The organism is Mesorhizobium sp. ES1-4 (assembly GCF_020164745.1).
Taxonomy (GTDB): Bacteria; Pseudomonadota; Alphaproteobacteria; order Rhizobiales; family Rhizobiaceae; genus Mesorhizobium.
Genome location: NZ_JAIUGV010000008.1, coordinates 114,432 through 170,466, shown reverse-complemented (window position 1 = coordinate 170,466; position 56,035 = coordinate 114,432). Strand labels below are relative to the sequence as shown.

Annotated in this window: 53 protein-coding genes and 1 pseudogene (2 of these 54 only partly in view); 25 read left to right on the top strand and 29 right to left on the bottom strand. The window is 64.5% G+C overall.

Translation table 11 applies throughout. The annotated features are described in order from the left end of the window. Window positions 1–845, top strand: the 3' portion of a protein-coding gene (locus LB556_RS17155) for an MgtC/SapB family protein (protein ID WP_318011293.1). Its footprint begins 148 nt before the window's first position; 845 of the gene's 993 nt are visible here — the last part of the coding sequence; the start codon falls outside the window, past its left edge; the stop codon is at window positions 843–845. Between the two features lie 99 nt (window positions 846–944). Here the strand turns inward: LB556_RS17155 and ftsZ are convergent, their stop codons facing one another. Next, complete coding sequence (ftsZ, locus tag LB556_RS17150; RefSeq protein WP_224568914.1) at window positions 945–1,982, bottom strand: cell division protein FtsZ; 1,038 nt, start codon at window positions 1,980–1,982, stop codon at window positions 945–947. 483 nt (window positions 1,983–2,465) lie between these two features. On the opposite strand from ftsZ, the gene LB556_RS17145 reads away from it, so the two are divergent. The 3 genes from LB556_RS17145 to LB556_RS17135 all read left to right on the top strand — a co-directional run bounded on the left by LB556_RS17145 (window position 2,466) and on the right by LB556_RS17135 (window position 6,225). Next, complete coding sequence (locus tag LB556_RS17145) at window positions 2,466–3,164, top strand: GntR family transcriptional regulator (protein WP_224568913.1); 699 nt, start codon at window positions 2,466–2,468, stop codon at window positions 3,162–3,164. Between the two features lie 282 nt (window positions 3,165–3,446). Next, complete coding sequence (locus tag LB556_RS17140) at window positions 3,447–4,802, top strand: glutamine synthetase family protein (protein ID WP_224568912.1); 1,356 nt, start codon at window positions 3,447–3,449, stop codon at window positions 4,800–4,802. 307 nt (window positions 4,803–5,109) lie between these two features. Next, a complete protein-coding gene (locus LB556_RS17135; RefSeq protein ID WP_224568911.1) occupies window positions 5,110–6,225 on the top strand; it encodes an anhydro-N-acetylmuramic acid kinase in 1,116 nt (371 codons plus the stop codon). Here the strand turns inward: LB556_RS17135 and LB556_RS17130 are convergent, their stop codons facing one another. The 3 genes from LB556_RS17130 to LB556_RS17120 are packed head-to-tail and all read right to left on the bottom strand — an operon-like array spanning window position 6,226 to window position 9,837. Continuing rightward, window positions 6,226–6,654 (bottom strand): GNAT family N-acetyltransferase, encoded by a 429-nt coding sequence (locus LB556_RS17130; RefSeq protein ID WP_224568910.1) that lies wholly within the window; start codon window positions 6,652–6,654, stop codon window positions 6,226–6,228. A gap of 28 nt (window positions 6,655–6,682) precedes the next feature. After that, the gene (locus tag LB556_RS17125; RefSeq protein ID WP_224568909.1) at window positions 6,683–8,035 is read right to left on the bottom strand and encodes a sigma-54-dependent transcriptional regulator; all 1,353 of its coding nucleotides are present in this window, start codon (window positions 8,033–8,035) and stop codon (window positions 6,683–6,685) included. Then, window positions 8,032–9,837: an ATP-binding protein gene (locus tag LB556_RS17120; protein ID WP_224568908.1), complete on the bottom strand. Its 1,806-nt coding sequence runs from the start codon at window positions 9,835–9,837 to the stop codon at window positions 8,032–8,034. The genes LB556_RS17125 and LB556_RS17120 overlap by 4 nt, the downstream gene beginning before the upstream one ends. A 324-nt stretch (window positions 9,838–10,161) precedes the next feature. On the opposite strand from LB556_RS17120, the gene LB556_RS17115 reads away from it, so the two are divergent. Continuing rightward, window positions 10,162–11,487: a dicarboxylate/amino acid:cation symporter gene (locus LB556_RS17115; RefSeq protein ID WP_224568907.1), complete on the top strand. Its 1,326-nt coding sequence runs from the start codon at window positions 10,162–10,164 to the stop codon at window positions 11,485–11,487. 73 nt (window positions 11,488–11,560) lie between these two features. Here LB556_RS17115 and LB556_RS17110 read toward each other — a convergent pair whose 3' ends face one another. Genes LB556_RS17110 through LB556_RS17065 form a run of 10 tightly spaced genes read right to left on the bottom strand, consistent with a single transcriptional unit; the run spans window position 11,561 to window position 21,059 of the window. Continuing rightward, window positions 11,561–12,661, bottom strand: a complete 1,101-nt coding sequence (locus LB556_RS17110; RefSeq protein WP_224568906.1) for an ABC transporter ATP-binding protein — start codon at window positions 12,659–12,661, stop codon at window positions 11,561–11,563. Beyond that, window positions 12,654–13,676: an ROK family protein gene (locus LB556_RS17105; protein WP_224568905.1), complete on the bottom strand. Its 1,023-nt coding sequence runs from the start codon at window positions 13,674–13,676 to the stop codon at window positions 12,654–12,656. Before LB556_RS17105 ends, LB556_RS17110 begins: the two co-directional genes overlap by 8 nt. Then, window positions 13,673–14,395 carry a ribulose-phosphate 3-epimerase gene (locus LB556_RS17100; RefSeq protein WP_224568904.1) on the bottom strand — a complete coding sequence of 241 codons (723 nt, stop codon included), beginning with the start codon at window positions 14,393–14,395 and terminating at the stop codon, window positions 13,673–13,675. The genes LB556_RS17105 and LB556_RS17100 overlap by 4 nt, the downstream gene beginning before the upstream one ends. Continuing rightward, window positions 14,392–15,222, bottom strand: a complete 831-nt coding sequence (locus LB556_RS17095; protein WP_224568903.1) for an alpha/beta fold hydrolase — start codon at window positions 15,220–15,222, stop codon at window positions 14,392–14,394. The genes LB556_RS17100 and LB556_RS17095 overlap by 4 nt, the downstream gene beginning before the upstream one ends. After that, window positions 15,222–16,040, bottom strand: a complete 819-nt coding sequence (locus LB556_RS17090; protein WP_224568902.1) for a sugar phosphate isomerase/epimerase family protein — start codon at window positions 16,038–16,040, stop codon at window positions 15,222–15,224. Before LB556_RS17090 ends, LB556_RS17095 begins: the two co-directional genes overlap by 1 nt. Continuing rightward, entirely contained in the window at window positions 16,040–17,116 is a 1,077-nt protein-coding gene (locus LB556_RS17085) for a Gfo/Idh/MocA family protein (RefSeq protein WP_224568901.1), read from the bottom strand. The genes LB556_RS17090 and LB556_RS17085 overlap by 1 nt, the downstream gene beginning before the upstream one ends. A 1-nt stretch (window position 17,117) precedes the next feature. Next, window positions 17,118–17,939: a sugar phosphate isomerase/epimerase family protein gene (locus tag LB556_RS17080; protein ID WP_224568900.1), complete on the bottom strand. Its 822-nt coding sequence runs from the start codon at window positions 17,937–17,939 to the stop codon at window positions 17,118–17,120. Window positions 17,940–17,944: 5 nt separating this feature from the next. Beyond that, window positions 17,945–18,781: a carbohydrate ABC transporter permease gene (locus tag LB556_RS17075; protein ID WP_224568899.1), complete on the bottom strand. Its 837-nt coding sequence runs from the start codon at window positions 18,779–18,781 to the stop codon at window positions 17,945–17,947. After that, complete coding sequence (locus LB556_RS17070; protein ID WP_224568898.1) at window positions 18,778–19,710, bottom strand: carbohydrate ABC transporter permease; 933 nt, start codon at window positions 19,708–19,710, stop codon at window positions 18,778–18,780. Before LB556_RS17070 ends, LB556_RS17075 begins: the two co-directional genes overlap by 4 nt. Before the next feature lie 2 nt (window positions 19,711–19,712). Continuing rightward, window positions 19,713–21,059, bottom strand: a complete 1,347-nt coding sequence (locus tag LB556_RS17065; protein WP_224568897.1) for an ABC transporter substrate-binding protein — start codon at window positions 21,057–21,059, stop codon at window positions 19,713–19,715. A 171-nt stretch (window positions 21,060–21,230) separates the two neighbouring features. Between LB556_RS17065 and LB556_RS17060 the strand changes: the two genes are divergently transcribed. Further along, window positions 21,231–22,379, top strand: a complete 1,149-nt coding sequence (locus tag LB556_RS17060; RefSeq protein WP_224568896.1) for a Gfo/Idh/MocA family protein — start codon at window positions 21,231–21,233, stop codon at window positions 22,377–22,379. 18 nt (window positions 22,380–22,397) lie between these two features. After that, complete coding sequence (locus LB556_RS17055) at window positions 22,398–23,348, top strand: alpha/beta hydrolase (protein WP_224568895.1); 951 nt, start codon at window positions 22,398–22,400, stop codon at window positions 23,346–23,348. On the opposite strand, the gene LB556_RS17050 is transcribed toward LB556_RS17055, so the two are convergent. Next, a complete protein-coding gene (locus LB556_RS17050; protein WP_224568894.1) occupies window positions 23,336–24,370 on the bottom strand; it encodes a LacI family DNA-binding transcriptional regulator in 1,035 nt (344 codons plus the stop codon). The genes LB556_RS17055 and LB556_RS17050 overlap by 13 nt on opposite strands. 271 nt (window positions 24,371–24,641) lie before the next feature. Between LB556_RS17050 and LB556_RS17045 the strand changes: the two genes are divergently transcribed. Then, window positions 24,642–25,595: a sugar kinase gene (locus tag LB556_RS17045; RefSeq protein WP_224568893.1), complete on the top strand. Its 954-nt coding sequence runs from the start codon at window positions 24,642–24,644 to the stop codon at window positions 25,593–25,595. Continuing rightward, window positions 25,592–26,875 (top strand): D-tagatose-bisphosphate aldolase, class II, non-catalytic subunit, encoded by a 1,284-nt coding sequence (locus tag LB556_RS17040; protein WP_224568892.1) that lies wholly within the window; start codon window positions 25,592–25,594, stop codon window positions 26,873–26,875. The genes LB556_RS17045 and LB556_RS17040 overlap by 4 nt, the downstream gene beginning before the upstream one ends. 66 nt (window positions 26,876–26,941) lie before the next feature. Here the strand turns inward: LB556_RS17040 and pobA are convergent, their stop codons facing one another. From pobA to pcaD, 6 genes are read right to left on the bottom strand one after another with little or no spacing between them, the layout of a single operon-like run. Next, window positions 26,942–28,114 (bottom strand): 4-hydroxybenzoate 3-monooxygenase, encoded by a 1,173-nt coding sequence (gene pobA / locus LB556_RS17035; RefSeq protein ID WP_224568891.1) that lies wholly within the window; start codon window positions 28,112–28,114, stop codon window positions 26,942–26,944. Further along, window positions 28,114–29,166 (bottom strand): 3-carboxy-cis,cis-muconate cycloisomerase, encoded by a 1,053-nt coding sequence (locus LB556_RS17030; RefSeq protein ID WP_224568890.1) that lies wholly within the window; start codon window positions 29,164–29,166, stop codon window positions 28,114–28,116. The genes pobA and LB556_RS17030 overlap by 1 nt, the downstream gene beginning before the upstream one ends. Before the next feature lie 19 nt (window positions 29,167–29,185). After that, on the bottom strand, window positions 29,186–29,800 hold the full coding sequence (gene pcaG, locus LB556_RS17025; RefSeq protein WP_224568889.1) for a protocatechuate 3,4-dioxygenase subunit alpha: 615 nt from the start codon (window positions 29,798–29,800) through the stop codon (window positions 29,186–29,188). After that, the gene (gene pcaH, locus LB556_RS17020; protein ID WP_224568888.1) at window positions 29,800–30,555 is read right to left on the bottom strand and encodes a protocatechuate 3,4-dioxygenase subunit beta; all 756 of its coding nucleotides are present in this window, start codon (window positions 30,553–30,555) and stop codon (window positions 29,800–29,802) included. Before pcaH ends, pcaG begins: the two co-directional genes overlap by 1 nt. Then, window positions 30,545–30,952, bottom strand: coding sequence for a 4-carboxymuconolactone decarboxylase (gene pcaC, locus LB556_RS17015; protein WP_224568887.1), 408 nt, complete (start codon window positions 30,950–30,952; stop codon window positions 30,545–30,547). The genes pcaH and pcaC overlap by 11 nt, the downstream gene beginning before the upstream one ends. Then, on the bottom strand, window positions 30,945–31,754 hold the full coding sequence (gene pcaD / locus LB556_RS17010) for a 3-oxoadipate enol-lactonase (RefSeq protein WP_224568886.1): 810 nt from the start codon (window positions 31,752–31,754) through the stop codon (window positions 30,945–30,947). Before pcaD ends, pcaC begins: the two co-directional genes overlap by 8 nt. 92 nt (window positions 31,755–31,846) lie before the next feature. Between pcaD and pcaQ the strand changes: the two genes are divergently transcribed. Together pcaQ and LB556_RS17000 are read left to right on the top strand one after the other, a co-directional pair. Next, window positions 31,847–32,764 carry a pca operon transcription factor PcaQ gene (pcaQ, locus tag LB556_RS17005; protein WP_224569085.1) on the top strand — a complete coding sequence of 306 codons (918 nt, stop codon included), beginning with the start codon at window positions 31,847–31,849 and terminating at the stop codon, window positions 32,762–32,764. 30 nt (window positions 32,765–32,794) lie between these two features. Beyond that, window positions 32,795–33,083 (top strand): annotated as a pseudogene (locus tag LB556_RS17000) (aldehyde dehydrogenase family protein); the annotation flags it as partial. Window positions 33,084–33,109: 26 nt separating this feature from the next. Here the strand turns inward: LB556_RS17000 and LB556_RS16995 are convergent. After that, entirely contained in the window at window positions 33,110–34,039 is a 930-nt protein-coding gene (locus LB556_RS16995) for an aldose 1-epimerase (protein ID WP_224568885.1), read from the bottom strand. A 52-nt stretch (window positions 34,040–34,091) separates the two neighbouring features. Between LB556_RS16995 and LB556_RS16990 the strand changes: the two genes are divergently transcribed. The 8 genes from LB556_RS16990 (at window position 34,092) to LB556_RS16955 (ending at window position 42,357) form a co-directional block, all read left to right on the top strand. Next, the gene (locus LB556_RS16990; RefSeq protein ID WP_224568884.1) at window positions 34,092–34,892 is read left to right on the top strand and encodes a FadR/GntR family transcriptional regulator; all 801 of its coding nucleotides are present in this window, start codon (window positions 34,092–34,094) and stop codon (window positions 34,890–34,892) included. Then, entirely contained in the window at window positions 34,889–36,616 is a 1,728-nt protein-coding gene (locus LB556_RS16985) for an IlvD/Edd family dehydratase (protein ID WP_224568883.1), read from the top strand. The genes LB556_RS16990 and LB556_RS16985 overlap by 4 nt, the downstream gene beginning before the upstream one ends. Before the next feature lie 10 nt (window positions 36,617–36,626). After that, entirely contained in the window at window positions 36,627–37,406 is a 780-nt protein-coding gene (locus tag LB556_RS16980; protein WP_224568882.1) for an SDR family NAD(P)-dependent oxidoreductase, read from the top strand. 33 nt (window positions 37,407–37,439) lie between these two features. Further along, entirely contained in the window at window positions 37,440–38,438 is a 999-nt protein-coding gene (gene araD1, locus LB556_RS16975) for an AraD1 family protein (RefSeq protein ID WP_224568881.1), read from the top strand. Between the two features lie 51 nt (window positions 38,439–38,489). Next, the gene (locus LB556_RS16970) at window positions 38,490–39,512 is read left to right on the top strand and encodes an ABC transporter substrate-binding protein (protein ID WP_224568880.1); all 1,023 of its coding nucleotides are present in this window, start codon (window positions 38,490–38,492) and stop codon (window positions 39,510–39,512) included. 75 nt (window positions 39,513–39,587) lie between these two features. Beyond that, window positions 39,588–40,691, top strand: coding sequence for an ABC transporter ATP-binding protein (locus LB556_RS16965; protein ID WP_224568879.1), 1,104 nt, complete (start codon window positions 39,588–39,590; stop codon window positions 40,689–40,691). Then, window positions 40,688–41,560 (top strand): ABC transporter permease, encoded by an 873-nt coding sequence (locus LB556_RS16960; protein ID WP_224568878.1) that lies wholly within the window; start codon window positions 40,688–40,690, stop codon window positions 41,558–41,560. The genes LB556_RS16965 and LB556_RS16960 overlap by 4 nt, the downstream gene beginning before the upstream one ends. Next, window positions 41,557–42,357 carry an ABC transporter permease gene (locus LB556_RS16955; RefSeq protein ID WP_224568877.1) on the top strand — a complete coding sequence of 267 codons (801 nt, stop codon included), beginning with the start codon at window positions 41,557–41,559 and terminating at the stop codon, window positions 42,355–42,357. Before LB556_RS16960 ends, LB556_RS16955 begins: the two co-directional genes overlap by 4 nt. Before the next feature lie 3 nt (window positions 42,358–42,360). Here LB556_RS16955 and LB556_RS16950 read toward each other — a convergent pair whose 3' ends face one another. From LB556_RS16950 to LB556_RS16930, 5 genes are read right to left on the bottom strand one after another with little or no spacing between them, the layout of a single operon-like run. Next, complete coding sequence (locus LB556_RS16950; protein WP_224568876.1) at window positions 42,361–43,755, bottom strand: FAD-binding oxidoreductase; 1,395 nt, start codon at window positions 43,753–43,755, stop codon at window positions 42,361–42,363. Between the two features lie 8 nt (window positions 43,756–43,763). Beyond that, window positions 43,764–44,426 carry a GntR family transcriptional regulator gene (locus tag LB556_RS16945; RefSeq protein WP_224568875.1) on the bottom strand — a complete coding sequence of 221 codons (663 nt, stop codon included), beginning with the start codon at window positions 44,424–44,426 and terminating at the stop codon, window positions 43,764–43,766. Between the two features lie 15 nt (window positions 44,427–44,441). Then, window positions 44,442–45,743, bottom strand: a complete 1,302-nt coding sequence (locus LB556_RS16940; RefSeq protein ID WP_224568874.1) for an aspartate aminotransferase family protein — start codon at window positions 45,741–45,743, stop codon at window positions 44,442–44,444. Beyond that, window positions 45,744–46,802 carry a phosphotransferase gene (locus tag LB556_RS16935; protein ID WP_224568873.1) on the bottom strand — a complete coding sequence of 353 codons (1,059 nt, stop codon included), beginning with the start codon at window positions 46,800–46,802 and terminating at the stop codon, window positions 45,744–45,746. It abuts the gene before it with no gap. Then, window positions 46,799–48,100, bottom strand: a complete 1,302-nt coding sequence (locus LB556_RS16930) for an ArgE/DapE family deacylase (RefSeq protein WP_224568872.1) — start codon at window positions 48,098–48,100, stop codon at window positions 46,799–46,801. Before LB556_RS16930 ends, LB556_RS16935 begins: the two co-directional genes overlap by 4 nt. A 178-nt stretch (window positions 48,101–48,278) precedes the next feature. Between LB556_RS16930 and LB556_RS16925 the strand changes: the two genes are divergently transcribed. After that, window positions 48,279–48,926, top strand: a complete 648-nt coding sequence (locus LB556_RS16925) for a GNAT family N-acetyltransferase (RefSeq protein ID WP_224568871.1) — start codon at window positions 48,279–48,281, stop codon at window positions 48,924–48,926. A 154-nt stretch (window positions 48,927–49,080) separates the two neighbouring features. Here the strand turns inward: LB556_RS16925 and LB556_RS16920 are convergent, their stop codons facing one another. Continuing rightward, on the bottom strand, window positions 49,081–50,727 hold the full coding sequence (locus LB556_RS16920) for an acetolactate synthase large subunit (protein WP_224568870.1): 1,647 nt from the start codon (window positions 50,725–50,727) through the stop codon (window positions 49,081–49,083). Between the two features lie 333 nt (window positions 50,728–51,060). Here LB556_RS16920 and LB556_RS16915 point away from each other — a divergent pair, with 333 nt between their 5' ends. Next, complete coding sequence (locus tag LB556_RS16915) at window positions 51,061–51,360, top strand: zf-TFIIB domain-containing protein (protein ID WP_224568869.1); 300 nt, start codon at window positions 51,061–51,063, stop codon at window positions 51,358–51,360. A gap of 72 nt (window positions 51,361–51,432) precedes the next feature. Continuing rightward, window positions 51,433–52,410, top strand: coding sequence for a Tim44 domain-containing protein (locus LB556_RS16910; protein ID WP_224568868.1), 978 nt, complete (start codon window positions 51,433–51,435; stop codon window positions 52,408–52,410). A gap of 39 nt (window positions 52,411–52,449) precedes the next feature. Here the strand turns inward: LB556_RS16910 and LB556_RS16905 are convergent, their stop codons facing one another. Continuing rightward, window positions 52,450–53,547, bottom strand: coding sequence for a lactonase family protein (locus LB556_RS16905; protein WP_224568867.1), 1,098 nt, complete (start codon window positions 53,545–53,547; stop codon window positions 52,450–52,452). A gap of 197 nt (window positions 53,548–53,744) precedes the next feature. Here LB556_RS16905 and LB556_RS16900 point away from each other — a divergent pair, with 197 nt between their 5' ends. The 3 genes in view from LB556_RS16900 to LB556_RS16890 are tightly spaced (at most 14 nt apart) and all read left to right on the top strand, a layout consistent with a single transcriptional unit that may run on beyond the window. Continuing rightward, window positions 53,745–54,296 (top strand): MaoC family dehydratase, encoded by a 552-nt coding sequence (locus LB556_RS16900; RefSeq protein WP_224568866.1) that lies wholly within the window; start codon window positions 53,745–53,747, stop codon window positions 54,294–54,296. Window positions 54,297–54,298: 2 nt separating this feature from the next. Beyond that, on the top strand, window positions 54,299–55,459 hold the full coding sequence (locus LB556_RS16895) for a CaiB/BaiF CoA transferase family protein (protein ID WP_224568865.1): 1,161 nt from the start codon (window positions 54,299–54,301) through the stop codon (window positions 55,457–55,459). Between the two features lie 14 nt (window positions 55,460–55,473). After that, window positions 55,474–56,035, top strand: the 5' end (the start) of a protein-coding gene (locus LB556_RS16890) for an extracellular solute-binding protein (protein WP_224569084.1). It continues 584 nt past the right edge of the window; the window shows 562 of its 1,146 coding nt (coding positions 1–562); its start codon is at window positions 55,474–55,476; its stop codon lies beyond the right edge, outside the window.

Sequence of the window (56,035 nt, the reverse complement as noted above, 5' to 3'; positions counted from 1 at the left end):
GGCCGGAACCTCCCGAGGGCAACACGGTTATTACACGACAGCGCGGCGCGCCGCGCCAGCGGTGTCATCGACGACGCGCGGTGCTGGGAACGTTGGGAACGGGGCCGGAGCACAGAACAATGTTCGAACCGCTCTGCTGCGATATGCCACTTCATCCGACTTGGCCGGATCTTGTCGCCCGGCTGCTGCTTGCGCTGCTGGCTGGTTTCCTCATTGGCCTGAACAGGGAAGCGCGCGGCCACAACGCCGGGCTTCGGACGACCATCCTGGTCGGTCTTGCGGCAGCCGTCGCCATGATCCAAGCAAACATGCTGCTTGATACGATGGGCAAAGGGGCGGACTCCTTCGCAAGCATGGACGTCTTGCGTTTTCCGCTTGGTGTGCTGACCGGCGTGGGCTTCATCGGCGGTGGCGCCATCCTTCGGCGCGGCGACCTCGTGACGGGCGTCACCACCGCTGCCACCATGTGGGTCATGACGGTAATCGGACTTGCATTTGGCGGCGGCCAGTTCGGGCTTGCGGGTGTTGCAACACTGCTGACGCTGCTGACCCTTCAAGTGTTGAAATGGGTCGACCTCAAGATCCGGCGCGAGCACCATGCGATCCTGTCGGTCTCCTGGCCGAAAAGTTCGCCGCCCGACCTTCAGCAGATGGTGCGGCCACTTGGCTATGGCGCGCGCCTTTCCATGATGGAGCATGACTCCAGCCGCGACCGTTTCGTGTACTCGTTCAATCTCGAATGGAGACAGTCCGATGAGACCCAGCCGTCAGCGGACGTCCTGGCGCTGGTCCCCCGGGAATGCGAGATCGAGCGATTTAAGCTCATCGGCGAGAAAGCGTCCTGAGAGAACGTTCCCTGCCCGACGGGCGTCGGCCTACATCTGCGCACGCGATAGATAAACCGAAGGTCGCCTGCCAGAGACCGTCGATCGACGGAAAAAGTCCTACTGCAAGGTCCGTGCGGCGGAAGGCATGGAATGATCCCGGGCGATGCCGGCATCGGCATCCCCCTCGCCGACGGAACGATCGAGGCCAGTCGCCACCACCGAGACCCTGAAGCGGCCTTCCATGCTCTTATCGAAGATGGCGCCGACGATGATGTCGGCGTCCTCGTAGACTTCCTCGCGGATGCGCGTGGCCGCCTCGTCGACTTCGAACAAGGTCATGTCCCTGCCGCCCGATATCGATACCAGGACGCCCTTGGCGCCCTTCATGGACATTTCGTCGAGAAGCGGGTTGGCGATCGCGGCTTCCGCCGCCTTCATGGCCCGGCCCTCGCCGGACGCCTCGCCGGTACCCATCATGGCGCGGCCCATGCCGCGCATCACCGATTTGACGTCGGCGAAGTCGAGATTGATCAGGCCTTCCTTGACGATGAGGTCGGTGATGCAGCTGACGCCGGAATAAAGCACCCGGTCGGCGATCACGAAGGCGTCGGCGAAGGTGGTCTTGGCATCGGCGATCCGGAACAGGTTCTGGTTGGGGATCACGATGACCGTGTCGGCCGCCTCGCGCAGCCGCTCGATGCCCTCTTCGGCCATCTGCATGCGGCGCCTGCCCTCGAAGGTGAACGGCTTGGTGACGACACCCACGGTCAGGATGCCGGCCTTGCGCGCCGCCTGGGCGATGATCGGAGCCGCGCCCGTGCCGGTGCCGCCGCCCATGCCGGCTGTAACGAAACACATATGCGTGCCGGCCAGATGGTCCATTATCTCGTCGAGCGATTCCTCGGCAGCGGCACGGCCGATCTCGGGGAGCGAGCCGGCGCCGAGGCCTTCCGTGACGTGTGCGCCAAGCTGGATCAGCCGCGTCGCCTTCGACATGGTCAGCGCCTGGGCATCGGTGTTGGCTGCAATGAACTCGGTTCCCTGAAGCTGTTCCACGATCATGTTGTTGATCGCGTTGCCGCCGCCACCGCCGACGCCGATAACGGTGATCTTGGGTCTCATCTCGGAGATTTCCGGCTTCTTGAACTCGGCCATGCCTGCTTCTCCTTCGCCAACTGCCTGCGCTTCACGACCCACAAGCAGACTGCCTGTAGACATTGCAATCGAGCGGCATGATGCGAATCAGTCCGTTCGGATGAGTACCCCAAAAAGCCAGAGAGCGGCCGGACGTGCAAGTGCGCGAAAGGTCAAGATTTGTATGACGCCATTGCACGGTGCGGCGGAGGGTCCTGCCTGCCTGATCATAGGCCGGTCCAGGCCAGGCATTACGGCGAACGGTGTGGCGAGGCGAAAACCGACGCCTGGCGCCGATGCTGTCGAAGCTGGGCCGAGGCCATCTTGGGCTTGCCGCTCGCAATCGCCGTGAAGCCGGCGCGTTGGCTTGCCGCGCAACGACCGAAGCGTCTATCATGCCCGGCCAGTCGGCGACCTCGGCTTTCCGCCATGCCCGGCCCAAGGTATATCCGCGGCACGTGTCGTCGGGTCAATTTCAGAACGCATGAAGCAGCGCCTCCGCCAATGGCCGACAGAACACATTTCGGGTTGACCGCCGTCGACACCGCGCCCCTGCACGAAAAGGTCTATCTGGAGCTTGTGCGGGCTTTGATGTCAGGCCAATTCCTGCCCGGCCAGAAGCTGACCTCGCGCAAGCTCGCGAGGGAGCTCGGCACCAGCGACATGCCGGTGCGTAGCGCCTTCATGCGGCTGCAGGCATTGCGGGCGCTGAGCCCGATGCCCAATGGCAGCGTCGAGGTGCCGGTAATCTCGGCCGAGGGCTTTTCGCAGTTGACCGCCGTGCGCACGATCCTGGAAGGCCCAGCGACCGAACTTGCGACGAAACGGATCAACGGCAACCATCTTCGTGCGATCCGACGCCATTGCACCGAACTGACCCTGGTGGCCCGCAAGGGGGATATCGGCGACTATCTCAGAACGAACCACGATTTCAAATTCTCGATCTATCGCCATTGCGGCAACGAGCAGATGATCTTCCTGATCGAAACGGTTTGGATGCAGGTCGGTCCGTTTCTCAGAAACCTCGCCATGGGATTCGAGGACGACCTCTCCTCCATTCTGGACATCGACTATCACGAGGAAGTCGTCGCGGCGATCGAGGCTCGGGACGGCGCGCGGGCGCGCGCGGCCATCGTTCGCGACATCGACGAGGGCGCCGCGCACATCCTGCGGCAGGCCAGATTCCCGAAGCCAAGAGGCTAGAGTAGCCGACCAACGTCGGGTCAACCGGGACAGCACGCTGGCCTCGGTGGCGAATCCGTGATGCCGAATGCCCCTTGGCTTTCCCGTCTCTTGCCTCTATGTTGCGATCGCGGATCGCGCAATTGGTTTTGAAATGCCTCCCGACATCCCAGCTAGTGACTTGAAAGAATAAGGAAAAGTTTCGGCCATTGGCCGGAAAGGGTTCCTGAAAACTCACAAGCATTTTTACAAGGGATAGCGCAGCCGATACGGCTTGGCACCTTCGAAACCAGGGGTTTGAAATTGAGCGATGCAATTGCGGACGTTCTGAATTGGCTTGAAAGCCGAGGCGACATCCAGAGCCTGAGGGCCGCGGTGTGCGACCTCAACGGCATCATGCGAGGAAAGCGCATTCCGGTCGAGCAGGCGCGCAAGGCGCTGGAAGGCAAGTTGCGCATGCCCTATTCGCTGATCGGGCTCGACATCTGGGGCGAGGACATCGAAGGCAACAGCCTGGTCTTCTCGACCGGCGATGCCGATGGCCTTTGCCAATGGACGGGGCGCGGCATTCTGCCGGTGGAATGGACAGCGCATCCGACGGCGCTCGTCCCGCTCTGGCTCGCCGACGAAAGCGGTGCGCCCTATCTCGGCGACCCCCGGCGGGCACTGGCCCGTATCCTCGACCGCTACAAGGCGCTCGGTCTCACGCCGGTCGCTGCGACCGAACTTGAATTCTATCTGGTCGATCCGCAATCGCAACGTCCGGTCGGACCGGTCTCGCCGGTCACCGGGCGACGTCTGGATTCCGATGCGGCGCTGTCGATCGATGAGATCGACGATTTCGAAGCCTTCATCCACGACATCTACGAAGCCTGCCGGGCGCAGGGCATTCCTGTCGACACCGCCATCGCCGAGAACGGCGTCGGCCAGTTCGAGATCAACCTGAACCATGTCGCCGATGCCCTTCGGGCAGCCGACGATGCCGTCCTGTTCAAGCGCACGGTGAAGGGCATTGCCCGCAAGCACGGCTTTGCCGCCTGCTTCATGGCCAAGCCCTATGGCGACCGCGCCGGCAATGGCTTCCACGTCCATTTCAGCCTGATCGACGGCGAAGGACGCAACGTGTTCGACGACGGCACCGACCAGGGCTCCGACACGATGCGCCACGCGGTCGGCGGGCTGCTGGCGGCGATGGCCGAAAGCACGCTGGTGTTCGCGCCGCATTTCAATTCCTACCGCAGGCTGCGCCCGCGATCCTACGCGCCGACCGCGGTCGCCTGGGGTTACGAGAACCGCATGGTCGCGATCCGCATCCCCGGCGGCCCGACCGGCGCGCGCCGCATCGAGCATCGCGTCTCGGGAGCCGACGCCAATCCGTACCTGGTGCTTGCGGCGATCCTCGGCGCGGCCTTGATCGGCATCGAAAGACAGATGTCGCCCGGCGATCCTGCCGGCAGCGACGGACAAGGGCTGCCGCCGGCCAAGCTGCCGCCGGACTGGGCCTCGGCGATCGCGGCCTTTGAAGGCGGGACGCATGTGGCGGAGATCTTCCCCGCGATCCTGCGTGACTCCTTCGTCGCCTGCAAACGCCAGGAATTGAATACGTTTGCCCTCAACGTCAGCGATTTCGAGATCGAGACCTATCTCGAAAGCGTCTGAGGCGTTTATGAGGATCGCCCGGCCTTCGGCACCGTGACTGCCGCCTCGCTGTAGTCGTTGGCTCACCGGCATGATGAATGGAAAGCCGGTCAGCGTCGCGCGGTAATGGAGGAGGAACGCGCAGACTTCTCATCCGCGATGGTGTAGGGGCGGATGTCGCGGATCGCCATGCGTTGTACCTTCGAGCTCCGCATTGATCTTCTCCCGGGCGGACATGGACCCTCTCGGGCGCCTATGCGACATGTCAACTCGGCGGCAGAATCATTTCTGCTGCCACCGATCGGCATCTCGTCAGGGAGTTCGAACCATGGAACCAATCTGGGCCGTCGGCCTGATGACCGGCACCGTGCTTGACGGCAACATCGACGTGGCGCTGATCAAGACCGACGGCGAGCGCATCGACGATTTCGGCACCTACCGTCTGATGCCTTATCCCTCGTCGATCCGCTCCTTGCTGGAGGAGACGCTGAAGGCGGCACGGGCCTGGAATTTCACCGGGCCGGAGCCGGCGATCTTCCGCGAGGCCGAAGAGGCACTGACGCGGGCCCAGTCGGCGGCTGTGAAGGAATTGGTCGAGGGGCACGGCATGACGATGGCCGAGATCGGCGTCGTCGGCTTTCACGGCCAGACCGTGTTGCATCGCGCGCCCCAGGTCGGACGGCTCGGCCAGACACGGCAGCTCGGCGATGGCGAGTTGATGCATTCCATCCTGGCCACCAAGGTTGCCTATGATTTCCGCTCGGCCGACATGCGCGCCGGCGGGCAAGGCGCGCCTTTGGCCGCCGTCTATCACACCGCGCTGATGCGAAGCGCCGGCGCCAGCGGCGAAGTAGCTGTGCTCAATCTCGGCGGGGTCGCCAACATCACTTGGTGGGACGGCGCCGACAATGTCGTTGCCTTCGACACCGGCCCTGCCAATGCGCCACTCAATGATTTCATCAAGTCGAAAGGGCTTGGCGAAATGGACCGTGACGGCGCGCTTGGCGGCGCGGGCAAGGTGGACGAAGCTCGGCTCGCCAAGCTGTTGCAGCATCCCTATCTGACCAAGGCCTACCCGAAATCGCTCGACCGTTTCGATTTCGGCGCGGCTATGGCCGATGGTCTGAACGCGGTGGATGGCGCAGCCCTGCTCACCGCGTTTACCGCCGCCGCCGTCGGCAAGGCGCTCGACCTTCTGCCGAGCCGGCCAAAGACGCTGGTGGTCAGCGGCGGCGGCCGCCACAATCCGACGATGATGGCCATGCTGGCCAGCCGCGCCGGCGTCGAGGTGGTGCTGGCCGAAAGTCTCGGCTGGAGTGGCGATGCGGTGGAGGCCGAGTGTTTTGCCTTCCTGGCGGTTCGGGTGCTGCGCGGCCTGCCGATCAGCTTCCCGAGCACGACCGGCGCACCGCAGCCGATGCGCGGCGGAAAACTGGCGGGCTAATCAACCTGTCGACAGCTTCTTCCGCAGGAAGACGCGGCTGCGGCCGACCGGGAAATCGGCCAGCGAGCCGAAGGGCTGGTAGCCCTGTCGCTGATAGACCTTGGCGGCGCTTGGATTAAAGGTGTCGATCCAGGCGTTCCGGCAGCCGCGCGCAACGGCTTCCTGTTCGGCCGCGTCGAGCATACTGCCGGCCATATGCCGGCCGCGGAGCTTTTCGTCGACCCATAACCACTGCACGTAGAGCCAGCCCCAGGCGGTGTAGCCTGAGATGCCGGCGACCACCGCGCCGTCCTCGTCACGGACGAAGACCGCCAGTGCCTTCCGCTGGGAAGGCCCGACATCGCCGTCGTTGAACGCCGTCAGCTGTTCGCTGAGAAAGGCGAGTTCTTCCGGCGAAGGATTTGCCGTCGTTTCAAGTGTCGTGTTCATGGTTTTTCCGGATGCGCGGTTGGAAGCGTCAGGAGGGACGGAAGTCGGATGCGGCAATGCCGTAGCGCTTGAGCTTGTCGTAGAAAGTCTTGCGCGGCACACCGAGCGCATCGATGGCGCCGCGCACGTCGCCGCCATGATCGCGCAGCGCGTCGCGGATAAGTTGCGCCTCATATTGCCCGACCCGCTCGGGCAGTGCGGCGGCAGGCTCCGGCAGCCGCGCGACTGCCCCGGCTTCGTCATCGGGCCCAAGGCCGAGCGCAACGCGATCGGCGAAATGTGCGAGTTCGCGCACATTGCCCGGCCAATCATGCGACTGGAGATAATCGCTCACCATTGCGTTCACCTTGGCGACGGGCCGGCCAAACCGTTCCGCCGCCTTGCCGAGGAAATGGCCGAAAAGCATCGGGATATCGCCACGGCGTTCGCGCAGGGGCGGGATGCGCAGCGTCACCACGTTGAGACGGAAATAGAGATCCTCGCGGAAATCGCCGCGTTGATCGGGCCGGCCGAGATCGACCTTGGTCGCCGCGACGACCCTGAGATCGAGGCGCCGTGTCTCGTTCGAGCCTAGCGGGGTGAGGCTGCGCGTTTCCAGCACCCGCAGCAGCTTGACCTGCAGGGCCGGCGGCATGGATTCGATTTCGTCGAGGAACAGAGTACCGCCGCTGGAATGCTCGATGCTGCCAATCCTGCGCCGCTGCGCGCCGGTGAACGCGCCGGCCTCGTGGCCGAACAGCTCGCTTTCAATAACGGTCTCGGGCAGCGCACCACAATTCAGCGCCACGAACGGTTTTGCACGCCGCCGGCCCCACCGGTGCAGAAGGTCCGCCACCACTTCCTTCCCGGTACCGGTCTCCCCTTCCACCAGCACGTCGACATCCATGTCGGCGATCTGTCGCAAGGTCTCACGCAGCCGCCGGATCACGGGCGCCTCACCGATCAGCGGCAGGCCGTCGGCGGCAAGTGCCGCGGCTTCGCGCAGCCGCCGGTTCTCCATCACCAGCCGCCGCTTCTCACTCGCCCGTGTCAAGGCTTCGACAAGGCGGTCACCGGCATAGGGTTTCGGAATAAAATCATAGACGCCGTCCTTGAGGGCGGCCACCGCAAGATCGATGTCGCCATGCCCGGTGACCAGGATCACCGGTATGTCCTGGTCGATGGCCTTGATGCGGTCGAACAGTTGCAGTCCGTTCATGCCCGGCATGCGGATGTCGCTGACGACCACGCCCTCGAAGTCCCTCTCCACGACGGCAAGTGCCGCTTCGGCGGCATCGAGCGAGACCACCGTGAAGCCGGCAAGTTCCAGCAATTGCGTGGTGGCATGCAGCAGGTCGGCATCGTCATCGACAAGCGCCACAAGCCCTGAGCCCTCGGTCATTCGATTCGCCTCAATTCGATGGTGAAGGACGCACCCGTGGCGCTGCCGGGGTCGAGCCGCAGCGTGCCGCCCAGTTCCTGGGCGATCTCCTGCGAGATCACCAGCCCGAGGCCGAGCCCCTTCTCCTTGGTGGTCTGGAACGGCATGAACAGATTGGCGGCCGCTTCCGGTCCGAGGCCGGGACCATTGTCGCGCACCGAAATCAGCACCCTGTCGTCGTGCTCGGCAAGTTCGATCTCGATGCGGGGGTCGGAGTGGTCCTTCACGGCATCCAGCGCATTCTGCAACAAATTGACCAGGATCTGCTCCAGCCGGATGCGGCTCGCCATCACCATCGGCGACGCTTTGCCGCGCGGCTTGACGATGGTGACGCCGGAATCGCGGATGCGGCCGGACAGAAGCGACAGCGCACCCTCGATCGCCTCGCGCACCGGCAAGGGCGAGGCAGCAGTGCCGGGCCGGCGAGCAAAGGTGCGCAGCGTGCCGGTGATGGCGCCGATGCGTTCGGTCATCGACACGATCGCGGTCAGATTGCCGCTCACCGGTTCGATCCTGCCGCCGTCGAGAAAACGGCCGGCATTTTCGGCATAGGTGCGGATCGCGGCAACCGGCTGGTTGATCTCATGCGCCACACCGGCGGCGATCTGGCCAAGGATGGAGAGCCGGTTGGCCTGGGCGAGATCGTCGCGCAGCCGGCGGACCTTGGCCTCGGCGTTTTCGCGCTCGGCGATTTCGCCGGCAAGGGCCGCATTGGAGCGCGTCAACTCGGCCGTTCGCGTAGAGACCCGGCTTTCGAGCTCGGCGTTCATCCGCGCCAGCGCCTCCTGCCGCAGCCGGCGTGTGCGGCGGCGCCGGGTGAGCACGTAGGCAAGCAACCCCATCAGCAGCAGCCCGAGCAGTGTCGTCAGGCGCGCCGTGTTGGCGGCGGAGCTCAAGGCCGCATCGGCGGGCGTCAGCAGCCACAGGCGCCAGCCGGGAACGGCACCGGGCAAGTCCTGCACCACCTCCACGAACCGGCGCGATTTTCCGGCTCGGTCGATTGTCGCCAGGCCGTCACCGGCGCCACGCCGTATCGGCAGCGGCTCGAAGGCGGCCACATCGAGTTGAAGCTGGTCGTGCGCGGCGGCAGCGTCCGCGGCGGAGAGCGGCGCCAGCGCATGGAACCGCCAGTCGGGCTGGCTGGTGGCCAGAACGACACCGTGCTCGTCGGTGACGAAAACAAGAAAGCCGCTCGCGCGCCAATTGGCTTCGACACCGCCGAGTTCGACCTTCAGAACCGCGACGCCAAGCGGTTTGCCGCCGTCGTCGACACGGCCGGCAAGGTAGAGCCCCGGCTTGCCGCTGATCGTGCCGAGGCCATACTGGCTGGCCGCGCCCTTGGCCATCGCATCGGTGAAATAGTGGCGAAAATTGTAGTCGATGCCGACAAAGCTGTCCGGCTGGCCGGCGTTGCTGGCCGATATCGCGATGCCGGCCGTGTCGATGACATAGATCGCCGACGCCGACGCATCGCCGGCTATGGCCTTCAGCTTGGCGTCGAGGGCTGTTTCCTCGACTTTCCCGGCGCGGCGCAGCGCGGCGCGTACCGCATCGTCGCGCGCCAGCACCAGCGGCACGAGACGTTGCTTTTCGATCTCGCCGTTCAGGGTTCCCGCCGCCAGCGGCAAGGCGGCCAAGGCACCATCGCGCAGGCCGTCCGCCGCCTGCCCCGCGGCGATACGCCCGGCAATCGCAACCGTGCCGGCAAGCAGCGCGAGCGCGATTGCCGCAAGCAGCCAACGGCCACCGCGCAGGCGCACCACCGTTTCTCGAAGCAGGTCTCTGCCGGCAGACCCTGGAGTTTCGCTATCAGTGCGCTGTTGCGGCGTCGGCCCTCTCCCTTCCCTGCACGGCTTTGGCTCCAGTCTAATGCGAAATTCCGCCAAGGCAAACAATGCCTGTGCGGAAATCCGCACAGGCCACCCCCGAAAGCAGGGCAGACACTGTTGAAACGCGGGATTCCTGGCTTTCCGTCACCTGGCACAGCGCTTGCAGACACTCTTGCAGCGGCGGGCAACCGGAGCGCCGCGATGGGAGAAGTCACGCAGGGCGGCGCATGTCCGTCCCATCCGGCCAGGGAGAGTTCGATGCATATCGCAGACCAATCCGCCGCGCCCGCGCGGCGCAAGCCCCTCTATGCCCAGCTCTACGTGCAGGTGCTGGTGGCGATCACCGTCGGCATCCTGCTCGGCCATTACTATCCGTCGATCGGCGAGAGCATGAAGCCACTCGGCGACGCCTTCATCAAGCTGGTCAAGATGATCATAGCCCCGGTCATCTTCCTGACGGTCGCAACCGGCATCGCCGGCATGAGCGACCTGCAAAAGGTCGGGCGTGTCGCCGGCAAGGCGATGCTCTACTTCCTCACCTTCTCGACACTGGCGCTCATCATCGGCCTTGTCGTGGCCAATGTCGTGCAGCCGGGCGCCGGCTTCAACATCGACCCGGCGACGCTCGATGCCTCGACCGTCAACACCTATGCCGCCAAGGCGCATGATCAGTCGGTCACCGGCTTCCTGATGAACATCATTCCCGGCACGATCGTCGGCGCCTTCGCCGATGGCGACATCCTGCAGGTGCTGTTCTTCTCGGTGCTGTTCGGCATTGCGCTGGCGTTGGTCGGCGACAAGGGCGCGCCGGTCCTCAATTTCCTGCAGGCGCTGATGGCGCCGATGTTCAAGCTGGTCGGCGTGCTGATGAAGGCAGCCCCCATCGGCGCTTTCGGCGCGATGGCCTTCACCATTGGCAAATACGGCATAGGCTCGGTCATCAACCTCGCCATGCTGGTCGGCACTTTCTACGCAACCTCTTTCCTGTTCGTCTTCGTCGTGCTGGGTGCCGTCTGCCGCTACAACGGCTTCTCCATCCTGTCGCTGATCCGCTACATCAAGGAGGAGCTTCTGCTGGTGCTTGGCACCTCCTCGTCGGAAGCGGCCCTGCCCTCGCTGATGGAAAAGATGGAAAAGGCCGGCGCCAAGCGCTCGGTGGTCGGGCTGGTCATTCCGACCGGCTATTCCTTCAACCTCGACGGCACCAACATCTACATGACGCTGGCGGCGTTGTTCATCGCGCAGGCGACGAACATCCATCTGTCGATCGGCGACCAGATCCTGCTGCTGTTGGTCGCCATGCTGTCCTCGAAAGGCGCCGCCGGCATCACGGGCGCCGGCTTCATCACCCTTGCCGCGACGCTTTCGGTCGTGCCCTCGGTACCTGTAGCCGGCATGGCACTGATCCTCGGCGTCGACCGCTTCATGTCGGAGTGCCGGGCGCTGACCAACTTCGTCGGCAACGCCGTCGCCACGCTGGTCGTCGCGCGCTGGGAAGGCGAACTCGACGAGGCCAAGCTGGCGAGCGCTTTGGCTGGAACGGTTGACGACAGCCTGCCGGCGGACATCGTTCCGGCCGAGTGATCGGGGCGGCAGCGTGGCAATGAAATGGCCGGGGGTACTGCTGCCCCCGGCCATTTTTGATGAGCCGACGATGTCAGGCGGCGACGGTTTTGCCGAGGGGCGCCAGCGCCCTGCCGTCCGTGGCGAAGAGGTGGCAATGCGACGGATCGATCTGCATCGCGATGGGGCTGTGCAGCGGGGTGGTGTCGGTGCCTTCCGTCTGCACGACCAGCCTTGCCTTCTCGCCTATGTCGGCGTGCAGGATGGTCAGGCCGCCGAGCCGTTCGGCCAGCATCGCCTCACCTCTGAACTGGCCGGCATCGCCAATGCGGATATGTTCAGGCCGGATGCCAAGCAGCAGTTCAGCGTTCGCAGTAAGCGTTCCTGCCTCGACCGGAACGACCAGGCTGGACCCGCCCGGCAGCGCGACGGCAACGCCATCTCCACCGGCCGAGACGACCCGCACCGGCAGCATGTTCATCTTCGGCGAGCCGATGAAGCCGGCGACGAAGACATTGGCGGGGCGGTTGTACAGATCGAGCGGCGAGCCGACCTGCTCGATGACACCACCGTTGAGAACGACGATCTTGTCGGCCATGGTCATCGCCTCGGTCTGGTCGTGCGTGACGTAGACGATAGTGGCAGTGAGCCGTTCGTGCAGTTGCATCAGTTCCAGCCGCATGTTGACGCGTAGCGCGGCGTCGAGGTTCGACAGCGGCTCGTCGAACAGGAAGACTTTCGGCTGGCGCACGATGGCGCGACCAATGGCGACACGCTGGCGCTGGCCACCGGACAGTTCCTTCGGCCTGCGGTCAAGCAGATGCGACAGTTGCAGCACTTCCGCCGCCGCCTTGACCTTGGCGCCGCGCTCGGCGACCGGCAGGCCCGCGATCTTCAGCGCAAAGCCCATGTTCTCCGCGACCGTCATATGCGGGTAGAGCGCATAGGACTGGAAAACCATGGCGAGGCCGCGTTCGGAAGGGTCGACCTCGTTGATGCGCACGCCATCGAGTTGCAGTTCGCCCGATGTGATCTTCTCCAGCCCGGCGATCATGCGCAACAGTGTCGACTTGCCGCAACCGGAAGGGCCGACGAAGACGACGAACTCGCGGTCGCCGACATCGAGATCGACGCCCTTGATGACCTCGGCATTGCCGTAGGACTTGCGCACGCCGCGCAGCTTGAGCTCAGCCATTGAAGTCCTTCCTCGTCTCCGGATATGTGCTTGGGCCAACTGGCATGGGGGCCGCCAACGTGCCGCCATCGTCGAACAGGACAAGGCTGGCAGCGCCGACCAATCCGGCGTGGCGGCCAAGCTGGGCCTGGACGACCGGTACGTCGCGATAGGCGCGCATGGCGCGCTGGCGGATGGTCGCCTCGATGACCGGGTGCATCAGGTCGAGGCCATTGGCGATGCCGCCGCCGACGACCAGCACGTCAGGGGAATAGAGGTGCAAGAGGTTGGTGAAGCCGACGCCCAGCCAGCGCGCCTCCTCCTCGAGCAGGGCTACGGCGAGATCATCCTGCAGCCGTGCCGCCTCGACGACGTGCCGGCCGGTGACCTCGGCATTGGCCGAAAGACGGCGCAGCGTCGAGCCATCGAAGGCCGATGTCGCGGCGTTGGCGCGGCGGCCGAGCGCAGTGCCCGAGGCAATGGCTTCGAAGCAGCCGACGACACCGCAGACGCAGCGCCCGCCTTCATTGGTGATGGTCATGTGGCCGATCTCGGCGGCCAACCCGCGGCGGCCGTGAAGGATGCGTCCGTCGGCAACGACACCGCCGCCGATCCCCGTCGAGACGGTGACGAAGACCAGCGAGCGGGCGCCATGGCCAGCACCGAAACGCCATTCGCCAAGCGCGGCGGCATTGGCGTCGTTCTCCAGCCGCACCGGCAGGCCGAGCCGCCGCTCGAGTATGTCGGCCAGCGGCACATCCTGCCAGCCGGCCAGCGTCGGCGGTCCGACGGCGATGCCGGCCAGGGGATCGAGCGGACCCGGCGCGCCAACGCCGACGCCCAGGATCGTCAGCGCCGGCGCCTCGGCATGAACGGTTGCGGCAAGCGCCTCGATCTGGCCGATCACCACTTCGGGGCCGGCCTGCGCCTGCGTCGGTACAGCAGCGAAGGCCAGTATCTTGCCGTCACGGTCGACCAGGGCGGCACGAAGTTCCGTGCCGCCAAGATCGATCGCGAGAGCGGCTTCAATGCTCATGCCGCGACCTTCAGCCCATGCAGCCAGCCAATGCGGCCGGCAAGATCCTTGTCGCCAAAGGCGAGCGAACCGAGCACCACGGTCTCGGCGCCGGCGGCACGCAGCAACGGCACGGTCTCGTGGCGGATACCGCCGTCCGCCGCCAGAACCACATCCTGTTCGCGTCCAGCTTTCCTCAAGATGGTGCGAGCCGTGCCCAGCCGGGCGCAGGCCTTCTCCGACAGGCCCTGGCCCTTGACGCCGATCGCGGTTCCCAGAAGCGTGACGAAGGCGACCTCGGAGACGAAAGGCCTGACAGCCTCGACCGGCGTTTCCAGCCTCAGCACGACACCCGCTTCGGCGCCGAGTTCGCGCGCCAGCCGCACCGCGCGCAAACCTGCCTCGCCGTTTTCGGCATGAACGCTGATCATATCGGCGCCGGCCTCGATGAACTGACGCGTCTGTTCTTCGACGATTGCGCCATCGACCATCAGATGGACGTGGATGGGCTTGGCCGTCAGTTTGGCAATGCGGGCGACGAGATCAGGGAAAAACAGGAAGGACGGCGCGAAATGGCCGTCCGCGACGTCGATGTGGTGCAGATCGACATAGGGTTCGATACGCTGCAAATCGCTCTCGAAATTGGCGAGATTGGCGGACCACGATGAGAATTCGGCGATCAGACGGTCGCGCGGCAATGCGGCGATGGCGGCCGGCCCCGATAGAGGTTTCGAGATCATAACTGGTCCTGATTGTTGAAATTTCTGTCGAGAAATCCGGCGATGGCGATACGGATTTCGGCGAAATGACGATCCTTGTCGGCGGCCTTGGGCGTCACCTCGGCGAAGGCCGCACCGGGGATGGTGTTGGCGAGCTCGCGGGCGGTCGTCAAAGGATGGACGAGATCGATGCCGCTGCCGATCACGAGCGTGGGTGTTTTAAGGGCGGCAGCTTCGGCCCGCGTCACGCCAGGTCCGTCATTCGCGATGGCCTGCATCACCTCGGCGAAGACGGCCGCGTTTTCACGGGCGAAGAAGCCGAGCAGCGATGCGAGATTGTCCGGCGCCTCCTTGCGAAAACGGGCCGATGTCGCTGAAGAGGCGAAGGCGTCGCGCGCCTCATCCAGCGGCAGCCGGCGTATGAGTTTCGCCGCTTCGACATAGGGTCGCATGTTTTGCGGCGCCGCGTCGTAAGCCCAGGCGGGGCGCACCAGCACCAGGCCAAGCACGCGGTCCGGATGGCGAGCGGCGAGCCGCAGCGCGATCGCCGCGCCCATCGAAATGCCGCCTGCAACGAAACGGTCGAGCCCTGCGGCATCTGCGGCGGCCAGCACATCGTCGGCGAACATCGCTATCGAGAACGGACGCTTGCCGCCGGCGCCGGAGCCACCCTGTGCGCGACATTCCACCGTCAGCCGGCGGCGTGACGGGCTGTCGGGAAAATTCTGCGCCACCTGGGCGGCATCGCCGCCGAGACCATGCTGGAAGACGATGGGAAGGCCTTGCCCCGTATCGAAGACACGCAGCGCGGCGTCATCGCGCAGCATGATCGCCGGCGCGGCGCACATCAGAGCAACCCTCGCAGGAAGGTGGCGACGCCAGCAGCCTCATCGGCGGACAGCCCGTGCGTGACGAGCGCGCCGTCGAAACCCGCGCCTTTCAACCGCGCGATGAAATCCGGGAAGTCGACGACGCCTTGCCCTGCCGTGGCGAAGCGGCCGTCGGCAAAACGGTCCTTGGCGTGCGCCATCGCGATGTGGCCGGCGGCCTCGCCGACCGCGGTGGCGACGATGACACGCGCTTCGTCCGGCGTTGCGTGTTCGAACAAGTTCGCCGGATCGAGCACGATCTTGAGGTGCCTGGAGCCCATATCGGCAATCAGGCGCGTCGCATCCGTGGCGGAGGTGACGATGTTGGCCTGCTCGGGCTCGATGCCGAGGTCAACGCCGGCGCCTTCGGCCAGCGCCAGCGCCTTTGCCATCTCGGCGGCCATGTCGGACCAGGCTGACGGTGTGGCGTTGTCGGGATGATATGCCCACTGGTCGGCTGCGTTGCGCGAGCCGGTGCAGAGCGTGACCAGCGGGATGTCCAAAGCAGCGGCCGTTTCAATGACGACAGCGAGGCGGCGAAATCCGTCGTCGCGCACCATTTTGTCGGGATGCGCCATGTTGTAGGTGCCCGAAAGCGCGGCCAGTGAAACGCCCGATGATTGCGCGGCGGCGCGGATCGCCGCGATAGCATCCGCCGGCACGACATCCGGCATGGACGGCAAACCGGCACAGGCGAGATTGAACTGCGTCGTCTCATAACCGGCCTGCTTGACCGCAGCCAACACGGCGGCCGGGCCGGTGCCCGAAAAGGTTTTGGCGAAGATGCCGAGGCGCATCAGACCGCACCCGAAACCGAGGCGAGCTCAACCCGCTCGCCGGTCTCGACCGAACGAGCAATCGCCACCATCGCGCGGATCGAGGCGATGCCATCCTCGACATTGGCTCCGCGCATCGGCGCGCCGGTGAGAACCGTATCGGCAAGGCCTTCGAGTTGGCGGCGGAAGAAATGACCGTCCGCGCCGAGCGGTTTGCGCGAGGTCGCGTCCTTCTCGTGGAAGATGTCGACCTCGCTCGCACGGAAGTACCAGGGGTTGAATGTCTTGGCGATGACGGAGCCGTTCTCGCCGTAGAGCTGAAACCCTTCGTGCCAGTCCATGCGCACGGCGACGGTGAGATCGAGATGGCCGAGCGCACCGCTGGCGAACTCGGTCTCGACGAACCAGCAGTAAGCGCCGAAGCGCTCGTTGAGACGGGCTCGCACGGCGACGATGTCGCCGCAGAGAAAGCGCGCGGTGTCGACCAGATGCGAACCGTGCGCCAGCATGAAATATTGCCTGAGATCGGCCTTGGGATTCCCGTCCGGCTTCCTCGCCAGCTTGCTGGTGACGGGAAGCGGCTGCACCGCATCGGTGTTGGTGTAGCGATGGGTGGAATCGCAATACCAGGCTTTCAGCGCCAGCACTTCACCCATCTCGTCGCGAACGAAGTCGCGGGCCGCCTCCAGCGCCGGGTCGAAGCGCTTCATGTGTCCGACCTGCAGCACCTTGCCCGAACGCTTGACCGCCTCAGCCAGAGCCTCGCCTTCCTCCACCGAGGTGCCGATCGGCTTTTCGCAGAGAACATGCTTGCCGGCGTCGAGCGCCTTGATCGACATGGGCACGTGATAGGCGTCCGACGTAGCGACGATGACCGCCTCCAGCTCGGGATCGGCGAGCATGGCGTCATACTCGGCATACATCTTCCGCGGTTCGTAGGTGGCGCCCATGCGGGCGAGCAAATCGGGCGCCGCATCGCAGATGGCGTGGAGGTCGGCATTGCCGGCCTTGACGCAGGATTCCAGATGCGCGAACTGTGCGATCGGGCCGCAGCCGAGCACGCCAACCCTGAGGCGTCTGTCCTGTTTCTTGATCATCTCAGGCCCCGTAGCCGCGCATCGTCTGGCGGTTGGTCTTGACCGCGCCGGCGGGGTCGGCGGCGGCCGTATCGGATTCCTCTTCCAGCACCAGCCAGCCATTGAAGCGTGGCGCGGTGCCGGCGATCTCGATAAGCTGAGGGGTATCGCAGACGCCCTTGCCGAGCATCGCCCATGTGCCGTTAGCGTCGACGTCCTTGAGGTGGATGTAGCGGATGCGGTCGCGGTACGTGGTGAGCGTATCCGCCATGTCCATGTGGCCGCGCAGGATATGGCCGGTGTCGGGCACCCAGCCGACCAGATCGGGATCGAGCAAGGCAAAAATCGCATCGTAATCGGCGCGGTCGAACAGCAGCGTGTTGTGATGCGAGCTTGGATGCACCGCCACCTGGACGCCAGCCTTGCGGCCGAACTCGCCGGCCTTGTTGTAGACCTCCGCAGCGATGGCGAACTTGTCGTCGCGCGGGCCATCCGACACCACGGTCGCCGAACCCATCGACACCAGCGCGCCGGGAAAGCCGGCTGCGAAATCGATCCAGCGTTTGGCGGCTTCGAGGTCGGCGCTGATCTTCTCGTTCTGCGTGAAACCGCTGTTCGAGCCGAAGGCGAAGGAGACCAGCGTCAGGCCGGACGACTTGAGCGCGGCGGCGAATTCGGTCGGCTTGCCGGCATAATGGCCGATCATGGTGTCGGTAATCTCGATGCCGGCGTAGCCGCCGTCGGCGATCGCCTTCAACAGATCGTCGGGGCCGCCGGTCCAGGCGTTGCCCAGCATCTCCCAGGTGAAGGTCTGGCAGCCGACCTTGAGCTTCGTCTTTGTCATGTCGTTCATTCCTTGACGCCGCCCTGGGTCAACCCTTCGATGATGTGGCGCTGGAAGAACAGCACCAGAAGGATCAGGGGCACGGTCACCACGGCGGAAGCCGCGGCGATATCGCCCCAGGGGACATAATAGAGGTTGGTGAAGTTGGCGATGCCGACCGGAATGGTCTGCCGGTCGATGTTGGAGGTAAAGGCGAGCGCGAACAGGAATTCGTTCCAGGCGGTGATGAAGGCAAGCAGGCCTGTGGTCACAAGGCTCGGCAGCGACATCGGCAGGATGATGCGCCAGAGCAGGCCGGGAACGCTGACGCCGTCCATGCGCGCCGCCTCGTCGATCTCGCGCGGCAGCGTCTCGAAATAGCCGAACAACACCCAGGTCACGAGCGGCAGGCCAAGCGCCAGGTAGGTGATGATCAGCGCCGTGTAGGTGTCGAGCAGGCCGAGATTGGTGGCGACCAGATAGAGCGGGCCGACCAGCGCGATCTGGGGGAACATCGATACCGACAGGATGACCATCAGGATGCCGAAGCGGCCCTTGACGTTGAGCCGCGACAGCGCGAAGGCTGCCAGCGACCCCACGAACAGGCACAGGAACGTCGTCGCCAGCGAAACCACCAGCGAGTTCCAGACATAGCGGTGAAGCTGCTTCTCGAAAAAGGCGTTGTAATAGTGCTCCAGCGTGAAGGGATGCGGGATCAGCGAGGGAGAGCCCGAGGTCAGCATCTTGTCGAGTTGGAAGGAGGTCGAGAACTGCCACAGGAACGGTCCGCCCGACCAGACCAGGATCAGCAAGGCGCCGGCATAGATGACGAATGTCCGCAGCGGCGAGCGCGTCTCGTTCATTGCGCCCTCCTGATCTGGCGGACGAGATAGACAACGAAGACCAGCGCTATGACGCCTTCGGTGATGAACATCGCCGTCGACACGGCCGAGCCGTAGCCGAACTGCAGTGTCGAGAACAGCACCTTGTAGGACAGCGTCGACAGCGTCTCGGTCGAATCCGCAGGACCGCCGCCGGTCAGCACATAGACAAGGTCGAAGACGCGGAAGGCGTCGAGCGCGCGGAACAGGCCGGCGATCAGCAAGGTCGGCATCAGCAACGGCAGGCGTATGTGCCAGAAGGTGATCCAGCCCTTGGCGCCATCCATGCGCGCCGCCTCGATCAGCGAATTGGGCACGGTCTGCAGACCGGTCAGCAGCAGCAGCGCCATGAACGGCGTCGTCTTCCAGACATCGGCGATGATGATGGTGATCATCGCCGTGCTGGTGGAGCCGTACCAGTTGACGTTCTGGTCGATCAGCCCGGCATGCAGGAGAATGTAGTTGATGATGCCGTTCTGACCGTCGAACAGCCAACCGAACATCTTCGAGGTGACGACAGTAGGCATCGCCCACGGAACCAGCATGGCGGCGCGGACGAGCCCGCGTCCCTTGAAGGCCTCGCACAGGATCAGCGCCATGCCGAGCCCGATCAGGGTCTCCAGCATGGTCGAGGCCGCGGTGAACCACATCGTGTGCCACCAGGCGTTCCAGAACTGCGGGTCGCCCCAGAGTTGCACGTAGTTGGCAAAACCGGTGAACTCCTGATCCTGGGTGATCAGCGAGGTGTTGGTGAGCGAAAGGTAGAGCCCGTTGACGATCGGATAGAAGGAAACCGACGCCAGCGACACGAAGGCCGGCGTCAGCAGGATGAGGACCCAGAAGGCGCCGGGAAGCGCCCTGCCGAGCCGCCGCGGCCGGCCAGCACTGGAAATAGTGGCGGCCGCGGTCATCGTCAGGCGACGATCTTGGTGATCTGGTCGGCGAGCGCGTCCATCTCCGCCTGGACCTTGCCGGAGACCAGCGCCTTGGAGATGCCGGACTGCAAGGCGAGCGTCACCTTGGCATATTGCGGCGTCTTGGGGCGTGCCGTGGCGCCGGTGAACACGTTCTCCAGGCTCGCCATGAAGGGCTGCTCCTTCTTGATCTGCTCGTCCTGGAACAGCGCCGGGCGCGTCGGTGCCAAACCGAAATTCAGCGCGATGCGGTGCTGGGTCTCGGTCGACGATAGCCAGGTCAGGAGTTCGATCGCGGCTTCGCGCTGCTTGGAGTTGGCGTTGACGCCGAGCTGGTAGCCGCCGAGGCAAGCAGAACTCTTGCCGCCGGGGAAGGACGGCAGTGGTGCTACGCCAACCTTGTCGACGACCTGCGAGGCCTTGGGGTCCTGCGCGATCGGATAGACATAGGACCAGTTACGCATGAACATCGCCTTGCCCGAGGTGAAGGGCTGACGCGACGGCTCTTCGTCCCAGGACAGTACGTCCTGCGGGCTGATCTTGGTGGTTGCGATGGTGTCGTGCAGGAACTGGATCGCCTCGACCGCGCCCTTCTGGTTAATCAGCGACGACTTGCCGTCGGGCGCCAGGATGGCTCCATTGTTGGACGTGATGATCTCGACCGCGTCGCAGACCAGGACCTCGGCCTGCTTGCCCTGCCAGAGATAGCCGAAATCGATGTCCCCGGCCTTCTGCGCGGCCGCTGCAATGGTCGCCATGTCGGGCCAGGTTTCCGGCACCTTGCCGCCATGCTTTTCCAGCACATCCTTGCGGTAATAGAACATGCCCGAATCCATGAACCAGGGAAGGGCCGTGAGCTTGCCGCCATAGGTACAGGCATCAAGGGTGCCGGTGAAGTAGGCGCTACGCTTGTCGGCCGGGAAATACTCGTCGAGCGGCAAAGCCCATCCGGCTGCGGCAAAGCCGGCGATCCAGATTACGTCCTGACTGAACACGTCGGGCGTGCCGTTGCGGCGGGCGAGCTGCTGCACAAGGCCTTGGTAGACCTCGGTGGAAGAACTTGGCGGCGGCAGCTCGATATTCTTGACCAGGACGCGGTCCTGCGATTCGTTGAAGGCCTTGATCAGGTCGCCGAAGGTTTCCTTGCCGAAGAAGGCCGCACTTGCGAAGCTGATTTCGGCACGCGACTGGGCACGGGCACGGCCCATGCCGAGGGACGTCCCTGCCCCGAATGCCGCCGCGCCGAGAAGGCCGGCGGAGCCAATGAGAAACTGGCGGCGATCGGCGATCGTCACATGGCCCACGGGCTTAGAGTCGGCGGTCGGCCGTTTTTTCATGTCTGTCATTTTTTCCTCCTAGGGCTGGCAGCCTCCCGATGTCGCGCCAGCATTTCCGCATGTTCTATAAAAATTTTACGCGCGTCAATATTTAAAATGTTGTATAGCGATTTCGAAAGCGATCCGGCACCGTCGCGACGGATCGGGCAGACGTGACCGCATTGGGAGGTACAACAGAATATGCAGGCAAACTCACAGGCCAAACTCGGTATCGGCGTCATCGGATGCGGCAACATCTCGATGACCTACCTGCGCAACGCCGCGCTCTTCGGCGGTGTCGAATTGCGCGCCTGCGCCGACATTTCGGCTGAGATGGCAGCGTTGCGGGCCAAGGAATACGGCATCCGGGCACTCGGCGTCGATGCACTGCTGGCCGACCCCGAAATCGACCTCGTCCTCAACCTGACCATTCCGGCGGCGCATTTCGACATTTCGTTCTCCGCCCTGTCCGCCGGCAAGCACGTTTTCACTGAAAAGCCGCTCGCAACCTCGGCCAGCGACGGCCGTCGCCTGGTGGCCGAGGCGACCGGGCGCGGTGTGCTGCTCGGCTCGGCGCCCGACACCTTCCTCGGCGCCGCCGGCAGGCGCGCGCGCCGGCTGATGGACGAGGGCGCGATCGGCCGGCCGGTCACCGGCACCGCCTTCATGATGGGGCGCGGCATGGAACACTGGCACCCAAATCCGCAATTCTACTACCAGCCGGGCGGCGGTCCGGTGTTCGACATGGGACCCTATTACCTGACCATGCTCGTCAACCTGCTCGGCCCGGTCAGCCGCGTCATGGCAATGGCGACACGCGGCCAGGAGGAACGGTTGATATTGGCCGAAGGGCCATTCAAGAACACCAAATTCAAGGTCGGCACGCCAACCAATGTGCTGTCGCTGCTCGAATTCCGCTCCGGTGCCACCGTCACCTTCGGCGCCTCATGGGATGTCTTCAGGCATTCCAACCATCCGATCGAACTGCACGGCACGGAAGGCTCGCTGCGCCTGCCCGATCCGGACACGTTCGGCGGCACCGTTTCGCTCTCCGAACGCGGCGCCGACTGGAAGGATTTCGCCAGCGAAGGCGAACTTTACGGCGCCCGCAACTGGCCTTACGCGGCGCCCGACCGCGCCAATTACCGCATGCTCGGCGTCGCCGACCTGGTGCGATCGCTGAAATCGGGCGCAGTTCCTCGCGCTTCAGGCAATCTGGCGCTGCATGTGTTGGAAATTATGGAAGCGATCCTGCATTCGGGCGAGACGAAAAGCTCGGTCGCCATTGCCGGTGACGTCGCCCAGCCGGCTCTGCTCACCGAGGACGAGGCGCGCGGCCTGCTGGCCTGACCCGCAGCGGAGATGACGATGACACTCGATCCGGACGCACTGCGTGCCCTCGAAATCGGCCGGGTCGCCGGCGGCGAACCATTCGAGAATGGCAGCGTGGCGGCGGCGCGGGCCGCGTACAACGCTTCGTTCCCGACCCAGCAGGGCGAGCCCGAGCCGGTGGCGGCAACCGAGCAGCGGCAGATCGACGGGCCGAACGGCCCAGTCACGATCCGCATCCATCGCGGCATCGGCGCGTCGCGGGCCGGGGCTCGCGCCGTGCTCTATTTGCACGGCGGCGGCTGGGTCATCGGCAATCTCGATTCGCATGACGAGATCTGCCGCTGGCTGGCCAATCTCGGCAACGCCATGGTCGTGTGTCCCGACTACCGGCTGGCGCCCGAGCACAACTTTCCCGCCGGGCTCGAGGATTGCGCGGCGGTGCTGCGCTTCATGGCCCGGAATGCCGGAGAACTCGGCATCGACCCGGCCCGCATTGCCGTTGCCGGCGACAGTGCCGGCGGCAATCTCGCCGCCGTGCTGGCATTGCGTGCGCGCGACCGGCTGGCGCCGCCGCTTGCCGCCCAGATCCTGATCTATCCCAACACCGATGCCCGCCAGACGGCGGACAGTTACCGGCGTTTCGGCGACGGCTTCGGGCTCGCCGCCGCCACGATGGCCTGGTTCCGCGACCACTATGTTCGAACGCCGGACGACATTGCGGACTGGCGCGTATCGCCACTGCTGGCCCCCAGCCTTGCCGGCGCACCGCCGGCCTTCGTCGCGATCGCCGGACACGACATCCTCGCCGACGAAGGCACGGCTTATGCCGAGCGCCTGCGGGCCGAAGGTGTGCCGCTGGTGCTGCGGCACTGGCCGGGTCAGATCCACGGCTTCGTGTCGATGGGCCGCCATATACTGGCGGCGCGGCAAGCGGTGAGCGAAGCGGCGGCCTGGCTCCACCTCGAGACGCGTGCTCAGGCCGACTGACGCATCACCAGCGTTGCTCCGAGCTTAACGTTGCGCGCCAGATCCTGGCCGGGTGGGTCAGCCTCGTCCAGCAATGCCAGCAGGATCTCGACGCTGCGGCCGGCCATGGCGGCGAAGTCCTGCGCCATGGTGGTCAGCGCGGGACAGGTGTAGCGGCTCAGCGGATGATCGTCATGGGCAGCGACGCGAAAATCGCAATCGGCGCGGCGGCCGATCTTCAGCCCGCGCGAAAAGGCAGCCGCCATCACGCCGAAGGCGAGACGGTCATTGGCGCAAAGCAGCGTGCGGGCCGGCAGGCCACCTTTCTCGAGCGTCCTGTCCATCCATTCATGGCCGATGCGCTCGAAATCCCAACTGTAGTCACCCGCCGCCTTGAGAACGACGGGCTCCAGGCCGGCAGCCTGCATCGTGTCGATATAGCTTTGCAGGCGTTCGCCCGAATTGTGGTTGACGTGCGGAATGTCGACATAGACCGGCGGTTCGCCGGACCGGCAGAGATAATCGACGATCGTCGAGGTGCTCTGGTGGTTGTCATTGCCGACGAACGGCGTGTCGCCCTCGATATAGGTGTCGAAATAGACGATCGGAATCTCCTCGCTCATCCGCTCGAAGACGCCGGGTTCGGAAACCCGTCCCAAAGGAGCGACGATGGCGCCGGCGACCTTCAGCGACATCAGCGTCCTGACCGATTCCACTTCCAGCTTCGGCGAACCGTGCGAGGAGATCACGATCGGCCAAAACCCTTCGTCGCGGCAGCGCAATTCGATGCGGCTGACCATCTCGGCGTAGAACGGATCGGTGATCGCCGGCACGACGATGCCGACATTGCGGGTGCGCTTGCGGTTGAGATTGCGCGCGAAAACGTTCGGCTGATAATCCGAGGAACGAAGCGCCGCCTCGATGCGCGCCCGCGTCGCCGGCTTCACGCTGGCCGGATCGTCGAAATACTTCGACAGGGTTGGCCGCGACACGCCTGACGCCCTGGCGAAATCGTCCATCGTGCGGTGGGTCTTCTCCGCCATCGATATTCAGGCCCCTTTACCCTCAGTGCCAGCCTTCAATGCGAGCCTTCGCGCTCTGGCCAGAATCAGTCTTGCGACCGTCGCGGTGAGGCAGCATTGCTTGACCGAACTTATTCAGTCAAATTTCCACGTTTCCAATACAACGCAAAAGCATTGCGCACGTCAAATTATTTGTTGACGCTCCGAAAATCACCACTTAGGCTTTGTGCCGGCACGGACATGGAAAAACACTCGGCAACCGTACGCCGACCGTCCGGCGGATGGTGAGGACATGAAAAAACTGGTTTGCGCCGGCGAGATCCTGGTCGAGATCATGGCCGAGCGGATCGGCCAGAGTTTTCGCTTTCCCGGGCCGCTGGTCGGCCCGTTTCCATCTGGCGCTCCCGCCATCTTCATCGATCAGGCGGCGCGGCTCGGTCAGCCGGCGGGGCTGATCGCGGCGGTGGGCGACGACGATTTCGGCCATTTGAACATCGAGCGCCTGCGTGCCGACGGCGCCGACATCTCGGCCATCACCGTCCATCAGGGTGCCGCGACCGGAACCGCCTTCGTCACCTATGAGGCCGATGGCAGCCGGCACTTCGTCTACAACATCAAGCAGAGTGCCGCCGGGCTGATCCAGATCGGTGCGGAAGCGCGCGCGCTACTGGCCGGCGCCGAGCATTTTCACGTCATGGGAACATCGCTGTTCTCGCCCGAGGTGATCGAAGTTGCCCGCAACGGTATCGGAGCCGTCAAGGCGCGCGGCGGCACGGTCTCCTTCGATCCCAACATCCGCAAGGAGATGCTCGATCTGCCGGGCATGCGCGACGCCTTGCACTTCGTGCTCTCCAAGACCGACGTGTTCCTGCCGAGCGGGCCGGAACTCTTCACCTTCGCCCAGGCAAGCGACGAGGAGAGTGCGGTGCGCGAGATGCTGGACCGCGGCATCTCCGCCGTGGTCGTCAAGAAAGGCGCGCAAGGCGCGGTTCACTACGACCGGTCGGGGCGAACCGCTTCACCCGGCTTCGTCGTCGAGGAGATCGATCCGACCGGAGCCGGAGACTGTTTCGCGGCAGCCTTCGTCTCCTTTTGGCTGCGTGGAGAAGCGCCTCGGAGGGCGCTCGAGATCGCCAATGGCTGCGGCGCGCTGGCGGTGACGAAGAAGGGACCGATGGAGGGCATCGCCTCGCTGGCCACTGTCGAGGCGTTCATCGCCACCGCCCGGGCCGGAGCACCGGCATGAGCCGGGCGACCGAGAGGCTGGCCAGCATCGCCCTGCGTCGCGCCGCCGGCGAACGGCGTGGCATCGCCTCGATCTGCTCGGCCCATCCGCTGGTCATCGAAGCGGCGTTGCGCCATGGCAAGGCGCGCGGCGCCGACGTGCTGATCGAGGCCACCTGCAACCAGGTCAACCACGAGGGCGGCTATACCGGCATGACGCCTGGCGATTTCCGCCGCTTCGTAGAGACGATCGCCGGCAAGGCCGGCTTTCCCCTGGACAGGCTGGTGCTCGGCGGCGACCATCTCGGCCCCAATCCCTGGAAGCACTTGCCGGCGCCCGAGGCCATGGAAAAGGCATCGCGCATGGTGGATGCCTATGCCGGGGCCGGCTTCACCAAGATCCACCTGGACGCCAGCATGGGCTGTGCCGGCGAAGGCGCTGCCCCGCCCGACGCGACGATCGCGGCGCGCGCCGCCGAACTGGCCGGGGTGGCGGAAGCCGCGGCCGAACGGACAGGCGGCACCAAGCCTGTCTATGTCATCGGCACGGAAGTACCGGTGCCGGGCGGCGCCGTGGAAGCGATGAACCATCTGGCGGTGACGACACCTGAGGCCGCGAGCGAGACCGTACGCATCCACCACGATGCCTTCAGCCGGCACGGTCTCGACGAGGCCTTCTCGCGGGCGATCGGCGTCGTCGTGCAGCCGGGCGTCGAGTTCGGCAATGCCGAGGTGATCGCCTACCGGCCCGAGCGTGCCCGGGCGCTCGCCGGCACGCTGCGAGATCTGCCGCAATTCATCTTCGAGGCCCACTCGACAGACTACCAGACGGTCGCGGCGCTGAGCGCCCTGGTCGATGACGGTTTCGCCATCCTCAAGGTCGGGCCATGGCTGACCTTCGCGCTGCGCGAAACGCTCTACGGTTTGAGCCACATCGCCGACGTTCTTGCGCCCGACCCGGCTCGGGAGAGCCTGCCGGCGGCGATGGAGCGCGTCATGCTGGCGGCGCCTGGCCATTGGAAGAATTACTACCACGGCTCGGAGGCCGAGCAGCGGATCGAGCGGCATTTTTCCTACAGCGACCGCATCCGCTACTATTGGCCGGCGCAGGCAGCGCGGCACGCCGTGGAAGCGCTGATGCAATCGCTCGGAGAGCGCGACATCCCCTCACCCCTGATCAGCCAGTATCTCGGCCGTCTCGACGGTGCGGTGGCGAGCGGTTCCGTCGCGCCAAAAGCCAGGGAACTCCTGATCGCGGGGGTGACGGATATTCTCGACATCTACGCCGGCGCAACCGGCTGATCCGGCGGCTAGATTAGGATCCCGGCGAAGCATCTGCCGACGGTAAACCCGAGCCCATGTACGCCTTCAGAAAGGCAGGCCGACGTAGTTTTCCGCCAACGCCGTCGATGCCGCCCGCGAGTGCACGAGGTAGTCGAGTTCGGCCTCCTGGATGCGCTGGCCGAAATCGCCGGTGTCGGGAAAACGATGCAGCATGGTCGTCATCCACCAGGAAAAGCGGACCGCCTTCCAGACGCGCGCCAGCGCCGTTTGCGAATAGGCGTCGATGCCGGCCATGGATTTTTCGCGATAGAAGTCGCGAAGGCCGGCAAAGAGATAGCGCACGTCGCTGGCGGCGAGGTTCAGACCCTTGGCGCCCGTCGGCGGCACGATGTGGGCGGCGTCGCCGACAAGGAACAGCCGGCCGAAGCGCATCGGCTCGGCGACGAAGGAGCGCAGCGGCGCGATCGACTTTTCGAAGGACGGCCCGGTCACGACGCTCGCCGCCGTCCGCTCCGGCAAGCGGCGGCGCAACTCGTCCCAGAAGCGGTCGTCGGACCATGCCTCGACCTGGTCGTCCTGTGGGCACTGGACGTAGTAGCGGCTGCGATGCGTCGAGCGCATCGAGCACAGCGCAAAGCCGCGCTCGTGGTTGGCGTAGATGAGTTCATGATCGGCCGGCGGCACTTCCGCCAGTACGCCAAGCCAGCCGAACGGATATTGCCGCTCGAAGGTCTTCAGCGCGCCCGCCGGCGCCGATTTGCGGCTGGCGCCGTGGAAGCCGTCACAGCCGGCGATGAAGTCGCAGTCGATGCGGAGCGACACGCCTTCCTTCTCGTAGGTGGCGAACGGCGCGGCGCCATCGAAACCGTGGAGCGAGACGTTCAATGCCTCGTAGATGGTGGTCAGCCCAGCGGCGTCGCGCTTGTCCATCAGATCATGCGTCACCTCGGTCTGGCCATAGACGGTGACATGCTTGCCCCGGGTCAGCGCCGTGAGATCGATACGATGCAGCCGACCGTCGAAGGCGAGCGCGATGCCGGAATGCGGCAAGCCTTCGGCATGCAGCCTTGCCGCAGCACCAGCCTGTTCCAGCAATTCGACGGTGCCTTGTTCCAACACACCGGCACGCACGCGGCCGAGCACATGCTCGCGGCTGGAGCGCTCGAGGATGACTGTCTCGACACCAATGCCGGCCAGAAGCTGCCCAAGCAGTAGGCCGGACGGTCCCGAGCCAACAATCAGAACCTGGGTGCGCATCAGTGGCCGAGACTTTCGATCCGCGCGACCAGTTCGGCGGCAAGGCGCAAGGACGCGGCGGTGGCGACAACCATCTGCGGCAGCAGCAGCCATTCCAGCGTCCAGGCAGCGCCCGAGCGCTCCTGTTCATGCACCAGCGCCTGATGCATGCCGGAAAGCTGCGTGGCGTTGAAGCGCGCAAGCGCCACCAGCGCTTCGGCCTTCACCGGGTTCTGCTTGTGCGGCATCGCCGACGAGCCGCCACCGCCCGACAGCTCGATGTCGTTTCCACCCTGCGCCAGCAGCGCGATGTCCTGGCCGAACTTGCCGAGACTTCCCGTCGTCAGCGACATCAGGCCGGCGAAGTCGGCGAGCGTATCACGCTGGGTCTGCCATTGCGGCGCATCGGCAAGACCGAGCCTGGCGGCAAGGCCCGCACGCACCGCCGGCCCCTTGTCGCCAAGCTTTTCCAGCGTGCCGGCAGCGCCACCGAACTGCACGACGAGCAGGCGCCCGGCAAGTTGCGACAGCCTCTCCTGGTGCCGCTGCAGGGGTGTCCGCCACGCTGTCGCGCGATCGGCCACTTTGATCGGGATCGCCGCCTGCATACGCGTTATCGCGGTCAGTGCCCTGCCTCCGAAGCGCTCCTCCAGAGAGGTGAGCCTTATGATGGTCTCGGTCAGCAGCAGGCCGAGATGCTCGACGACGGATTTCAACCTGAGCACAAGGCTGGTGTCGATGACGTCCTGGCTGGTCGCGCCGAAATGGACGGAGCCGCCATGCGGTTCGCCGACGGCCAGTTTGATCTGGCGCACCAGTTCCGGCACCACGACGCCGTCCTTGGTGACGCCGGCACGCAGCTTGCCGGTATCCGGCCGGAACGAGGCAAGCGCCTTGACTATCGCGGCCGCGGCCTCCCTGGGGACGATGCCGCAGTCGGCCTCGGCTTCGGCCAGCGCGCGTTCGAAGGCGAGCATAGCGGCAATATCGGCTTCCACCGAAAACTGCCTCGCTGCCTCCTCATCGCCGAGCAGGCCGGAAAGCAGCGGGTGGTCGAAGGGCGATACAGTCATGTCCTGCTCCTTTCGTCCGTCAGCTGTCGAAGAAGACCGTTTCCTTCTCCCCCTGGAGATGGACGTCGAAGACGTAAGCGTTGCCCTGCCGCTCGGCGATCAGCGTCGGCACGCGGACGCTGTGCTCGATACGGGCCAGGATAGGATCTCCGGCATTGGCCTCTTCCTCGTCGGAAAAATAGAGCCTTGTGTGCAGACCGAGGTTGATGCCGCGCGCGACGATCCAGAGCGTGATGTGCGGCGCCATCAGGCGGCCGTCGCGGAACGGCACGCGGCCAGGCTTGATCGTCTCGAATACGCAGAGGCCGGTTTCCATGTCGGTAGGGCGGCGGCCCCAGCCCTGGAAATTCGGATCGGCGGCACCGCGCATCTCCGCGGGCGAATTGTAGAGCCCGTCGGCATCCGCCTGCCAGATCTCGATCAGCGCGTCCTTCAGGGGCGTTCCGGTGCCGTCGAGCACGCGGATGCGCAACTCGATGCGCTCGCCCGTGGTCCGCTCGTTGACCATGGCCAAGCCAAGATCGTTTTCATAGATGCCGCCTATGCCGCAGAAATTCGGCGTCAACCCGATATGGACATAGGGTCCGGCGGTCTGCGAAGGGCTCTCCTTCCGACGGTCGAGCGACTGCGCCATCAATTTCCCTCCGGCCTGTTCTCGAACAGCGTCGAGCGGCGCCCGCGCAGCACGATATCGAATTTGTAGGCAAGCGCGTCCATCGGGATTGTCGACTGCAAGTCGAGCGCGGCAATCAGCGCTTCAACGGCCGCCTTGTCGCGAATGCCGCCGACGATCGGACAGCGCCAGATCAGCGGATCGCCTTCGAAATACATCTGCGTGATCAGCCGCTGCGCGAAGCCGTGGCCGAAAAGCGAAAAATGGATGTGCGCCGGCCGCCAATCGTTCGGGCCATTCGGCCAGGGGTAAGGACCGGGCCTGACAGTGCGAAAGGCATAGGAGCCATCCTCGCCCGAAATGGCGCGGCCGCATCCGCCGAAATTCGGGTCGAGCGGCGCCAGATAGCCGTCCTTCTTGTGACGGTAGCGGCCACCGGCATTGGCCTGCCAGAATTCGAGCAGCGCACCGGGGACGCCAACGCCGCGCTCGTCGAGCACCCGTCCATGGACGATGATGCGCTCGCCGATGGCGCTCTCGCCCGGCCTGGCGAAATTGTGGATCAGGTCGTTGTCGCGTTCGCCGATCATGGCATGGCCAAACACAGGCCCGGTCAGTTCCGACAGCGTGTTGTCGAACGACAGCAACGCCTTCTGCGGAGAACGCAACACAGAACTCTTGTAGCCCGGCGTGAACGCCGGCGGATGCCACTGGCGGTCGCGCTGGAAGAAGGCACCGGTTTCCGGCGTCCGGTTGGAGCCGGGCTCAGCGGACATCGTTGGCTCCGTCCATTTCCGAAAACACGTCCTTGGCTATTCTGAAAGCGCGGTTGGCCGCCGGCACCCCGGCATAGATCGCGACATGCAGGAACGCTTCGCAGATATCCGCGCGCGTCGCACCGGTGTTGGCGGTGGCACGCACATGCAAGGCGACCTCCTCATCATGGCCGAGTGCGGCCAACAGCGCCAGCGTGACGATCGAGCGCTCGCGCTTCGAAAAGCCCGGCCGCGCCCACACCGTTCCCCAGGCGGCCTCGGTGATCAGTTCCTGAAACGGCTGATCGAAATCGGTGGCGGCAATTTCCGTACGGTCGACATGACGATCGCCGAGCACCGATCGCCGCACCGCCAGGCCGGTGCGATATCTGTCTGCGTTGCCGGGGACTTCATCCATGGGTTTGTGCTCCAGAAGCAAGCGATGCGATGAAATCACGGATCAGCGCGACCAGCGCCTCCGGCTGTTCGACGCAGGGAATGTGTCCGGCGTCGCGGATGATCTCGAAACGCGCGCCGGGAATCAGCGCGGCCAGCGAGCGGACAAGATCGGGAGGCGTCGAGCCATCCTGATCGCCGGCGATGCACAGCGTCGGCACCGCGATGCGGCGCGCGACGTCGGTGAAATCGGCATCGCGAACCGCCATGCAGGTTCCGATATAGCCGGGCAACGCCTGTCTGGTCAGCATGTTGCGGCAGCCGGCAAGATCGGCTGCGCGCGCGGCATGGAAATCCTGCGTGAACCACACTTTCATCACGCCATCGGCAATGTCCTCAATCCCGTTGCTCTCGACCGTCGCGATGCGCGCATTCCAGCTGTCCGTCGTGCCGATCTTGTGGGCCGTGTCACACAGGATCAGGGCCTCGACGATCCCCGGGCGCCTGGCATAGAGTCCTTGCGCAATCATGCCGCCGACCGACACGCCGCACAGCACGACCTTCTCCAACCCGAAATGATCGATAAGCGCGGAGAGATCGTCGACGTGATCGTCTATCGACATGATGTGGCCAATGTCGGACAGCCCGTGGCCGCGCTTGTCATGGACGAGCACCGGCATTTCCCCGGCAAGCGCTGAGACGACCTCGTCCCAGATGCGGAAGTCGGTGCCGAGCGAATTGATGAACACCACCGGCGGTGTCCCGCCGCTCGCCTCGACATATCGGTGATGCAGCGCGATGCCGCCAAGGGTGACGAATGGCACGATTTCAATCCTCCACCTCCACATTGCACAAGGCATTTGGTTCGGTAAAATGATATTTTTCGCCGTTTCATTAACTCGGGGGTTATCGAATTATTTCCGAGAGCCGCATCCGGTTCCGTCACCTGCAGGCATTCCTGGAAGTCGCGCGACAGGGCAGCGTGGCTCGCGCCGCCGATTTTCTGCATGTCAGCGCGCCGGCGGTGACCAAAACGCTACGTGAGTTGGAAGAAGCGCTCGGCGTCGCTGTCGTCGAGCGTGACGGGCGCGGCATCCGCGTTACGAGGCTTGGCGAGATTTTTCTCAGCCATGCCGGTTCGGCGATTACGGCCCTGAAGCGCGGCGTCGATTCCGTTCGCCAGGACGGCGCCGTCAATCGCCATCCGATCCGCATCGGCGCGCTGCCGACGGTGTCGGCGAAGGTCATGCCGCGAGCGATGAGCCAGTTCCTGAAGGAAGACACAGGCGCCGCGCTCAAGATCGTCACCGGCGAGAACGCCGTGCTGCTCGAACAATTGCGCACCGGTGCGCTCGACCTTGTCGTCGGACGGTTGGCGGCGCCCGAGAACATGACCGGCTTCTTCTTCGAACATCTCTACTCCGAACAGGTGCTGTTCGTGGTGCGTGCCGGACATCCGCTGCTGAAGCCGGGAGCCGACATCTTCGCCAGCCTCGACGATTTTCCGGTGCTGATGCCGACCCGGGAGTCCGTCATCCGCCCCTTTGTCGATCGCCTGTTCATCACCAACGGCATGACCGCGCCGGCCACCGAGATCGAGACCGTCTCGGATTCGTTCGGCCGCGCCTTCATGCGACAGAGCAATGCGGTGTGGATCATTTCGGCCGGTGTGGTCGCCAACGAGATCGCGAGCGGCGCTTTCGTCGCCTTGCCCGTCGACACCGAGGAAACCAAGGGACCGGTCGGGCTGACGATGCGCACTGATACCGCCCCTTCACCCGCCTTCTCGATCCTGCTGCAAACCATTCGCGAGGCGGCAATGCCGGGCAAGTGAGGCCCTGAACGGCCGGGAGGCCTTCGACTCAGGGTGAAGGGCGAGGACGAGGCCGTGCGGGTCGCCAACGACACCGAATACGGCCTGTCGTCAGCGGTGTTCAGCCGCGACATCAAACGTGCCATGGCGGTCGCCGCCCGTATCCAGGCAGGCATCTGCCATATCAACGGACCGACGGTCGGGGACGAAGCGCAGATGCCGTTTGGCGGCGTCAAGGGCTCCGGCTATGGCCGCTTTGGCGGCAAGGCCTCGATCGCCGAATTCACCGATTTTGCGCTGGGTGACGATCGAGGACCCGGGCCAGCACTATCCGTTCTGAGCAGGCTTTGCTTCGGCGGCTGACCGTCAGACAGCCAGCGACGGCGTGAAGCGGACGCTGGCGGATTGCTTCTGGCCAGGCTGCAGCACGATGCAGCCGGTGTCTATCTGCTCGTCGCCCATCCGGTTGAAGGCATCGGTGATGTTGCTGACCGGCTCGGCGCAAAAGAAAGGCGCGCCCTGCGGCGTGTAGAGGACGAAGAAATCGAGCGGCGCCTCCGCCTCGATGTCCAACTGCCGTGCGTGTTCGGGCCAAGAGATCCGGGCGCGGCGCGCCCATCCGGTGAAGACCGTGTCGAAACCCACTTCCGACACGTCAAATCCGATGGATGGATCGGCCCCAGCCGGCGGCAGGACATGCCGGATGGGCAGCACATCCGCATCGGTCTCCCACATGCCGGACACCTGTGCCTGGACATGCGTCCACGGCGTCGCCGGGAAATAGGGATGCAGGCCGAAGCCGACCGGCATCGGCTCGTCCGAAAGGTTGCGCACGGCAATGGTCACGGAAAGCCTGCCTTCGGACAGCCTCATCTCTTGCTCGGCTTCGTAGCTCCACGGCCAGAGATCGGCGGCGTGGCGATAACGCAGGACGATCGTGCTGGCTTCCCGGCGCACGACCGTCCATGGCCGGCGCCAGCCATGGCCGTGTTCGTGATGTGGATCGTCTGGACCTGTCCGCAGTTGAATGGAGCGCCCCGCGAATTCGAAGCGGCCACCCCTGATCCGGTTGGAATAGGGCACGAGCGGAAAGCAGGCCATGGCGCCGGCGTCGCCACCGCTGATGGTCGCTGGATCGGCCGGCCGCAGCCAATCCACGGCCGCGCCATCCAGCCACCAGCGGTATGACGCCACGGCGCCGCCGGCTGCCGGAACAACTTCAACGGTCGCGATGCCGTCACTGATCGAGACCAGCTCCGTTTGCTGCGCGGCGGCCACAGCGGAATTCTTTGTCATTGGCACTTCCCCATCCCTTGACTCCAATGGCCATAGCTATAAGACATATCATATGAATAGTATGAAGAATAAGAAATCTTTCAGCACGGCGCGAACGTCCCGAGTTGCCGTCGCGGTTTCCAGCGGTTCCACCGCGCTGCACGCGACAGTCGTCGAGCAGATCGGCCTGCGCATCGTGCAAGGCGACTTCCTACCGGGCGAGGCCCTGCCCAATGCGGATGATTCGAGCGAGATGCTGGGGGTCAGCCGCACGGTGTTGCGCGAGGCGATCAAGGTTTTGGCCGGCAAGGGGCTTGTCGAATCGCGGCCGAAGACCGGCACACGGGTGCGTCCGCGCTCCGACTGGAATTTCCTCGACCCCGACGTGCTGTCATGGCGCTATGCCAGCAATGTCGGCGCCGAGGATGTCCGGGCGCTGTTCGAATTGCGCCGGGCCATCGAGCCGATGTCGGCGGCGCTCGCAGCCCAGCGCGCCACGCCGGCGCAGATCGCCGAGATCCATGCAGCGCTGGTCGAAATGGAAGCCGTGAGCGACGATGGCGACCGCTTCGCCAAGCCCGACCTGGTGTTCCACCAGACCATCCTGCGCATGACCGGCAATGAGCTGATCGGCTCACTGGCGGCACTGGTCGAAACCGCTCTGGTGATGAGCTTTCGCCTTTCCAACGACAATCCGGAAGGGCAACGCCACTCCTTGCCGCTGCACCGGGAAGTGGCCGAGAAGATCGCCGCCGGCGACGCTCCAGGCGCACAAAAGGCGCTGCTGGTGCTCATCGACAACGCCGAGGACGACGTGCGCCGCAGCGTCGAGAACCGCAACAAACGCCGCAACGATCGGGGCCAGCAATCGTGACCGAGACCAAACGCAAACTGCGGTCCGAAGCCTGGTTCGGCGGTGAAGGCAAGAACGCCTTCATGCACCGCAGCTGGATGAAGAATCAAGGCATCCCGGCAGACGCTTTCGACGGCCGCCCGGTGATCGGCATCTGCAACACGTGGTCGGAACTGACCCCCTGCAATGCGCATCTGCGGGCGCTTGCCGATCACGTCAAGCGCGGCGTCTACGAAGCCGGCGGCCTGCCGCTGGAATTCCCTGTGATGTCGCTTGGCGAAAGCAACATGCGCCCGACCGCAATGCTGTTTCGCAACCTGGCCAGCATGGATGTCGAGGAGTCCATCCGCGGCAATCCGATCGATGGCGTCATCTTGCTGGTCGGCTGCGACAAGACCACGCCGGCGCTGCTGATGGGGGCCGCCTCGTGCAATCTGCCGACCATCGCCGTTTCCGGCGGGCCGATGCTGAATGGCAAGTTCCGCGGGCAGGACATCGGCTCGGGCACCCATGTCTGGAAATTCGCCGAGGAGGTCAAGGCCGGCCGCATGCCGGTCGCCGACTTCCTCGCCGCCGAGCAGGGCCAGAGCCGGTCGGCGGGCAGTTGCATGACGATGGGTACCGCTTCGACCATGGCCAGCATGGTGGAAGCGCTCGGCATCGGCATGCCGGACAATGCCGCGATCCCGGCGGTGGATTCGCGCCGCAGCGTGCTTGCGCAGACGGCCGGACGGCAGATCGTCGATCTCGTCCGCCGCGACGTGACGATTGCACGGATCCTCACCAGGCAAGCCTTCGAGAATGCCATCCGCGTCAATGGCGCGATCGGCGGCTCGACCAATGCGGTGCTGCATCTGATCGCCATCGCCAACCGGGTCGGTGTCGATCTCAGCCTCGATGACTGGGACCGCCTTGGCCGTGGCGTTCCAACCATCGTCGACCTGATGCCGTCGGGCCGGTTCCTGATGGAAGATTTTTACTATGCCGGGGGGCTAGCTGCGGTCATGGCGTCGCTTGATGAAGTGGGGCTTCTTCATCGCGACGCCATGACCGTCAGCGCCAAGACCATCGGCGAACTGATCGACGGCGCGCCCAACTACAACAGCGAGGTCATCCGGCCGCTGAGCGAGCCGCTGACCCGGGAAGGCGGCATCTCGATCCTGCGTGGCAATCTGGCGCCCGATGGAGCGGTCATCAAGCCGTCGGCGGCGACGCCCGAATTGATGCAGCATCGGGGCAAGGCGGTCGTCTTCGAGAACATCGAGCACTACTACGCCCGGATCGACGATCCAAAGCTGGATATCGACGCTACCTCGGTGATGGTGCTGAAGAATTGCGGTCCGCGCGGTTATCCCGGCATGGCCGAAGTCGGCAACATGCCGCTGCCGGCCAAGCTGCTCAGGGAAGGCGTCTCCGACATGGTGCGCATCTCGGACGCTCGCATGAGCGGCACCGCCTATGGCACCGTGGTGCTGCATGTGGCGCCCGAGGCGGCGGCAGGGGGCGCGCTGGCGCTGGTACGCGACGGCGATCTCATCGAGCTCGACGTCGCCGGGCGGCGGCTGGAGCTTCTCGTTTCTGACGAAGAGCTGGCGATCCGCCGCCGCGACTGGAAGCCTCCGGCGCCACCCGAAGGCGGCTACCAGAGCCTCTATGTCGAGCGCGTGCTGCAGGCCGACAAGGGCTGCGATTTCGACTTTCTCGTCGGCCGGCGCGATGCCGGCATCCCCCGCCATTCACACTAAAGAGCGCGCGATGACGGATCAGATCGGCAACTACGCGACCTACCCCAGCCTCAAGGGCCGCAGCGTGTTCATAACCGGGGGCGGCAGCGGCATCGGCGAAAGTCTGGTGCGCCATTTCTGCGCGCAAGGCAGCCGCGTCGCCTTCGTCGACCTGGCGCAGGAACCTTCGCGACGCCTGGTCGACGCCATCGCGACCGAGGGACATCCCGCCCCGCTGTTCATCCCGTGCGACCTGCGCAATGTCGAAGAGCTGCAAGCCGCCACCGCGCAGGCGGCGCGGCACAACGGCCCGATCCAGGCACTGTGCAACAATGCCGGCAATGACGATCGCCATCAAACCAAGGACGTTTCGGTGGCGTATTGGGACGACCGCATGGCGGTCAATCTGCGCCACCAGTTCTTCGCGGCCCAGGCGGTTCGGCCGCAGATGAGCGCGCATGGTGGCGGCTCGATCATCAATTTCGGCTCCATCACCTGGATGGTCGGCGATCCCGATTGCCCGGCCTATGTCACCGCGAAAGCCGCAGTCTACGGCATGACGCGGGCGCTGGCACGCGAACTCGGCCCCGAGCGCATCCGCGTCAACTGCATGGTGCCCGGCTGGGTGATGACAGAGCGCCAGATGCGGCTGTGGCTGAATCCGGCCGGCGAACGCCAGATCGCGGAGCGGCAATGCCTGCCCGACCGGCTGCAACCCTCCGATATCGCGCGCATGGCGCTGTTCCTCGCCGCCGACGACAGCCTGATGTGCACGAGCCAGCAGTTCATCGTCGATGCGGGCTGGGTGTGACCGGTATAGCCTCAAAGGGAAGAAGGGTATTTCATGCGTCTTGTTCAGTACACAACGCTCGATAGCGGCAGGCTCGTCGGCCGCGTCTCCGACGATGGCAATCGCCTGCATCCGCTCGACGAGACCAGCAGCGTGCTGGAATTGGCGCAAGCGGCAATCGCGCAGGGTGCGTCCATCGCGTCGCTGGTCGAGAAGCGCACAGGCACGGCATCCGTCGACTATGACGAGCTGTTGCGCGATGGCCGCGTGCTCGCTCCCGTCGACCATCCGGAACCGGCACGATTCCTGGTCACCGGCACCGGCCTCACCCATACCGGAAGTGCGGCCGCGCGAAACCAGATGCATGTGCTGACCCATGGCGAAGGCGCCGCGGAATCCGACTCCCTGAAGATCTTTCGTATGGGGTTGGAGGGAGGCAAGCCCGGCGCAGGCAAGATCGGCATCCAGCCCGAATGGTTCTTCAAGGGCGTCGGCACATGCGTCGTGCCGCCCGGCGCGCCGCTGCCGATGCCGGCATTCGCAAAGGCCGGAGCCGAGGAAGCCGAGATCGTGGGGCTCTATCTCAACGGACCGGACGGTCATCCCTATCGCATCGGCTATGCGCTCGGAAACGAATATTCCGACCACGTGACGGAGGGCGAGAACTACCTCTATCTCGCCCATTCCAAGCTCCGTTCCTGTTCGATCGGCCCGGAGCTGCTGATCGGCGATCTGCCGGAAGAAGTGCGCGGTCATTCCCGCATCACGCGCGACGGCGCCGTCATCTGGGAACAGGAGTTCCTGTCGGGCGAAGCACACATGTCGCACTCGATCGCCAATCTCGAACACTACCATTTCCGCTACCCGATGCATCGCCGGCCAGGCGACCTGCACGCCTATTTCTTCGGCGCGGCGGTGATGAGCTACGCCTCCGGCGTCCAGACGGCTCCCGGCGACGAGTATGAAATCCAGGCACCGGCATTCGGCAAACCACTGCGCAACCGGATGGAAAAGGTGCCGGACGAAGGACTGGTCACCGTCACCCGGTTGTGACGGCGAAAGTCCGGAAATCACGGTCCACCAGAAAGAAAATGGGAGATTAAAATGGGACTGAAAAGACTGTTTCTGAAAATGGCGATCGGCCTGGGCATCGGCCTGATGACCTCGGCCGCATTCGCCGCCAACCTTCGGGTTCTGGCCTGGGACGGCTATGCGGACGCTGACTGGGTGAAGGACTTCACCGCCAGCACCGGCATCGGCGTCGATGTGGTGTTCATCGGCAGCGATGACGAGATCTGGGCCAAGATCAAGGGCAGCGAAGGGCAGGACTTCGATGTCTTCGCCGTCAACACCGCCCAGTTGCAGCGCTACATCAAGGCCGACCTGGTGTCGCCAATCGACATCACGAAACTGCCTAACCAGAAGGACGTGCTGCCGCGCTTCCGCGACCTGTCCCAGGTGAGCGGCGACACCAAGGACGGCAAGGTCTACGGCATTCCGTTCTGCTTCGATTCCATCGGGCTGATCTATGACACCGACAAGGTCAAGCCGGCGCCGACCTCGATGTCGGTCCTGTGGGATCCGGCCTACAAGGGCAAGATCCTGGCTTATGACAATGGCGAGCACAATTTCTCGTTCACCGCGCTGACGCTCGGCTACAAGGATCCGTTCAACCTCGACGCTGAGCAGATGGCGGCGGTCAAGGCCAAGCTGGTCGAGCTCAAGCGCAACGTGCTGAGCTTCTACACCACCGCCGACGAGGCGCAGCAGATCTACCAGAACAATGACGTTGCTCTGATCTGGGCCAATTATGGCCAGCAGCAGGTCAAGGCGCTGCAGAAGATCGGCGCCCACGTCGCCTACGTCAACCCGAGCGAAGGCGCGCTTGCCTGGCTCGACAACTGGGTGATCTCCAAAGGTGTCCGCGACAATGCGGCGGCCGAGAAGTGGATCGACTTCATGCTGAGCAAGAAGATCGGCGGCGAGCTTTCCGAGCGTACCGGCTTCGGAAACACCGTGGTCGAGTCAAGCAGCGCCGGCGGCAACGACAAGCTGGTCTGGCTCAACAATGTCGAAGACCCGCTCAAGCGTTCGGACATGTGGAACGAGGTCAAGGCGACGCCCTGATCCTTTCCACGCGTGACTTCGAAACAGCGGCGGCCCGGACGTTCCGGACCGCCGAAGCGTATGCGAGAATAGTCCATGAACCAGAACACCGACCTCTTGACGCTGCGGTCCGTTTCGAAAGCCTACGGCACGGTTCCCGTGCTGCACGACATCGACCTGTCGATCCGGGACGGCGAATTCCTCACCGTTCTTGGGCCGTCGGGTTCGGGCAAGACCACGGTCCTGCGGCTGATCGGCGGGCTGGAGCCGTTGACCTCGGGCGAAATCCGGCTGGACGGCGAAGACATCAGCCGCATGCCGATCAACCGGCGGCCGTTCAACACCGTGTTCCAGGATTATGCGCTGTTCCCGCATATGACCGTTTCCGGCAATGTCGGCTACGGGCTTTCGGTGCGGCATCTCAAGCGCACGGAGATCGCGCGGCGTGTCGGAGAAGCTCTCGATCTTGTGCAGCTCGGGCTCTTTGCCGAGCGTTTCCCATCGCAGCTTTCCGGCGGCCAGCGGCAGCGCGTTGCGCTCGCCCGGGCGCTGATCTGCCAGCCGCGCCTGATCCTGCTCGATGAGCCGCTCGCGGCACTGGACCTCGAATTGCGCCGGCAGATGCAGGAGTTCCTCAAATCCATCCAGCGCGAAATCAAGACCACCTTCCTGTTCGTCACACACGACCAGGAAGAAGCCATCGGCATGGCCGACCGGATCTGCGTCATGCAGGCTGGCCATATCCGCCAGCTCGGCACGCCGCATGAGCTTTACTACAAACCGAATTGCGAATTCGTGGCGCGCTTCTTCGGCGAGAACAATCTGGTGGCAGGAAAGCTCGGCCCCGTGCAGGGCGAGCAGCGACCGATCGAGACGGCGCTCGGACGCCTGGTCTGCTCGATCGGCGGCCAGCCGCATCTCAAGGCCGCTCCCGATGGCGCCAGCGCCTTCGCGGCGTTCCGTCCGGAAGCCTTGCATCTTGCGGATGCAACGGACAGCGGCAACCGCTTTTCCGGTACCATCGCCGACTTGGCTTTTGCCGGTTCATCCACCGTCGCCACGATCGCGGCGGGTGCCGATAATGCCTCGCAACGCCTGCGGCTGCGCATGCCGAGCCGGATCGGCGGCAGCGTGCTCAAGTCAGGCGAGACGGTCTCACTTTCATTTGCGCCGCACGAAGGCCATCTGGTGCTGGCATGAGCGGAGCCGGCTCGACAGATTCCGCGGAGCGGCTGTTGTCGCGGTTGGTGACGATGCTGGCCTTCGCCTTGCCGGTGATCTTCGTCCTCGTGCCGCTGGCGATCTTCCTGGTCTACAGCTTCTTCAGCGTCGACCAGGGCACGATCGTCCATGTACCGACGCTCGGCAACTATGCCAGGTTCTTCACCGATCCGATCTTTCTGCCGGTATTCTGGAACACCATCGTGCTGTGTGTGTCGGTGGCGGTGATCTGCATCCTCCTCGCCTATCCCGCCGCCTATTTCCTGACGACGCTGAAAGGGCGCTGGCGTTACGCCTTGCTGATGCTGCTCCTGGTGCCGCTGCTGATGAGCTACGTAATCAAGATCTACGCGATCCGCAGCATCCTCGGCCTCAACGGCTTCCTCAACAAGGCGCTGGTGGCGCTCGGCATCCTGGACCAGCCATCGACACTTTTCGTGTTCAACATGAACGCCATCCTTCTGACGCTGAGCCTGCTTTTGATCCCCTTCGCCATCCTGCCCATCTTCCTGTCGCTGGAGCGGATTCCGCAAACCCTGCTGCGTGCCTCGGATGATCTGGGCGCCAGCGGCTTGCAGACGTTCCTGCGCATCACCTTGCCGCTCAGCATGCCCGGGGTCGCCTCGGCGGCGAGCTTCGTCTTCGTGCTGGCGATCGGCGATTTCCTGACCCCGCAGATGGTCGGCGGGATCAGCGGCTTCACCTTCGGCCGCATCCTCTACAGCCAGTTCGGCACCGCCTACAACTGGCCGTTTGGCGCGGCGCTGTCGGTGGCACTGGCGATCGTGGTGATCGCCGCCATTCTCGTCGGCGAACGGTTTGGACGCAGCCGGGGGACGTCGGTATGATCGCGCTGCCCCGGCCTTCCACGATCTTCCTGGCCGCGATCACGGCGCTGGTCGCGGTGCTGCTCTACAGCCCGCTGTTCGTGCCGATCGTGTCGTCGTTCTTCACCATTTCACATGGCAATGTCGACTGGTCGTCGCCCACCCTTTCGACCTATGTGACGCTGGCTGGAAACCATGAGATTCTGGCCGCCTTGCGCACCACGCTGATCGTTGGCCTCTGTACCGTCGTGCTCTCGGTGATCAGCGGAACGCTGCTTGCGCTCTACTATCACGGCCGGCGCTCGGGGCGCTCTTACCTGCAGTTCATCATCTTCCTGCCGTTCCTGATGCCGCCTGTCATCAGCGGCCTGGCGCTCCTGATCTTCTTTCGCGAGATCGGCCTCGAACGCTCGCTGCTGACCGTCGTCATCGGCCATACGGTCTTCGTGCTGGCGATCGTCTATCGCACGGTGCTGATGCGGCTGCAGTCGATGAGCCGTACGCTGGTGGAAGCATCCTACGATCTCGGCGCGACGGGGTGGCAGACCTTCTGGCGCATCATCCTGCCGAACCTATCGAGCGCCATGATCGGCGGCGCCATCCTGGCCTTCGCGCTGTCGTTCGACGAAACCATGATCACCATCCTGGTCACCGGCACACAAAGCACGCTGCCGGTCAGGCTGTGGGCGATGATGCGGCTTGGTTTTTCCCCCGACATCAATGCGCTGGTGGCGCTGATCCTGATGTTCACCGTGCTGCTCTGCGTGCTCGCCGCCCGTTTTCTGATCCCCAGGCAGATGGCGACGGAACGGAACTGAGATTCAAGCTACTGGGCAGAGGTCGAAGACTCGTCCCGGATTCAGAATGTTCTTTGGGTCGAACGCCGTCTTCAGTCTCCGCATCGCCCCGATTTCGGCGTCGCTGCGCACCAGGTGCAGCCATTGCTTCTTGTCGAGGCCGATGCCGTGCTCGGCCGAGACGCCGCCTCCGGCCGCCGCCACGCCGCGATAGATGATGCCATATGCCGCCGCCGGATCGACGGTCAGGACCTGATAGTGCAAATTGCCGTCCCCAAGATGGCCGAAGACATAGACCTCCGCGCCGGGATCGACGGCATGAATGGCGGCATCCGCTTCGTCAAGGAACGCTCCCATTCGCGCCAGCGGAATGCTGATGTCGACGCTGATCAGGCCTTTCATCGAAAACAGGACGCGGTTGGCGTCTTCGCGCACATCCCAGAGCGCGCGGAATTCGCGCGGCGACTGCGAGACGACGACATCCTTGATGACGCCATCCTCGACCGCCTGCATCAGGACCTCGGCGAAGCGCTCAGCGTCGCGTTCGGGCTCGCTGCCCTGGATTTCGGCCAGCACATAGAGCGGTGAGCCTGCCGGCAATGGCGCCGGCATGGCCATGCTGGCGGCCATGACGTCATAGAGCGGCGCGAAGTTGACCTCATAGGCGGACAGCAACGGACCGAGCTTTTGCCGCAGCAGCCCAAGCAAAGCGATCGCCGCATCGAGCGAAGGCAGCGAGCAGAAGGCGTTCACCTCGGATGCGGGCTTTGGATGCAGCCTGAGCGCGGCGCGGGTGACGACGCCAAGCGTCCCTTCCGCGCCGATAAAGAGCTGGCCGAGGTCGTAGCCGGAATTGTCCTTGGGCAGGCCCTTGAGCGAAGTCAGGATGCTGCCATCGGCAAGCACGGCCTCAAGCCCCAGCACCTGCGCCCGGTACATGCCGTAGCGCAGCACGCGGATGCCGCCGGCATTGGTGGCGATGTTGCCGCCGACCGTGGCGGAGCCGCGCGCGCCGATATCGACACCGAACATCAGCCCGACGCCGTCGGCCGCCTCCTGCACCGCCTGCAGTGTCGCGCCGGCTTCGGCCACGATGGTGGCTGCCTGAGTGTCCGGAGCGGCGAGGCCAGTCATGCGCTCCAGCGACAGCACGATCTCGCCCGGCTGGACGCGCGCGCCGCCGGCCAAACCGGTGCGTCCGCCCTGGACGACGACCGGCTGGCCAAGAGCGTTGCACGCGGCGAGTGCCGCCGCGACACCCTCGGTATCGCGTGGGCGCAGCACCATTTCGGGATGCGTTCCGAGCTTGCCGTCGGGATCGTCCCGATAGCGCTGGTCGACGTCGGAGCCGGCGAGCACGCCGCCCGCGCCCAGCCTACCGCCAAGAGCGGACAGAAGTCGTTCTGCTTCAGTCGACATTGCCAATCCTATCCCCCACCAGTCGGCGCGAAGATTTCCGCGAGAACCGCGGCCGCCACGGCGATGTCCTGTTCAAGGGAAGCCCGGACGGCTAGCCCATTGCGCTGCTCCAACGCGGCGACAATCCTGTGATGCGCGTCGTTCGACTGCGGAATGTAGCGGTCGGTCTGCATCAGCAGCTTCAGGTAGGGGCCGACCCGGCCCCAGAGGTCGCGGATCATGTTCAAGAGGATCGGCGCGCCGGCATGCTGGTAGACGGCGAAATGGAAGGCTTCGTTCAGCGAGAGATAGGCCTTGGCGTCGCCGGCCTCGATGGCGCTCTGCATGCCGGCCAGCGTCGCCTGTATGTCAATCAGTCCGCCATCGGTCATCCGTGACGCGGCCATCTCGCCCGCCAGTCCCTCGACGGCGATGCGGATAAAGGTCAGTTCATCGAATGCGGAGGCCGACAGCAAGGGCACGATGATCGAGCGGTTGTTCTGCATTTCCAGAAGCCGCTCGGCGACCAGCCTTTGCAGCGCCTCGCGGATCGGTGTGGTCGAAATGCCAAAGGTCTCGGCGAGCTTGCGGATGACCAGCGTCTGGCCCGGGCTGAAGCCGCCCGAAATCAATTCCTGCTTGAGCGCGCCATAGGCGCGATCATTGAGGGTTTGATGTTCGAGCTTCAGCATGTGCGCCCGCTCAACTCACCATTTCGACAGTGCGCGGTCGAGCGTCTCGGCCAGTTGCTCGGCATTGTCCCTGGAAAAGGGCAGCGGCGGCCTGATCTTCAGCACATTGCCGCGCGGACCGCAGGACGAGATCAGCACGCCGTCCTCGCGCATGGTTTCGACGACGGATGAGGTCTTGGCAGCGGCCAACGCCTGATCGCCCTCCGCCGTCAACTCGACGCCGAAATAGAGGCCGTTGTGCCTGACGTTGGCGACCATGCTGTGGCGGCCTTGCAAGGAATCGAGCAAGTCGCGTGTATAGACGCCAACCATCCGTGCATTCTCGATCAGCCCCTCGCCTTCGATCACCTCGAGGACGGCGATGCCGACGGCGGCGGTGACCGGATTGCCTCCGAACGTGTTGAAATAGCCGGTGTTCGAACCGAACGAGCTCACCAGTTGGGGTCGCACGATCACCGCGCCCATCGGATGTCCGTCGCCGATCGGTTTGCCCATGGTGACGATGTCAGGCTCGAGGCCATAGTTGGCGAAGCCCCACATGCCCTGGCCGAGCCGGCCGAAGCCGGACTGGACCTCGTCGGCGATGACGATGGCGCCGGCCTTCCTGACGTGATCCGCCGCCTCGCGCATGACAGAAGCATCGGGGAAGAAAATGCCGTCGCTGGAAAAGGCGGAGTCGAGCAGCAGCGCCGCCGGGCGGATGTTTTGCGCGCGCATGTCCTCGATGGCGGCGGCGATATTTCCGGCGAAATCACGCGCGGCGTGGCCATGGTCGCGGAACGTGTCCGGCGCTGCCACGGTACGATGCTGCGCGGGCACGCCTTTGGCTCCGACCGCCGCCGGCGAGAGCTGTGCTGTCGCGATGGTGGCGCCATGATAGGCGAAGTCGGTGACGATGACGCCGGTGCCGCCGCTCGAATGCTGGGCGATGCGGATGGCGAGGTCGTTGGCCTCGCTGCCGGTGCAGGTGAACATGGCATGGCCGAGATGGGGCGGAAGCGTGCCGAGCAGCTTTTCCGCGTAGTCGAGGATGATCTCGCTGAGATAGCGCGTGTGGGTGTTGAGCGTTGCGGCCTGCCCCGACAAGGCCTCGACGACGCGCGGATGGCAGTGTCCAACCGAGGCGACGTTGTTGTAGGCATCGAGGAATTTGCGACCATGGGCGTCGTAGAGCCAGACACCGCTGCCACGCACCAGATGGATCGGGTTGCGGTAGAAGGCGCGATAGGTCGGCCCAAGCAGCCTGGCGCGGCGTTCGAGCAGCGCGCGCTCGGCATCGGCGGAGGCACTTGCGGGCGAGGACTGGGACACGAGCATCTACTCCGGATTGGAATGATCGAGAAAATAGCGGCGGGCATCCGCGGACGACAGTTCGTCCAGCCGTTCCAGCGAGGCCCAGACCTCGGTGATGAGGCGCAGGACATAGTCGCGTTTGGCCGGGAACCGTTGCGCCTGCCAGCTGGCGATGTTGGCGATGAGAGCAAGCCGGGCACGAATGAGGTGGAAGAGGATGCCCAGCTCTTCGCTCTCCAGCGGCTGTACCGATTGATAGCCGGCGACAAAGCGTGCCGCGGGCGCCAGCGGATGACCTTCAGCCGGCCAGCGATAGACGGCCCCGATGGCGAGATCGCAGATCAGCGGCGAGTGGATCATGTCGCCGAAATCGAGGATGCCGCTGACCACTTCCGGCCGCGAGCCGTCCATAACCACATTGTAGGAATTCATGTCGTTGTGGACGATCTGCGCGCGCAGCCCGGGAATCACAGGCGCGGCATGTCGCTCGAAGGCGTCGATGACGCGCTCGACCATCGCCCGGTGACGGATATCGGCGATGTGAGCCAGCATTGGCCGCGTCTTGGCGACCTTTCGGATGTCCCACAAAAGGTCGCCGCCGGCGGCCGGATGGAAGAAGCCGCGCAGTGCCCGCCCAAGCCGGGCGAGGAAGATGCCGAGATTGCGGTCCTGCGCCGCCGATGTCGGGGTGCGAGACAGCAACTGGCCGGGCAGATAGGTGACCAGCCGGACGATGCGCGGCGCCGATCCGTCGACGCTGGCCATAAACTGCGCTTCGCCTTCGAGGCTCTTGCGCACCGAGGGAACCGGCATGGCCGGGTCGACCGCCAGGATATGGTCGAGCGCCTTGTTCTGGAAATCGGTGAAGCCGGCCTCTTCCGCCGGATGCGAGACCTTCAGGACGAACTCGCCCTCGCCTTCTGTCTGGATGTGGAAATTGTGGTCGCGTTCGCCCGGCAGCGGGCGCACCGTTCCGGTGAGCCCGTAGTGCTGGCGCAACAGAGCCAATGCGTCCGTGATCGAAACATCCGGCGCATCCTCGGCGAGCGTTTCGCCGAAGGCATCCGACAGGCCCGCGTTCATGGCCTGGCCTCGGGCTCGATGGGTTCGAGACCGCACCATTCGGCGATGAAGAGCGCAATGGTCTGGGTGACCTTGCGCACGGAGTCGAGATCGACAGCCTCGTCATAGCCGTGCGGCATGCGGCAGATCGGGCCGTAGACGATCGCCGGCGTGTCGGCGTAGAGGCCGAAGAAGCGCGCATCCGTGGTGGCCGAGGTGACATATTCCGTCAGCGGCTCGCCCCACACGGCGGTATGGCTACGCCGCAGCACGGCCTCCATCTCGTCGGCGCCTTCGAGCACATAGCCCTCGGCCATGAAGCCGTTATAGGTCATCCTCGGCGGGCGATTGGCCAAGAACGGATCGGCGCGCGCCGCATCGGCGATGCAAGCCTCGAGCTCGGTCCTGGCGTCTTCCAGCTTCTGGCCGGGATAGGTCGCGACCCGCATCTCGAAGACGCAACGCGCCGGAACGCTCGACGTCCATTCGCCGCCCTCGATCTTGCCAAGGTTGAAGCGGATGGGATGCGGGTGATCGCAGAAATGCTTGTCATCGACCTTGCGTGCGTTCCAGACGATTTCGAGCTGCTTCAGCGCCTGGATAACGAGGAAGGCCTTTTCGATGGCATTGGCGCCGGCCGAGAAGGCGCCCGACGCGTGCTGCGGGTCGCCGTCGACCTCGACCCGGAACCAGATCGGGCCGACCTGTGCGCGCATCAATCGTGGTTCCAGCGGCTCGGGAATGAAGGCGGCATCGGCACAGTAGCCGCGTTGCAGGCAAGCAAGCGCGCCATTGCCGGTGCACTCTTCCTCGACCACCGACTGCAGGTATACATTCGCGGCCGGCTGGTAGCCGAGGCCGCGCAAGGCGACCAGCGCATAGAGGCAGGCCGAAAGGCCGGCCTTCATGTCGCCGGCGCCGCGGCCATGCATCCAGCCGTCCTCGATGACGGGGTCGTAGGGCTCTCGCACCCAGCGGTCGAGCGGTCCCGTCGGCACCACGTCGATATGGCCGTTGAGGATCAGCGAGCGACCGGTGGCGTTTTTCGGCGTATGGGTGGCGACGACGTTGAACGCGTCATCGTAGGAAACCGCTACGGGTGAGAATCCAGGCAGGTCGCGGATCGCATCGATATCGACGCGCCACATGTCGACCGCATAACCATTGGCCTCATACGCAGCCGCCATGAAGGACCGGGCGGCATGTTCCTCGCCGCGCTGCGAGGGAAAGCGCACGAGATCCGCCAGGAAGGCGAGCTGGCGGTCGAAGACGTCGTCGACCGCCTTCAAAATGGCCTCGTCCGCAACTCGCTCAGGCATGATATTTCTGCTTTTTCGTGGATGGTGTATCATATCTCATATGCCACTATCCGAAAAGGCAAGGAGACAGGTGGGCCAAAATCATGGCCCACCGCTGGAGCCTCTTGGCAGGTCGTCGCAGAGTTGGCATCAGCTTCTTATAGGCCGGCAAGGCCATGCGGCGGAAGATCGAGGACAGATGCAAGTTACCGAAGGCACATTGCCGGATGAAATCACCGATCTCGCGTCCGGCTACCGGCGCGTGCCGGCCGGCAAGATCGTCAATGCAGTGACGTGGATGGAGGCGCGTGCCCCGACGCCAGATCTCGCTCGACCGCTGGCAATGACCCGCGTCACCAAGCCCGATCCCGCAATCTACCGTGCAGTCTTCCTGGGAATCGGCGCTCCCTGGCTCTGGGACCGCGCCGCCGAAATGTCGGATGCCGACATCGCGGCGCATTTCGCCGACCCTCGGCAGCACATTTATTATGGCCATGACGAAAGCGACGGCCATGTCGGCATGGCCGAGTTCCGCGTGGCCGACAGCAACGAAATCGAGATCACCTATTTCGGGCTCTTTCCCTCCTCGACCGGCCGCGGCCTCGGCAAACGGCTGATGGCAGGCGCGCTCGATCAGGCATGGCGCCTGCATCCACACCGCATCTGGCTGCACACCAGCAGCATCGATCATCATAGCGTCATCGGCTTCTACAGGGCCTGCGGCTTTGAGCCCTACGCGGCCGGGTTCGAGATCACCGACGATCCCCGGATCAAGGGAACCCTGCCGCGCGATGCAGCTCCGCAAATCCCGTTGATCGAAACGGAATGGGTGCCTGGCGCCAGATGAGACCGTCTTCGCGGCCGCGGACGGCATCGGCTACGAAATCGTCAAGGATTTCGGCACGATCGCGCCGGTGACGCCTTACTGCAAATTGTAGAGCTTCCGGCTGCGCTGCGATCTGGACTTTGTCCACGTCGCGCAGCCGTCATATCGGCAGGCATCATGTCGCCCGCGGCGCCGGCAGTCGCTCGCGCAGTTCGTCGACGAGCACCCTGGTGTTTTCGGAATAGTCGATGGGCACGACGACGAGATGCACGCCGCCGCCGGTGAAGGCCTGTTCCAGCGCCGGCCGCAAATCGGCGATGGCACGGACCTTGGTTCCCCTGGCGCCATAGGCCTCGGCGTACTTGACGAAGTCCGGGTTGCCGAAGGTCATGCCGAAATCCGGGAACTCGTCCACCGCCTGCTTCCACCGGATCATGCCATAGGCATGGTCCTCAAGCAGCAGCACGACGAGGTTGAGGTTGAGCCGGACAGCGGTTTCCAGTTCCTGGCTGTTCATCATGAAACCGCCATCGCCGCAGATGGCCATGACACGGCGCTTGGGATAGAGCATCGCCGCCATCATCGCCGACGGTAGCCCGGCGCCCATCGTGGCCAGCGCGTTATCGAGCAGCAGCGTGTTTGCCATGCGGGTGCGGTAGTTGCGCGCGAACCAGATCTTGTACATGCCATTGTCGAGGGCGAGGATGCCGTCCGCCGGCATCACGGCGCGCACGTCATGCACGATGCGCTGCGGCGTGAAGCGGTCTTCCGTGGCGCGCGCGGCGATCCGGCTCAAAATGCCTTCGCGCAGCGGCAGCAAGGCCTGAGCGTTGGGGATCTTGCCTTCGACGCGATCAGCCAGCAGCGCCAGCGAAGGCCCGAGGTCGCCGACGATCTCGGCTTGCGGAAAGTAGACCTGCTCGACATCGGCCGACTGGTAACCGACATGGATGACGTTCGGGCCGTTCGCCCCCATGATGAAGGGCGGTTTCTCGACCGTGTCGTGACCGATGGTGATGATCAGATCGGCCTGCTCGATGGCCTCGTGCACATAGTCACGCTCGGAGAGCGCCGCCGTTCCCATGTAGAGTTCGGTGCCGCCGGGCACCGTGCCCTTGCCCATCTGCGTGGTGAAATAAGGTATTTGCGTGCGCAGCACGAACTGGGCGATGTCAGGGGTCACGCGCGGGCGCGATGCCGCCGCGCCGAACATCAGCAGCGGACGCCTGGCTTCGAGGACCATGCGGGCAGCGCGATCGAGCGCGTCCGGGCTGGCTATGGGCAGGTCGACCGGATGCGTCGGCACCAGCGCGACGGGCTCGCACTCGGCCGCCGCGATATCTTCCGGCAGCTCCAGATGCACGGGGCCGGGGCGCTCTTCCTGGGCGACGCGGAAGGCCTCGCGCACCAGCGACGGGATCATCTTGGGCGAGACGATCTGGCGCGACAGCTTGGTCAGCGGCTTCATCGCCGCGACGATGTCGACGATCTGGAAGCGCGCCTGCCTGGACGACAGGATACCCTTCTGGCCGGTGATCATGATCATCGGCATCGCGCCGAGAAGCGCATAGGCAGAGCCGGTCGTCAGATTGAGCGCCCCGGGGCCGAGCGTGGTGATGCACACACCCGCCTTTCCGGTGAGCCTGCCATAGGTGGCGGCCATGAAGGCGGCCGCCTGCTCATGCCGGGTCAGGATCAGTTGTATCGACGAGCGGCGGATGGATTCGACGATGTCGAGATTTTCTTCGCCCGGAATGCCGAAAATCCGATCGACCCCTTCGTTCTCGAGGGCCGCCACGAACAAATCCGAACCCTTGGTCATGAACCGTCTCTCCTGCGATGCGGGTATCCCGTCAGCCATCATGGCACCGGAATGCGACGCCTCAAAGAGCGCAAGCCTCCTTTGCCGGCGATCACGCCACCATTTCCTGCAAGGCGGCCGCCAATGCGCTGCTCGAAGCGCGATGGCGAACAAATCATTTCTTCTGGGCAATATCGCCCTTGAAGGCGTCGCTCTCCGTTCCTAAATCCCGAATGCGGGCCGGGCCCCTCTGACTGTCGCTTTTGGCGACCGTGATGTCGGACCGCTATAACGGGCCCCTTTCCATTCTTTTCGGTTGAGCGGGCTCATTCCTTCATTGGTTCGGAGCCCCTGATGACATCATCTCTCCTTGGCATGGTTTGCCCCTCCTGCCGCGTCGCTCTAGTGATGAGCGAACGCCAGGGCATCGAGATCGACTACTGTCCACAATGCCGCGGCGTCTGGCTTGATCGCGGAGAGCTCGACAAGATCATCGAGCGGTCGAGCAAGGACGCGGCTCCCGCACCCCAGTCGCAGCCAGCACCATTCGCTCAGCCGCAATACAGCCAGGGCCGCGATGACGATTATTCCCGCTCGCATGGTCAACGCTATCCGAAGCGCAAGAAATCATTCTTCGAAGAGCTGTTCGACTGACCGCACGAGGCCGATCTTTCAAGACCGGCGTTTGCCGAAAACGTCCAAACCACATCGATAAAGGTAACCCCGATGATTTCCCGCACAAGCCGATTCGCCACGCTCCTTGCCGGCCTGTTCCTCGCATTCTCCATGGTCGCTATCGATCATGCGGAGGCTCGTCGCGGCGGCAGCTTCGGCAGTCGCGGCACGCGCACGTTCCAGTCGGCGCCGCCGACCAGGACCGCGCCGGCGCCGACCGCCCCGGTCGAACGTTCGATGACGCCCAATACTGGCGTGAATACTCCGGCCCGGCAGCCGCAGGCCGGCCTGCAGAGGCCCGGCTTCTTTAGCGGCTTCGGGGGAACCATGATGCGCGGCCTGCTGATCGGCGGCCTGGTCGGGCTGCTGCTCGGCCAAGGCTTCGGCGGCCTGGCCGGCATGTTCGGCTTCCTGCTTCAGGCCTTGCTCATCGGCGGCGCAATCATGCTGGCCATCAGGTTCTTCCGGTCGCAATCCGCGCGTGGTCCCGCGCTTGCCGGAGCCGGTAATGCCCAGGCTTCGCGATTTGAGAACCGCGCAAATGATACGGACACCGCACGCCCGTTCACGATCCCCGGCTTTGGCGGCGGTTCAGGCGGGAACTCCCCGGCCACCGGCTCCGAGGAGATCACGCTAGCCCAATCCGATCTCGACGCGTTCCAGCAGTTGCTGACCGATGTGCAGGAAGCCTTCGGCCGCGAAGACCATGCCGCGTTGCGCCGGTTGGTGACCCCCGAAATGGTGTCCTATCTGTCGGAGGAATTGGCCGACAATGCCCAGAAGGGTCTGAGGAACGACGTGTCCGACATCGCCCTGCTGCAGGCCGACATCGCCGAAAGCTGGCGCGAGGATGACCGCGACTATGCCACGGCCGCACTGCGCTACGAGTCGCGCGACGTGACGCGCGAACGGGCCAGCGGCAAGATCGTAGAGGGCGACGAGGACCATCCGACGGAAACGACGGAGCTGTGGACTTTCACGCGTCAGAACGGCTCGAGCTGGAAGCTCTCGGCAATCCAGCAGGCCTGATCCGGATCATATCCGGCGCCCGAGGACGACTTTGGGTACTCAAGTCACGATCTTGACGCACATTGGCGTGCCGATCTCGATGGCCTTCCCGGTGTCGGTCAGCATGCCGCTGTCGCTATCGCGGGCGAAGATCGAGATGCGGTCCGCGTTCTGGTTGGCGGAAAACAGGTGGCCGCCCGACGGCGTCAGCGCGAGGTGGCGCGGCGTCGCACCGCCGCAGGGGGTGTTGCCGACGAGGCTCAACGCGCCGGTGTTCTGGTCGACGGCCATGATGACGACGCTGTCATGGCCACGATTGGAGCCGTAGACAAAGCGGCCATCCGGCGAGGTCTGGATATCGGCGCAGTGGTTGCTGTCGCGGGATTCGGCCGGCACCGCGGGCTTGGCGTCGATGATCGAAAGCTCGCCCGACGCGTCGTCCAGCGCCATCGACACTACGGTCGAATCCAGCTCGTTCATGACAAAGACGAAGCGCCCGTTTGGGTGCAGCGCGACGTGGCGCGGGCCGGCGCCCGGCGGCAAGGCGGATTCGGCTGACTTCGTCAGGCTTCCATCTGGCCCGATCCGATAGGACACCAGCCTGTCGATGCCGAGGTCGGCGACGATCGCCGTTCCCCCGCCAATGGTTTCGGTGACGCTGTGGGCGTGGGAGCGCTCCTGGCGTGCCGCGTTCGGGCCGCTGCCTTGGTGCGAAACGCTGGCGAGCGGCGCAGACAGTGCGCCATGTTTGTCCAAGCCATAGACAACGACGGCGCGATCCGGGCCGCCCTCACCCATGCCGTAATTGGCAACCAGCAACTTGGTGCCACCGCGCGTAATGGTGTTGTAGGCGGTGATGCTGCCAAGGGAGGGCTGCTTGTTGAGGTAGTTCAGCTTATTCGAGGCGCGATCGAAGCTGTAGGCGGAGACAGTTCCCTCGCGCCAGGTGAACACTTCCGAATTGACATAGATGCGCGAGCCATCCGGGGTGACCGACAGGAATGTCGGGTTGTCGACGTCATTGGTCTCAGCCAGCTTTCGGATTTCCAGCGTCTGCTCGTCGAAGCTGTAGACGCCCAGGCCGACGCCGCGCGCGCCCTGAAAGTAAGGCGCCTCCCTGTTCAGGCTGCCGACAAAGACCAGACACGCATCGCTCATGATTCCCTCCCTGCCCGGCGGCGCTTAGGTGCGCGCGAGCACTAAAATTTCGCCTGTCCTCGCTTGCAACGCAACCCCATATGTGAAAATACTATTTACAAAAGAAGATTGACGGGAGGAGACGTCGTGCATTCAGACGCCTTGACGCGTGTTCGAGCGATCGCCCGGAGCCTCCCGCGAGACCGCCGGAGCCAGCCATGAACACTTTCGCCCCTACCGTTGGCGTCGCCTCGACCTATCCCAAGAATATGCCCGAAGAGCACGCCGCCCTGCCGGTGTGGAACGCGGAGAACTGGTTCTACGAGGACTGGCCGGTCGGCCAGAAGATCCGCTCGTTGCGGCGCACGATGGCGGAAGGCGACAGCCATCTTTTCAACACGCTGGTGCTCGACATCCATCCTTACGTACAGGACCAGATGTTTGCCGAAAGCGAAGGCATTTTCGGCAAGCGGCTGATCGCCGGCGCTTTCGTCTTCTCGGCGGGGTTGGGACTGGTCGCCACCAACTGCGTCAATGCCTTTTCCTACGGCTACGACAAGCTGCGGTTCATCAAGCCTGTCTTCATCGGCGACACGATCTATTCGATCCGCTCCAACCTCGACAAGAAGCCCCGTTACAAGGAGATGGGGCTGATCCGTGCCAGCTATGAGGTGTTCAAGGGCGAAGGCGAACTCGTTCTCTACTGCGAGCATCTGCAGACGGTGAAGTACCGCAACCCGGCCGATTTCGTCGGCAAGACGGAGAAATGACGATGCCGGCAGCAGCCGAATTGCCGCTTGCCGGCCTCGTCGTCGTCGACATGAGCCAATTCCTGTCCGGGCCCTATTGCTCGCTCAGGCTGCTCGATCTCGGCGCCCGCGTCATCAAGGTCGAACGCCCTGACGGTGGCGACCTGTCGCGCCGGCTCTATCTCAGCGACACCGAGATCGGCGGCGATTCCACCATCTTCCACGCCATCAACCGGGCCAAGGAAAGCCTTGCCATCGATTTGAAGAACGAGGCGGACCTGAAGGTGTTGCGCGGGCTTCTGGGCAAGGCCGATGTGCTGATCCAGAACTTTCGGCCGGGGGTCATCGAGCGGCTCGGCTTCGACTACGAGGCCGTGCGCAAGATCAATCCGCGCCTGGTCTATGCCTCGATCAGCGGCTACGGTGAAGAAGGCCCGTGGGTCAAGCGCCCCGGCCAGGACCTGCTGGCGCAGTCGCGCTCCGGCGTCATGTGGCTGAACGGCGACGAGGACCAGGGGCCGGTGCCGTTCGGGCTCGCCATCGGCGACATGCTGGCGGGCGCCGCCTGCGCGCAAGGCATCCTGGCCGCGCTGGTGCGGCGGGGCATCACCGGTCAGGGCAGCCATGTCGAGACCAGCCTTCTGGAGGCACTGGTCGACTTCCAGTTCGAGGTGCTGACGACGCATCTCAATGACGGCCGCCGCTTGCCCAGGCGCTCCAGCTTCCGCAGTGCGCACGCCTATCTGTCGGCGCCTTACGGCGTCTACCCGGCCAAGGACGGCTACCTCGCCATCGCCATGACACCGATCCCGAAACTGGCCGATCTGCTGTCGCTGAACGAACTGGCGCCATATCGCGACAAGCCGGCATCCTGGTTTACGGCCCGCGACGACATCAAGGCGATCATCGCGCAGAAGATCGCCACCAAGACGATCGACGAATGGCTTGCCGTTCTGGAGCCCGCCGACATCTGGTGCGCCAAGGTGCTGACCTGGCCGGAAATGCTGGCGAGTGAAGGTTTTCAGTCGCTCGACATGCTGCAGACGGTCTCGCGCGAGGACGATGTTTCCATCCTCACCACGAGTTCGCCGCTCAGGGTCGACGGCGTCAGGGCCAAGGTCGATCGGGCGGCCCCTCGCATCGGCGAGCACAGTGCGAAAATCCGTGCGGAGTTCGGCTTGTGACTACGCTCAAGGGCATGACCTGGAGCCACCCGCGCGGCTACGACCCGATGGTCGCCTGTTCATCCCTTTGGGAGCAGAAAACCGGCGTTGCCATAGAGTGGGACAAGCGTTCCTTGCAGGATTTCGAATCCTTCCCCGTCGAGGAACTGGCGCGCGCCTACGACCTGATCGTCGTCGACCATCCCCATGTCGGCCAGATCACGGCGGAGCGCTGTCTCGAACCCCTCGACGTCGCCGACCGCGAGGCTGAGCGCGCCGCCCTTGTCGCAGGCAGCGTCGGCCAGTCCTATCCAAGTTACACCTGGCAAGGCCGGCAATGGGCGTTCCCCATCGATGCGGCGGCGCAGGTGCAGGCCTGGCGGCCGGATGCGCTCGATGCGCCGGCAGCGACCTGGAGCGAAGTGCTCGATCTTGCCCGGCAGGGCCGTGTGCTGCTGCCGATGCGGCCGCCGCATTGCCTGATGACCTTCTACACGCTGGCAGGCAATCTGGGGCATCCCTGCGCGACCGATCCGGCGCGCGATCTGATCGATGTCCAGACGGGCAGCGAAGTCTTCGAGAGAATGCGCGAGATTG

Excerpts from the sequence above, each read along its gene's own strand:
- ftsZ (WP_224568914.1), bottom strand. The coding sequence starts at position 1,982 with ATGGCCGAGTTCAAGAAGCCGGAAATCTCCGAGATGAGACCCAAGATC.
- LB556_RS17145 (WP_224568913.1), top strand. The coding sequence starts at position 2,466 with ATGGCCGACAGAACACATTTCGGGTTGACCGCCGTCGACACCGCGCCC.
- LB556_RS17135 (WP_224568911.1), top strand. The coding sequence starts at position 5,110 with ATGGAACCAATCTGGGCCGTCGGCCTGATGACCGGCACCGTGCTTGAC.
- LB556_RS17130 (WP_224568910.1), bottom strand. The coding sequence starts at position 6,654 with ATGAACACGACACTTGAAACGACGGCAAATCCTTCGCCGGAAGAACTC.
- LB556_RS17125 (WP_224568909.1), bottom strand. The coding sequence starts at position 8,035 with ATGACCGAGGGCTCAGGGCTTGTGGCGCTTGTCGATGACGATGCCGAC.
- LB556_RS17115 (WP_224568907.1), top strand. The coding sequence starts at position 10,162 with ATGCATATCGCAGACCAATCCGCCGCGCCCGCGCGGCGCAAGCCCCTC.
- LB556_RS17110 (WP_224568906.1), bottom strand. The coding sequence starts at position 12,661 with ATGGCTGAGCTCAAGCTGCGCGGCGTGCGCAAGTCCTACGGCAATGCC.
- LB556_RS17105 (WP_224568905.1), bottom strand. The coding sequence starts at position 13,676 with ATGAGCATTGAAGCCGCTCTCGCGATCGATCTTGGCGGCACGGAACTT.
- LB556_RS17100 (WP_224568904.1), bottom strand. The coding sequence starts at position 14,395 with ATGATCTCGAAACCTCTATCGGGGCCGGCCGCCATCGCCGCATTGCCG.
- LB556_RS17095 (WP_224568903.1), bottom strand. The coding sequence starts at position 15,222 with ATGTGCGCCGCGCCGGCGATCATGCTGCGCGATGACGCCGCGCTGCGT.
- LB556_RS17090 (WP_224568902.1), bottom strand. The coding sequence starts at position 16,040 with ATGCGCCTCGGCATCTTCGCCAAAACCTTTTCGGGCACCGGCCCGGCC.
- LB556_RS17085 (WP_224568901.1), bottom strand. The coding sequence starts at position 17,116 with ATGATCAAGAAACAGGACAGACGCCTCAGGGTTGGCGTGCTCGGCTGC.
- LB556_RS17080 (WP_224568900.1), bottom strand. The coding sequence starts at position 17,939 with ATGACAAAGACGAAGCTCAAGGTCGGCTGCCAGACCTTCACCTGGGAG.
- LB556_RS17075 (WP_224568899.1), bottom strand. The coding sequence starts at position 18,781 with ATGAACGAGACGCGCTCGCCGCTGCGGACATTCGTCATCTATGCCGGC.
- LB556_RS17070 (WP_224568898.1), bottom strand. The coding sequence starts at position 19,710 with ATGACCGCGGCCGCCACTATTTCCAGTGCTGGCCGGCCGCGGCGGCTC.
- LB556_RS17065 (WP_224568897.1), bottom strand. The coding sequence starts at position 21,059 with ATGACAGACATGAAAAAACGGCCGACCGCCGACTCTAAGCCCGTGGGC.
- LB556_RS17060 (WP_224568896.1), top strand. The coding sequence starts at position 21,231 with ATGCAGGCAAACTCACAGGCCAAACTCGGTATCGGCGTCATCGGATGC.
- LB556_RS17055 (WP_224568895.1), top strand. The coding sequence starts at position 22,398 with ATGACACTCGATCCGGACGCACTGCGTGCCCTCGAAATCGGCCGGGTC.
- LB556_RS17050 (WP_224568894.1), bottom strand. The coding sequence starts at position 24,370 with ATGGCGGAGAAGACCCACCGCACGATGGACGATTTCGCCAGGGCGTCA.
- LB556_RS17045 (WP_224568893.1), top strand. The coding sequence starts at position 24,642 with ATGAAAAAACTGGTTTGCGCCGGCGAGATCCTGGTCGAGATCATGGCC.
- LB556_RS17040 (WP_224568892.1), top strand. The coding sequence starts at position 25,592 with ATGAGCCGGGCGACCGAGAGGCTGGCCAGCATCGCCCTGCGTCGCGCC.
- pobA (WP_224568891.1), bottom strand. The coding sequence starts at position 28,114 with ATGCGCACCCAGGTTCTGATTGTTGGCTCGGGACCGTCCGGCCTACTG.
- LB556_RS17030 (WP_224568890.1), bottom strand. The coding sequence starts at position 29,166 with ATGACTGTATCGCCCTTCGACCACCCGCTGCTTTCCGGCCTGCTCGGC.
- pcaG (WP_224568889.1), bottom strand. The coding sequence starts at position 29,800 with ATGGCGCAGTCGCTCGACCGTCGGAAGGAGAGCCCTTCGCAGACCGCC.
- pcaH (WP_224568888.1), bottom strand. The coding sequence starts at position 30,555 with ATGTCCGCTGAGCCCGGCTCCAACCGGACGCCGGAAACCGGTGCCTTC.
- pcaC (WP_224568887.1), bottom strand. The coding sequence starts at position 30,952 with ATGGATGAAGTCCCCGGCAACGCAGACAGATATCGCACCGGCCTGGCG.
- LB556_RS16995 (WP_224568885.1), bottom strand. The coding sequence starts at position 34,039 with ATGACAAAGAATTCCGCTGTGGCCGCCGCGCAGCAAACGGAGCTGGTC.
- LB556_RS16990 (WP_224568884.1), top strand. The coding sequence starts at position 34,092 with ATGAATAGTATGAAGAATAAGAAATCTTTCAGCACGGCGCGAACGTCC.
- LB556_RS16980 (WP_224568882.1), top strand. The coding sequence starts at position 36,627 with ATGACGGATCAGATCGGCAACTACGCGACCTACCCCAGCCTCAAGGGC.
- araD1 (WP_224568881.1), top strand. The coding sequence starts at position 37,440 with ATGCGTCTTGTTCAGTACACAACGCTCGATAGCGGCAGGCTCGTCGGC.
- LB556_RS16970 (WP_224568880.1), top strand. The coding sequence starts at position 38,490 with ATGGGACTGAAAAGACTGTTTCTGAAAATGGCGATCGGCCTGGGCATC.
- LB556_RS16965 (WP_224568879.1), top strand. The coding sequence starts at position 39,588 with ATGAACCAGAACACCGACCTCTTGACGCTGCGGTCCGTTTCGAAAGCC.
- LB556_RS16960 (WP_224568878.1), top strand. The coding sequence starts at position 40,688 with ATGAGCGGAGCCGGCTCGACAGATTCCGCGGAGCGGCTGTTGTCGCGG.
- LB556_RS16955 (WP_224568877.1), top strand. The coding sequence starts at position 41,557 with ATGATCGCGCTGCCCCGGCCTTCCACGATCTTCCTGGCCGCGATCACG.
- LB556_RS16950 (WP_224568876.1), bottom strand. The coding sequence starts at position 43,755 with ATGTCGACTGAAGCAGAACGACTTCTGTCCGCTCTTGGCGGTAGGCTG.
- LB556_RS16945 (WP_224568875.1), bottom strand. The coding sequence starts at position 44,426 with ATGCTGAAGCTCGAACATCAAACCCTCAATGATCGCGCCTATGGCGCG.
- LB556_RS16940 (WP_224568874.1), bottom strand. The coding sequence starts at position 45,743 with ATGCTCGTGTCCCAGTCCTCGCCCGCAAGTGCCTCCGCCGATGCCGAG.
- LB556_RS16935 (WP_224568873.1), bottom strand. The coding sequence starts at position 46,802 with ATGAACGCGGGCCTGTCGGATGCCTTCGGCGAAACGCTCGCCGAGGAT.
- LB556_RS16930 (WP_224568872.1), bottom strand. The coding sequence starts at position 48,100 with ATGCCTGAGCGAGTTGCGGACGAGGCCATTTTGAAGGCGGTCGACGAC.
- LB556_RS16925 (WP_224568871.1), top strand. The coding sequence starts at position 48,279 with ATGCAAGTTACCGAAGGCACATTGCCGGATGAAATCACCGATCTCGCG.
- LB556_RS16920 (WP_224568870.1), bottom strand. The coding sequence starts at position 50,727 with ATGACCAAGGGTTCGGATTTGTTCGTGGCGGCCCTCGAGAACGAAGGG.
- LB556_RS16915 (WP_224568869.1), top strand. The coding sequence starts at position 51,061 with ATGACATCATCTCTCCTTGGCATGGTTTGCCCCTCCTGCCGCGTCGCT.
- LB556_RS16910 (WP_224568868.1), top strand. The coding sequence starts at position 51,433 with ATGATTTCCCGCACAAGCCGATTCGCCACGCTCCTTGCCGGCCTGTTC.
- LB556_RS16905 (WP_224568867.1), bottom strand. The coding sequence starts at position 53,547 with ATGAGCGATGCGTGTCTGGTCTTTGTCGGCAGCCTGAACAGGGAGGCG.
- LB556_RS16900 (WP_224568866.1), top strand. The coding sequence starts at position 53,745 with ATGAACACTTTCGCCCCTACCGTTGGCGTCGCCTCGACCTATCCCAAG.
- LB556_RS16895 (WP_224568865.1), top strand. The coding sequence starts at position 54,299 with ATGCCGGCAGCAGCCGAATTGCCGCTTGCCGGCCTCGTCGTCGTCGAC.